This window comes from Amazonocrinis nigriterrae CENA67 (genome assembly GCF_016056305.1).
Lineage (GTDB): Bacteria > Cyanobacteriota > Cyanobacteriia > Cyanobacteriales > Nostocaceae > Amazonocrinis > Amazonocrinis nigriterrae.
Genome location: NZ_JAECZC010000018.1, coordinates 1 through 43,781, shown reverse-complemented (window position 1 = coordinate 43,781; position 43,781 = coordinate 1). Strand labels below are relative to the sequence as shown.

The window sequence follows — 43,781 nt, the reverse complement described above, 5'->3', positions numbered from 1 at the left end:
TTCCAAACTTTCCCCAACATTTTTTTTGAATTAATTGGTCAACCTGAAACTGATGCTAACAGTTATCAATTCACCTCTATTGAACTGAAACAACAAGCGTTTCGCCTCGATGGGGTATTTTTACCGTTAACCGATAACCCCAACCAATCAATTTACTTTCTGGAAGTGCAGTTTCAGAAAGACGAAGCTTTCTATCAACGTGTCTTTGCAGAAATATTTCTTTATTTATTTCAATATCAACCGATAAACGACTGGCGTGCAGTTGTGATATTTCCCAGGCGGAGTTTGGAACCAAATGAACCTAGACCGTATCGTTTGTTACTGAATAGTCCTTTAGTACAACGTGTATATTTAAATGAATTAGGGGAAGTTGCAGAGACTTCCATTGGTGTTGGGATTGTGCAGCTAATTGTGGAAAGCGAAAATACAGCATCCATAAAAGCTAGACAGCTAATTGAGCAAGCCAAATACCAGTTTACAGATGCACTTACCCAGCAAGAAATTATAGAATTTATAGAGACTGTAGTTATTTACAAATTTCCTAGACTTAGCCGCGAGGAAGTAGAAGCTATGTTAGGTTTGGATGCCATCAGAAATACAAGGGTTTTTCAAGAAGCTAGAGAAGAAGGTAAGCTTGAAGGTAAACTTGAAGCGATTCCTGAGTTTTTAAAGTTGGGGTTGAGTCTGGAACAAATCGCTAAGGCTTTGAAATTAGAAATTGATGTGGTACGACAAGCCGCAGAAAAACAATCTTCTTAAAACAGGAATTGACAAATTGACCAGATTTAGCCGCGAGGATGTGGAAACTATGTCTTGGTCACACCTGATCAGACACACAAGATTTTATCAAGAAGCTTTTGAAGAAGGTAAGTTAGAAGCGATTCCTCGCTTGTTAAAATTGGGGTTGAATGTGGAACAAATCGCTGAGGCTTTGGAATTAGAAATTGATGTGGTACGACAAGCCGCAGAAAAAGGACTTCTAAAACAAGAAACATCACATCGTACTTGAAGCAGGGGGAGAAGAATCTCAGGGCTTTGTTGCATAGAAAAATTGGCATAATTTATTTTTTGGAGTTCCCTAAGATTGCAAAACTCCTCCCTACAACGAACGCACTGTGCTAAACAATACTCAAAGCCATCAGATTTTCTGCCATTTCAAAGTTAGATGTGACATTTTGCACATCATCTAAGCCTTCTAGAGTATCAATTAATTTAAACAGCGATCGCGCCTGTTCTGGATCTGTAACTTCTACACTATTACTAGGAATCCAGCGCAATTCTGCATCAGTTACTTGCAAGCCTTTATCTTTGAGGGTTTGGTTGAGGTTTTCTAAATTTGCTACGTCAGTAAACACCTCAGCTATCTCATCTTCAGTCATTTCGTAAGATTCAGCGCCGCCTTCTAAAGATGCTTCTAAAATTTGCTCTTCATCAACCACACCCTCGACAACACACACACCCTTTTGTGCAAACATCCAGCTAACGCAACCTGTTTCACCGAGATTACCACCATTTTTACTAAATGCTACACGCAAGTCAGCAGCAGTGCGATTGCGATTATCTGTGAGGGCTTCAATTAAAATCGCTACACCACCGGGGCCATAACCTTCGTAGCGAATGGCTTCAAAATTGGCACTATCGCTAAAAGTACCTGCACCTTTAGCGATCGCTCGTTCAATATTATCATTGGGGATACCCGCAGCCTTGGCTTTATCAATTGCGGTACGCAGTTGAAAATTGCCTGCTGGATCTGGTATACCACTTCTAGCAGCAACAATAATCGCCCGTGACAACTGAGTAAAGGTTTTGCTTTTTTTTGCATCTACTACCGCTTTCTGGCGCTTAATATTTGCCCATTTACTATGTCCTGCCATAATCTCACATTTTTAACGCTCTATTCCCAGATTAGGATATACATAGCTGTTGGTGACATGCTCTCGGTAAAATTGGGAATAGGGCATTGGGCATTGGGAATTGGGAATTGGGAATTGGGGAAGAATTAATTTGATAAACTAAATACCGTCGTCAGATAGTAGGCATAATCAAACATAAAATACAATATTCACCATTCTCTTTTCCCCATGCCCCATGCCCCATGCCCCATTCGCAAATTGATTAATTTTATTCATCGCTGTTTTGTGCGGCTTTTTTTCGCGCCCCACAATTCCAGAAGAACAAGAAAGAAAGTAAAACACTACTTTAGCGGTTGCTTACTGTTAATGCTGCTGGGCATATTAACTTTTGGTGGATGTAATGCTAATCAATCTAAAGTAAATAAAAGTCCAGTAATTCATCTAACTCTATGGCAAGGAGTAAATCCACCACCAAATCGGGATGTGTTACAAAAACTGGTGGATAAATTTAATCGCACCCACCCAGATATTGAGGTAGAGTCCCTCTATGTTGGGCAACAAGATCAGCAAATGCCCAAAATTTTGGCAGCAGTGGTAGGAGATGCACCACCGGATATATTGTGGTATAACCCGACGATCACAGGGCAATTGATAGAACTTGATGCTTTGATTACTTTAGATGAAATGCTGGAAAATTCTCCAGTTAAAGCCGAAATTGACCCTACTTTGTATGCATCGATGGAATACAAAGGCAAGATTTGGTCAGTACCTTTTGCAACAAATAACGTCGGTATTTTTTACCGTCCGAGTTTGTTCAAAGCAGCCGGAATTACTGAATTACCCAGGACTTGGCAAGAGTTCCAAGAAGTTGCAAAGAAATTAACTAAGGATAGTAATGGCGATAAACAAATAGATCAATATGGTATGTTTCTGCCTTTGGGGAAGGGAGAATTTACTGTGTTTACTTGGTTGCCATTTATGTGGAGTAGCAACGGCGAGTTAATTAGTGGAGATTCACAAAATCCAGCTGGAGTGATCCTCAAAGATAACCAAGGAGCGATCGCAGCTTTGCAATACTGGTATAACTTAATTCAAGACGGTTCTGCTATGTTATCCGGCCCAGAACGGGGTTATGAAACAGAAGCATTTCTAAATGGTAGAGTTGCGATGCAACTAAACGGCCCTTGGACATTAGGAGAATTACAAGCTACTGGCGTAGATTTTGGTGTTTTTCCGATTCCTATTAACAAACGTCCGGCTACTGTTATCGGTGGTGAAAATCTCTTTTTATTCAAAACCACACCAGAACGTCAACAAGCCGCTTTCAAATTTGCCGAATATGCCATGAGTGAAGAATTTCAAACAGAATTAGCAATCTCGACTGGCTACTTACCCATCAACTTAAAATCTCGCCAAAGTGCAAAATATCAAGAATTTGTGCAAAAACTACCACAAGTTAAAGTTTTTTTAGACCAAGCAAAATATGGGCGATCGCGTCCCATCTTTCCTGGTTATAATCGCATATCAGACAGTTTAGGTAGAGCAATAGAATCTGTCTTATTAGGTAAAAATTCCCCAATAGAAGCCCTTACAACCGCCCAAAAACGCTTAGATATAATCTTCAAATAATCCTTTGTGCAGCAGTCGCTATAACGGGGGTAACCCCCGCAACGCGCTGCCTTGCCTTTGCGCCTTTGCGTGAGCCTTTAATTATACATTCAGCAAAGCCTACTTTTGAAACTCACTTAACAACCAACTCCCAACTTGGCTTTGATTCATTTGACGACTTTGCCGCAAAGCTTCATCGAGTAAAGAAATCGCTAATCCAGGCAACACCAGAGATTGATTAATCCTGCGACTACCACCATTTTCTACAGCAAAAGCGATAACTTGCACATTTTGAACATCGACAATCCAATATTCAGCCACACCTAAATCTTCATACAAAAGTCGCTTTTCACCCTTATCATCAGCAAGTGAACTATTAGCAATTTCAATTACTAAACTTGGCGGTGGATAGATATCTAAATTAATAATAGAAGTTCCATAAGGAATAACATCAGCATTTTCGCCAATGTAGTAAGACACATCAGGTTGAGCTTCTCGAACTCCTGCTTTCCTGTAGTTACAGTTAGTTAAGCCTTTTATGAGGATGCCCTTAATTGTACAAAAAAGGTTAACAGCAAAAGCAATAATTGTGTTGTCGCAGGCGTGGTCGTGACCAACTGGTGGCATTTCAATTCTCATCTGTTTATTGTGGTAGTAACCCTTAGCTTTTTCATATGCAGGATTTTCAATTACTTGGATATATTCATCCCAAGTAACTGCTACCCAGGTATCCGTTGGTAGTTGTGTTTGTATTTCGCTCATAATGCTGAAGTGAAACTTTAACAATAATCTTATCAAGTTTCATTTGACTTGTTCATTTGACCCGAATAGCGATCGCACTTTCTGTTGTCAGTCGCCTGAAGTCAAAAGTTTTGTTTGATACAGGATTATTGACATTAGCTTTAAGGCAGAGAGATTCTAAAACTTGGTTTAATAAGCAAAGTTGACGTGAAAAATACTAGTACTCTGGCCAGTCATCTTTGCTGGGAATAGGTAAATGTCAGAAATAGAAAAAACCCTTTCTCCACTACCTACTCCCCGCCTTCACCCGTTAAAATTGGGTTGCCAAACCACTAGTTGTTTCAAACACTTGGGGAAACCCCAATATCGTATTGCTTCACCGCTACGCGTCTACGTTAGAAAAATTGACTTTAACAAAGAGTCTTTACTCTAACTGAACCGTATTGGTCTCTTAGCAATAAATAGTCACATCTTCATTACACTTCTCTGCTAAATAAGTTAAAGCTTTGAAACGTAGTTCGACTAACTGTTCATAAAAAGGATTTAGCTTACACAGAGGGGGAATATAAATAATAGTTCGATGGCAGAATTTAATTTCTCGTTCAAAAGGACAACTTGCTGGGATAATCGTGCAGAGCCATCGCGCTAATCGGTAATTTTCGATTTTTAAAGATTCCAGCCATTGACGGATAGGCTGTAGTAAAATATTGACAAAAGAAATGGGAGTTAATGTATTGGTAGTCATGATATTGTTAGGAAATGAATTTCAGGAGAGGTTAGCAAAATTTTTTTAATTAACAGATTGTCAGATTGAGAAATATCTGAGATGATTACTTTTCTTGCATTTTCATGAATTAGGATTTTTCCTTCAGAAGTAGCACTAAAATCTTGACCAGGAATAAATCCTTCTTTAATCAGTTTTTGGACAACGAATTTAGTCACTTCTTGGAGGAGATGAGTGTATGTATCCCAATGAGATAAATTATCTAAAACCCAATGGAATGTATCGACATCTGTAATAGATAACTCAAAGATAGCTGCTATCAAACAAGATTCTATATATTCTGGTTTCAGATGAGCATGTAGCTGTTTTATCCAAGATTCTGCAACATTTTTATCGTGAAATTTGAGGATATATGTAAATCTTTTCAGGTCAGAATAAAATCTTTCTAAATCTTCCACTTGATATTCACCACTTACGTTAAATAGCAACTATTAAATCAATTACTTGATTAATAACTGAGCTAGCCAAATTCCCTTTTTATTAATGAAAAGAAAGTAGGGTAGAGGTGAGTTTGTACTCTACCCCAGGCAAAGGTGTTATCGATTAGGTATTTTCCTAGTTGCTTTTAACTGTAAAACTGAAAAATGCAGAAATTGTGGAGATGAGAAAAAGTTAGAAAAATTTTTTAAGTCTACCAATTTAGGGCTGCTGCAATTTGTGTTGGTAATTTCATGGCTTTGAAAGGCTTGGTGATAATTGCTTGCACTCCTAGTTCAGCAAAGCGCCGTTGTTCAGCGGCTTGTGCCTTTGCGGTCAGCAAAATAACGGGAATGGATTTTGTGGCAGGATTCGCTTGTAATGCATGAAAAGTAGCGATTCCATCCATATCAGGCATCATGACATCTAGAAGGATAACATCTGGTTGTTCAGCGATCGCCTTAGCCACTCCCTCACTACCTGAAGCCGCCGTTGAGACTTGCCAAGCACCCACTGCTTTCAAGGAGAGTTCAGCCACGGCTCGAATATCATATTCATCATCGACGATGAGAATGCGTTTCTGAGTCATATCTACAAATAGGGAATAGGGAATAGGCTTGAAAGTTGTTTGGTATCTGTATTTTATGTAATCATGATGTACTAGTTGATTGCCGATCGCCATAACTCGTAATCACCGATCGTGGCTGGAAATCATGCGATTGAGCAAGTTAATTACTCGTTTTTCAAATTCCTGTGCAGTAATACGTCCTTTGGTGAAGAATAGTGTTTGTCCTAACTTTAGCCGTTGGCGATCGCTTTCATCTAAATCACGTGCTGTATACACAACTAACGGTACTTGGCACAAACGCTGATATTGTCGTAGCCAATCCACCACCGCAAAACCATCGTATTCTGGCAATCCTAGATCCAGTACCAACAAGTCAGGGATGATTTGCTGGCTGATTTGTATAGCTTCCCGTCCTGTTTGGGCATAAAAGCTAGTAACGCCGTAGCGATTAAACATGGCAATCAGTACCTGTGCCAAATCTAAATCGTCTTCTATAACTAGCACCTTGATAGATTGATTTTGTTTGGCAGTAGCTTTTTCCAGCGCTTGGCACAATAACTGAAAATTTGGCGGTTTGACAATCCAGTCACTAATATTATTTGGAAAACCTTTATTGGCATCAGGTAACAATCCACTCAATATAATGACTGGAATATTCTGGGTTTCTGGCTGCTGTTTTAGAACAGCAAGGGTTTCCCAACCATCCATACCAGGCATCATGAGATTAAGGATAATTGCATCAGGATGGTGTAACGTTGCTTGTTCTACTGCTTCTTGCCCTGATGCTACTGCCATGACTCGATAGCCTTGGCGTTCTAGCATAGTTTGTAATACATCTCGAATACTGGGGTCATCGTCGCACGCTAGTACGACAGGGGGATGGGAAGATGGGGCGATGGGAAGATGGGGAGATGTAGTGTCAGCTTCCCAAATCGTTGAGGATGCGGAAAGTGAAGATGTCCCCGTGTCTGCTTCTTTGATGATTGGCAAAGTAAAGAAGAAAGTGCTACCTTCTCCTAAACTACTTTCCACCCAGATGTATCCATCATGATGCTGCAAGATTGTGCGACAAATAGCTAAACCTAAACCTGTTCCTCCTTTTTGGCGCGAGTCCGAAGCATCAACTTGTCCAAAACGCTCAAAGATTGATTCTAGTTTTTCAGCTGGAATACCCCGACCTTGGTCTTTAACTTGGAACAGAATGTAGGGAAATGTAAGATCAGCTGCTTGCAGGGTTGGAGATATTGCTTTTTGATTCTCTTCCCCAGTTACTAACTCAGCACTCAACCAAACCGTAGAATCTGGAGGCGAAAATTTAATCGCATTACTGATTAAGTTTGTGAACACCTGGATTATACGATCTGGGTCAGCCCAAATTTGCGCTGACAGAGGAGAAACCGATAATTTCACCCCTGCTTGGGTTGCCATTTCCTCCATGACTTCTACTGAATCAATCATCAAGTCGGCAACATTGCAGGTTTGTTGGTTCATTTCTACTTTGCCCGATGCGATGCGTTCGATATCTAAGATGTCGTTGATTAAACGCACTAGCCGATCCGTATTACTAGCAGCAATATTTAACATCCGTTGAGCATCTTCAGGCGTAGTTTGCAAAACTCCACTGGCCAGCAAATCTAAAGCACCAGCAATGGAAGTTAGGGGTGTTCGCAATTCATGACTGACTACCGAGACAAATTCATCCTTGAGACGTTCGACTTCTCGGCGATCGCTAATATCCTTCATGAAGCAATAATGGCCGATGAATTGCTGTTGTTGGTCATAGGCTTTGACCATTACTATTTGCTTATCAAAAACCGATTTGTCTTTTCGTATTGCCCTACCTTCTGCTTCTGCCTTGCCATGAATAAGCATTTGTTCATAGGCTGCCTTGAGTCTTTCTAAGTCTTCTGGATGGACTGTTACCTGCCAATCCATACCAATTATTTCTTCTGGCTGATAACCCACGGCGTTGGCATAAGCCGGATTGACTTTAATATAACGTCCTTGCGTATCTAACTGTGAGATGCCTTCTACTGCGCTTTCCAGTGCCTTACTCAAATGGCGTAGTTCTTCTTCAGCTTGCTTGCGCTTGGTAATATCATTATTAATCTCCAGAGTTCTCTCAGGTCTGCCTTGCTCGTCGCGCTGTAATGCCCAACGGCTGGCAGCTACAACGGGTGTACCATCACGTTTAGTGTGTATAAGTTCACCTTCCCACCGCCCATTTTGCAAAAGTTCCGCTTCGATTTGTGCCAGTGGCTGGGGAAATTTGGTTTGCAAAAGTGTATGAGAAATTTGACCGATCGCTTCTGCTTTCGTCCAGCCGTACATCTCTTCTGCACCGCGATTCCAAAATTCAATCCTACTTTTTGGCCCGAGAGCGATGATGGTATCGTGAGTTAAGTCAAGGAGAAATGCTTGTTTCTGTAGTTCTTCCTCTGCTCGTTTGCGATCGCTAATATCCGTGATTGTACCAATGTAGCCTGTAACTTCTCCTGTACTTTCTATCTCCGTTACTGCTTGAGATATTACCCAAGTGCTTTTGCCATCGTGACAACAAAAACGATACTCCGATCTAAAAGGCAAGTTTTGTTGTACAGTTTGATACCATTCCGTCAGAACGCGATCGCGGTCTTCAGGATGCAAAAATTGTATCCAGCCTTCACCAAGTATCTCTTCTCTACTAGAGCCGATAATCTCGCACCCTTGCTCGTTGATAAAGATGCAGCGTCCAGAGGCATCACTACGGAAAATCCCGACTGGTGCGGCTTGTACTAAAGAAGCATACCGATGCTCACTGCGGCGTAAAGCTTCCTCAGTTGCTTTACGTTTGCTGATATCGCTGCCAATACCGAGAAAACCTGTAATATTGTTTTCCGTATCACGTAGAGCCGTTACCGACAGCAGCACCGGGAAGCGCGAACCGTCTTTGCGGATATAAGACCATTCACGCTCGTCAATCTGCCCACGCCGCGCCTGAGCCACAAATACTTCAAACCCAGGCTCAATTGTTACACCCAGTTCTTCAGAAACTTCTTGCGCTACTTTTACAATTTCATCCCAGTCATGGATGATTGCCGGAGTTACTTTTCCAACAACCTCTTGCACGGCATATCCTAGCCATCTTTGGGCTGCTGCATTAAAAGTCTGGATAATACCGTCTGATGTGGTGGAAATAATCGTGTAGTTGGCACTATCTAAAATCGCACGTTGCAGTGTGGTTGTATTTCTGAGTTTTGCCTCTACCCGTTGGCGTTCGGCAACTTCAAGCTGCAATGCTTGATTTAATTCTAATAGCTCTGCCGTGCGTTCTTGAACTCGGATTTCTAACTCAGCATGCGCTCGACGTAATGCTGCCTCTGTTTGTTTGCGTTCGCGAATGTCACGACTTTCAGCAATCAGTAGCACTACTTCTTCTGCATCATCAAATACAGGTTTAAGAGAAAAGTCTACCGTTGTTTGTGTATTTTCCGCACCCCGGATATCAAATTCGGCACGAAAAAATTGACCAGATGCGGCTTGAGCGATCGCTGCTTTTAAGCGATTTTGGGTAGCTTCCCCAATTGTCCACCATTCTGTTTCCCAAAATGGGCGATTAATGACATCTGCATACATCAGTCCCCCAAATTTGAGGGCGGTTTGATTGGCTTCTAAAAGTGTGCCATCTGGATGTAGCAGCCCCATAAATTGGAAAGTCTGGTCAAAGATAGCTCGGAATCGCCTTTCGCTGTTGTGTAGTGCATCTTCCACCCTTTGGCGTTCAATGATTTCCTGTTGCAGTTTTTGGTTGGCTGTTTTTAACTGGACTGTACTAGGAATTTCTAGTGCTTTAGGCAGTAATTCTATTAATACTAATGATGTGTAAACTGATACTATTGCCGTCAGAGCTTTGACAGCACCAGATAACCAGTACGTTGGATACCAAAGTGTCCAAATTGCCATGACATGAGTCGTAGCACAAGCAACTATAAAAGCCCCAAACAAGAGAAACAGACTTTTGAAAGGAACATCTTGGCGCTTGTGGACGAAATAGAGCAATGTTACAGGAATCGAATAATATGACAGGCTAATTAGAGCATCAGACAACAAATGTAACCACACCAAACTAGGATTCCAGAGATAGCAATGCCCGTGAGGAATAAAGGGGCTGGAGGTGAAGAAGGAGTGTAATAATTCTGACATATAGCCTCCATTGACTATCAAAGGCAGGGGAGCAGGGAGATAATGATATGGTTTTAGCTGTCAGCAGGTGGGCGCTAAAAATATAGCGATCACCAGATAGATTAGTAAACCATGATTAAATAAAATACGGACAGCAAAAGACTTTCAAGCCTGTTCCCTGTTCCCCATTGCCCCTAATCCCCACGACCGCAGGGAGTGGGGGCCCTGAGTTCCCCATTCCCTATTCACTTTTACCTGTTCCAGAATTGCATCAGCAGCTTGGTAGAGTGCTTGGAGATTAGCTCCATCTTCAGGATATGCAACTACTGCTGTACTGAAAGTGGCGTGAAAGCTCTTGCCGTTGGCAGATGTAAACTCAATTTGTTGCCAACTTTCGAGAATTTCTGCCAGTCGTCGCACTCCATCAGTTTTTGTCATTCCTGCCATTCCAACTACAAATTCTGTGCCTCCCCAGCGTCCGACGATATCCTGGCTGTGGAATCTCTGCCTTAACAGTTCTCCCAGTCGGGACAGGATGCGATCGCCAACTTCATGACCGTATTTATGGTTAATTTCTTTGAGTTGGTCTAGTTCTAAAATAGCGAAGCAGAATGGCTGTTGGTGCTGATCACTCCACTGGAGGTATCGATTGATCTCTTGGGTGGACTTGCGGCGATTGGCAACCAATGTGAGAGCGTCGATTTCTGTTAAATTTCGTAACCAGCGCGATCGCTCTAGGCGATTAAATATACGGGTAATCAGTTCTGGTTCGACAATCGGTTTGCTAATGTAGTCGTCAGCACCAGCTAGAAATACCTGCTGCCTGGTTACAGTATCGCTGTGAGCGGTAATAAATAAGATAGGCACTCCGCTCCAACGGGGATCATTGCGAGCAACTTGGCATAATTCTATACCACTTACTTCTGGCATTTCTACATCTAAAATCAGCAAATCTGGCTCAGTTGCTACCATAGCTTCCAAAAACCGGAGGGGGTTCTCTAGTGTGTAAACCTTCAGTCCCCAAGGTACAAGTAAAGTTTGCAGAGCAGCCAATATCTGGGGATCATCATCTACAATCATGACTGTTGCTTCTGTAGAACGAGTACGCTGTAGAATTTGATTCACTGTTGCCAACACTTGGTTGAGAGACACAGGTTTTTGTAAGAAACCGCTTGCACCCAAACGCGCGACTTTTACCCGGTCGAGTAAACTGTCTTTGTCGGTGAGAACTATAACTGGTATAGGTAACTTACGGGCGTTAAGTTCTGCTAGTAAAGCTAGAGTGTCTTCTTGGGTATCGCTAGCACCAAGGTCAAGCAGCACAATATCAGGAGAATCTTGGGCAATCAACTCTCTAGCTGTGATTTTATCTGAGACAGGCGATCGCTCAGTGTGTGCTGCGCGCACTCGTAACCCCCAACTACTTGTCTGTCTTGCCAAGGTCTCGGCTAATTCCTGATCCTGGTTGACAATTAACAGTAAAGGACGTTCATCCACCAATTGATTATTTGATAGCAGTTCTGGCTGATACTCAGAGTTCAAAAGTTGCAGTTCTTGGCGCAATTTTGCAACCAATTGGGAGATATATTGACATTTAGCTGGCTTTAGCAGAGTGTCAACTTCCAAAAGAGTTTCTATCTCTTGAGCTAGACGAGAACCTTCATCAGATCCAAACATCCCCAAAGAACCAACCAGTTTATGCGCCTGTGACTTGGCTTTTGAGCGCATTTCCTGAGTGAGTTTACCCTGTAACAACATGGCAGACGCTTGCTCAATCACAGCAATTCGCTCTTCCAATTGCGGTGCTGCCTTTTCCCAAACTTGAGCCACTCCCGTTACTACCTGATTGTGGATTTTGCCGTCACTGCCTTGCCGAGAAAAGTCTTGTGTAAGGGTTTCTCCCAAGTTGGGTGAATTGATTGTTAGTATCTTGAGAGAGTTTCTGCCATTGTCAGCATTGGCATAATTTTGGGGCGTAACTTGAAACTGGGGTTGTTGTTTGCGTCCTCGCCGTCCATTATCCCTACTAATTGCAGACTCTGAGCTTCCCTTGTGTGCCTCTTCTGTTTCTGCTGGCTTGAGTTTATATCCGATACCATAAACTGTCTCAATGGGATCATCTGCAACTCCCACCCCTTTCAGTTTTTGTCTCAACCCTTTCATGTGAGATCTGACTGTATAGTCTGTTGGTGGTTCTTCAAAAGACCACAGATGGTCTATTAACGCACTACAGCTAAATATTCGCTGACTGTTGCGAAGAAACAACTCAAGCAGACCATATTCTTTAGGAGTTAAATGTAGAAGTTTCCCATCACAGGTAACTTCACAAGTGCTGGGGTCTAGTTGTAGGTTTTTCCACTCCAACAAAGGCGGCAAAGTCACACTACCCCGACGTAATAAAGCACGAATCCGGGCTAACAATTCTTGAGGATCAAAAGGTTTGGCAACATAATCATCAGCACCAGCATCTAAGCCTATCACCTTATTGGTACTGGTATTTTGAGCCGTTAATAAAATAACGGGTGTTTGATTGCCTTTTGCTCGCAACCGTTTACAGAAGCTAATTCCATCGAGCTTGGGTAGTAAAACATCTAGCAAAATCAAGTCATATGTAAATAACTCTGCCAAATCCCAACCTTCTTGTCCATCCTTGGCAACATCAAGAGCATAATGCTGCTTGAGCAAGGATTTGGTAAGTAATTGAACAATAACTTCATCATCTTCAACTAATAGAATTCTCATGGCGGCTCATAACCGCAAACTACTAATTATTTGCTAACAAATAAAAATGTAATCAAACGATTTTTGAAACTGCTAAATCAAGCCTAACCTAAATCAAGTTGTTATTTTACTTACCTTTGTAAATGTCAATATTTCTACATTTATGAATGAGTGACTGCCATTAAAGATACAAACTTTGTAAACTATCCAAGGACTTAAAACACATCCTTATTTTGGTGTATTTATAATTCTATCTTTTGATAGTTGTTAACTTTTCGATTCTCATTGGCATACCCAAGTGTAGAGCGACAAGAGATTATGTCTGCGATGAGCAAGAACGGAGTTTGGGAAAAATACCAAATTTTCCACACTCCATAGGAACAGAGCAACTGATACCAAGTTGCATTCAAAGATAGTAGCTTTAGGCCAGGGGAGCAGAGGAGTAGGGAGAAGAAATTGTACTACGTCAAACCGCAACTTACTATCAGACTTCAGTCAGTATAGATAAGCAACGTGCGTACCGCTTTGCTTCGCTAAAGCGTTCGGTCTGATCTTACTCAACAACATTAAGCGGTGACACAAATTCTCTCCCATGCTCACAGCGCGATCGCCTCCCCGCTCGAAACTAAGATTGTCCTAAGTGTGACAAATCTGTATGTTAGTAATTCGGGAGTGACGCTGATTGCATTAGTGTCCTGAATTCTGTCAAATATTTGACACAGAACTGTCATAAAATTGCCAAAACTTTACAGTCAATATCCAGTCTATAAACCTGTAAATAGGTCTTGTTACCCTCTATACTCATGTTTTGTTAAAAAACAGAACTCAGGAGTTATACCAATTTGAAAAATGATTGCAACAGATGGATTAACAAAACCCACCACTAAATTGAGGAGTTTATTCAAGTGAGCCAGTTTTTTTACAGAAACTTAATCGGGTTAGTAAGTATATCATTTTTGGTTGGTGCTGCTCAATCAGCAATAGCCTTAGTACCCAACAATGTTGCTGTCATTGTTAACAGTGGATCAACAAATACTATTGGCTACCGCATCTATGTCACACCTACAGGAGAAGCTAATTATGTAGATGGTAATGGTTCTGGGCATGGTCAACTGCCTAAAAAATTAACTAAAACATTTTTTCATGATCTCAAAGTAGCTGAACCATTATCAAGTTTGCCTGTTGAACAAGGTTGTGTGAAATCTACTTCTTTTGGTACAACCACTACAATTAGTCTGGGTGGTCAGCAGTCTCCAGATGTTAGCTGTCCTGGAAATCAGAAAGCTCGACGGTTAGATACAGACATCATTGCAATTGCTAAAGCTTTAAAAGTAGTCAATGTTCCCAAAACTCAAGGAACACCATTACCTCCTCAAAATTTTTAGTCGCTTTGGATAATTGAGTAATTACTCAAATTCAAAGTGTCAAGCCTTTATTCTAGGAGATTAGTCAGTAGATAACAAGAAAAAATTAGCCTTACTGAATATGAATAATTACCCCAAGCTCAGGCAAAGCCAGCTTGGGGTAGTTTATTAGCTAAACCATAATTAGTTCAACAATCAACGAATAAAAACTATCAGAATTAACTAATACTATTTCCATCTTTGCCGACGTGAGCAGACTGACGTGGGAAATCCCCCAATGCCCAATGACGCCAGTTGCTTTCCGACGCAAGGCGACGATCGCACTGGCTCCCCAATGCCCTATTCCCCACCTCAACAAATAATCTCACTGCGTAAGTCCTGAAAATAATGTGCAACTTCACAGAGGATTGGTATAAGGTGTTTGGATTTAAGAGAATTGGTATGATGATTATTTAATTATAAAAAAAGCCACAGAAATAATAGTGCATACAAAAGCAAATAGAATAGCGTGTTCTACTTTACTACTAAGAATATTGATGGCAAATGCTACTCCAAAAATAAAAATAAATACTAATATTTTTAAGAGATTTTCTGATTGCCAATCAATTAATGGATCATCAACATCTGTTGATATTGCTTCTATCAAAAAATAATATTGAAGTAATATATTCATCTTTAGCTAATTTTCAGAACGAGTTCTAGGATTTTGTCTAACAATTAACACCATACTTGTTTTCATGTCTTCTACCAACAGGTATAGCAAAGTGTTGAGTGCTGTAGACGCTTGGTGCGGCTACTCTTCTCCTTCAAAGACGCTACGCGAACGAGAACGCCTAACGGCGAACCCGCAGGGTGGAGCCAGTGCAGTGAGGCAGTACAGTCTTGGGGTCTTACGCCACGTGCTACCCTGCGGGTTCCGCGTTAGCGGTACAAGTCGGCAGAGCGCGATCGCGCGCTGGCTCTGCCACACCCTACACCCAAAGCTCCTAAGGGCTTATTCAATAAGCAATAGTAGTTAAAATATGCCTAAAATGGGGTTAGAAACACATTTTTTAGCCAAGTGATCGCTCCAACGTCACTCTGGTTCAACCTCCTTGAATTAACTACGTAAACTCAACGGAAATTTTGTAGTATGAGCTGAGTCAGAACATCCCACGCCAGACCAGAAAAATCAACAAGTCTGCTTTACTCAAACGTGAGTGCAAAAAGTTAAAAAAATGCGAATCCAACCTAACTCCTTAAACTTCACGATACTCCTTGGAGCGCTGGCTGCGCTGCCACCTTTATCTATTGATATGGGACTACCGGCATTCCCACAGATTGGCACATCGCTGAATGCATCGCCTGGTGCTGTGGGACTAACATTGAGCCTATTCATGTTTGGTTTTGCGATCGCTCAATTGTTCTTCGGCCCACTCTCAGACCGTTACGGACGCAGACCAATTTTAATCACAGGTTGTGGACTCTTCACGCTAGCAGGTGCAGCTTGTGCCTTAGCGCCATCAATCATTACACTCGTTGCTTGGCGGTTAATCCAAGGTGCAGGTGCAGGTGCAGGTATGGTGATGACACTAGCGATCGTTCGGGATTTATTCGATGGTCAGGTAGGACGCGCTCAACTCTCCTACGTCAATCTTGTGATGGGCGTAGCACCAATGATTGCACCTACAATTGGTAGTTGGTTACTAGCGATCGCAGGATGGCGGAGTATCTATGGGATACTGGCTTTTGGAGGCTTGTTACTGTTGCTGTCTGTTGCCCTTGGACTGAGTGAGTCGCTAGCTGGCTATGATAAAGATGCGATTAAACCACGCCGGCTGATCAACAATTATGGGCGCGTTCTCAGTCATCCGATTTGTCTTGGCTACGCCCTCGTCAATGCGCTGAGCTTTGGGTGTATGTTTACTTATGTTGCAGGCTCGCCACTTGTGCTGCTTGATGTCTTTAAAGTGCCAACTACAATTTATGGTTGGCTTTTCGCATCCACGGCTTTTGGCATTATGGTAGGTTCATTCCTAAATGGGCGTCTAAGTATACGTGGTGTGTCTCCATCAAGGTTACTCACTTTCGGATTGATGACTGCTGTTATCTCATCAGTTGCACTGGCGATCATCTCAATTAGTGGTGCTGCACAAGTTACTACACTAATGCCACTTCTGGTAATTAACACCTTCTGCTTGGGGATAATCTCGCCAAATGCAATACACGGTGCTATTCAGCCATTACCAGAAATTGCTGGAGTTGCAGCCGCCACGGTGGGATTTATGCAAATGTTGTGTGGTGCGTTGGCCAGTGGGCTGGTTGCCTTCCTTTATGATGGACGTACTGCGATCGCTATGTGCAGCTTGATGGCAATGTTTGCAATCACCTCACTCATTGCTTATATTGGACTGGCACGCCCTGCTGAACGTCGTCTTGCTCGTGCTGGAATGCTACACAGTGAAACGAAAAATTAAGCATTTGGCAGAGTTATAAGGAATAAGGGACTTCCAACTAAATAAATATTCCATCAATTGAATCATTTAATTTCTGGAAGTCCCTAAGTGATTTTGGATTTTGCCAAAAGCTTTTGGAGAATTGGTATAACTTCCCCATACACAAAAACTCCATCCACAACGGGATGGAGTTTTTTATCTTACTTTTTCAAAACTACTTGGAAAGAATTTAAATATCCAGTAATGGTTTTAGCTAATGTCTGATGTTGCTTTTTAGTAGTTATTGCCATTACTTGATACAAGCGTCCTTCAGCAACATACATCCTGTTCTTAGTGATTTTTCCCCCGGAATTGATATATTCAATTTCTTTGCCAGGATGACCATTGGTACTACGAATGTTTCGCTGACTAATTAAATTACTTTTCGTAGTCTTTAAAGCCATATCCCGCGCATTGTTAAGTATTGTTTGGGGGTTAGTTAGTTCACCATAACTATAAGGAAAATCATTATAAGTAACTATATAAGCTACTTCCTGCTTTGGTGGTTGAACGATGAATGTTTCTAAGTTGATTTCCCCCATGTAGGTTTTTTGTAATTGAGTATTCCTATCGGGCTTTCCTGGCATCAAAATAGTAAAACGCCCATCTGGGGCGGTGAATAACTTCCATTGTGGCTGTGCTGGTTTAACAGCAGTTGTTTTGTGCCCAGAAACGTTTGCTTTGGGTTGACGTGCTTCAACTAGGACAGAACCACCACAAATCAAAGTGGCGGCGATGAACGGCAACAATCGGTGAATTGTCATATTTCTTGCCTTTTAAGATGCAGCAATTACTGATGATGCTAGTTGTTATAACCTAGCAGCACACAAAGCGGCACCAATTAACCCTACTTGAGGATTGAGAATTATATACACAGGTATTTCTTCGAGGAGGGGACGCATCCGGCCTTTTTGGGTGAAATTGAGTAAGAAATTGCTGTTTTGAATTAAGGGGAGTATTTTAGGTGCAATGCCACCAGCAATATACAAGCCGCCGTAAGGTAGAAGTTTGAGGGCAAGATTACCTGCTTCTGCACCGTAAGCATCTATAAATAATTGCAAGGTTTGTTCACAGAGGCAATCGCTTTTTTCGAGTGCAGCTTTACCAATAGCAGCACCAGGATCGACACTTTTCTCTGGCTGTCCGGTTTCTTGTTCCCAAGTTCTGACAATTTGAGCGATTTCTGGTGATTCGGCGGCTATTTTGCGATCGCGCAAAAATTGGTAAATTGCGACAATCCCCTGTCCGGAAACTACTCGTTCTACAGAAACACGTTGGATATGGTGTTTATCCAATAGGTATTTTAATAGCTGAAACTCTAATTCGTTACGGGGGGCAAAGTCTGTATGCCCACCTTCTGAGGGAAAGACTTGATAATGATTTCCTTGCTTAATTAAAAATCCTTGTCCTAAACCTGTACCAGCACCAATGATCGCAACGGGTGCTTCAGGTTTAAGTTTACCAGCTTGCAAAGTCAGCAAATCTTGTGGTTCTAAACCGAAAATACCGTAGCCAATGGCGGCAAAGTCATTGATCAACGAGACAGAACCAATATTTAATTCTTTTTGTAGGCGATCGCTATCTAGGAACCAGACTAAATTAGTCAGCTTGGCAGTATTGTTGATAACAGGGCCAGCGATCGCAAAACAAGCTTTTTGTGGAGTTGGTGTGTTAGCTTTAACCAAAAACTGCTGTACTATCGGTACTAAATCTGGAAAATCTCCACTGTGGTAAGTTTCCTCAAAAATAGTATTTAACTTTGATGAATCTGATATTTCAACCAATCGCAAAATAGTTTTTGTGCCGCCGATATCACCTGCAAGTAACAATGTCATAATACTTATCGCTAATTATTTTTTCTGGGCAATATATCCAGCCTGGGGAAAGCAATGATTTAAGCAAATCGAATAACTTCCTCAACCTGGCTCAAATGGGAAGTGTCTCCCTTTAGTTCTAGTAACCATTCTGGGCCGTGAAGCACCACTTTTACTAGAGAACACAGAGAAGCTTTGACTTCCATTTTTGCAGTTTCTCCTACTAGCCCTATTGTCCCACCAAGCACGGATGCTCCATGCCCTACCAACAAAATATTTTTGGGAAAGAATTCAGCGGCTAGACATCTGGCTGTTTGTCCAGAACGTTCCCACATTTTCTCACGAGTTTCGGGATATTTGGCAGCTATGCGTGGTGTGTAGCTAATGTCAATTTTGGGGAATAATTCTGCTAATGCTTGTATTGACAGTCTTTCTGGTTCTTCTGTCATCCAATCTGGATTTAACCATTCGCTCAAGCCTGTTTCAAGTTTAATGGGTAAGTCTAGCACTTGGGCGACTGCATATGCTGTCTGTACAGTTCGCAAAAATGGAGAAACAAAAATATGAGCAATATTTTCTTTTGCCAAGCGTTTTGCTAACTGCTGCGCCTGTACCATGCCATCGTCAGATAATGGTGGATCATAGCGTCGTTCTGCGGTGAGAAACCAATCAGGGTTGACGAAATCGAGGCGGTTGGCGTGTCTTGCCATCCAGACTATTTGACTCATGGGTTTAGATATTTATCCTAATTAAATTCGCATTTACACATAGATGGACACCCTAATAGACACCCAAAAAGTGGGTTGCAAATATAAATATATAATGATTTTTGTAATAATCTGTAATATTTTTATGTTTTTGGGGGTGTTAAAACTTCCCTCAAAGCCTTTTGAGCCAATTTTCTAGAGCAATATCGATGAAAAGCTTCTAGAGAATTGCTTTGACTTCAGATAAGTTTTTCATAATTTTGATAACAGGGTATTTAGGGAGATATAAAACTTTTTGCCACTCACAATATAACTTTTAAAATATGTCTAAGTACTGTTGAAAAAACTAGTTCAATTGTTATGATAATTAATTATTAATAATATTGTCTACAATTTTAACCATTCAAATAGTTGTCCTACAGTCAATTGCAGACCGCTAACTAAATCGGGAACTGGTAATATTTCCTGTGACTCTTGAAAAAGTTCTGGTTGCTGCTTTGGTGGATAAACTAAGACAGAACGCTCATCTGGATCAATTAACCAACCTAAGCGACTACCATGTTTGAGACACTGTAAGATATTTCCAGTTACTTTAGTTTGACTTTGTTCAGGCGAAAGAATTTCAATTGTCCAGTCTGGATGTGTTTTAAAAACATTTGTCACCTCTTTTCGTTCATCTAAGGGAATTCGTTCCCAAGCAAATACGGTGAGATCTGGAACTATTGAACGCCCGCCAAAGGTACACCGCAATTCTGGAAGGGCAAGGGCAATTTTTTGACTTTCTACCACGTTATTGATACCAGTGACTAACTTACCTTGTAATTTGCTATGTTTTCCTTGAGGCATTGGTTTTTGAATAATTTGACCGTTGATATATTCACTTGCTGGCTTGGTTTCTGGCAGTTTTAAAAACTCTTCCAAAGTTACGGGTTTAGTTGGTAATTTTACCATGTTAATTATTATCCTAAATAAGCTTTTTTAACACGTTCATCACTAATCAATGCTGATGCTGCACCTGTTAAGGTAATAGCACCAGCTTCTAATACATATCCTCTATCGGCAATTTGTAGGGCTAAATTTGCGTTTTGTTCAACTAGCAAGATAGTAACGCCTGTAGCACGGAGATTTTCAATAATAGAGAAGATTTCCCGGACGATCGCAGGTGCTAAACCTAAGCTAGGCTCATCTAAGAGTAGTAGTTGTGGTTTACTCATTAAAGCACGAGCGATCGCTAACATTTGTTGTTCGCCACCGCTGAGGGTTCCTGCTAGTTGATTACGTCTTTGTGCTAACCTGGGAAATAGCTCAAATTGGCGTTGAATATCTGCTTTTATCTCTGCTTGATTGGAGCGAATGTAAGCACCCAATAGTAAATTATCATATACTGTTTGCCGCGCTAATACTCTCCGTCCTTCAGGACAATGGGCGATACCAAGTTTGACAAGTTCATGAGTTTGGCGGCGAGTAATGTTACGTCCACTGTAGATAATATCACCACTTTGAGGATTAACTATTTTAGATATAGCGCGGAGTGTGGTAGTTTTACCAGCACCATTAGCACCAATTAAAGTCACTACCTCACCTTTATCAATCTTTAAGTTGATATTTTTGAGAGCTTTAATTCCACCATAATTGACATCTAATTCTCGAATTTCTAATAGTGTAAAATTTAGTTGGTCATGAGCGTTCATTTTAATTCGTAATTCGTAATTTAGTAGATGTAAAGTGTGTTGCTAGAAGAGGCGATTAAGTAAGTCTTCACGCTCTAAATCAAAGTGACTGGCAATATCTCGAAGAATAGCATTGAGTGTTCCTCTTTTAATTGGATCGTGTGCAGGAATTGTCAGGTGGTGTTCTCCATTTTCCTGAGTTGTTAGGTGAATATAGCTACCAGTTTGGCGAGTCGTTTCGTAGCCTAGTTTAGTAAGTGCCTTAATCAGGTCTTCATAAGATAAATCTCTCAGCAATTTCACAAAGCAATAGTCAAGAACTCACATTGCTTATTCATTGCCTAAATAAGCTTCAATCACAGCCGGATTATTTTTGACAACAGCTGGTTCGCCTAAAGCAATCAATTGACCGAAATCTAAAACTGCAATGCGATCACACAATCCCATGACCAATGGTACATGATGTTCAATTAGTATAATAGTTAAATTGAAGCGATCGCGGAGACTACGGATAAATTCGCTAAGTTGTTGTTTTTCGCTGGGGTTCATCCCCGCAGCAGGTTCATCGAGAAGTAAAACTTGTGGTTCTAAAGCTAAAGCGCGGGCAATTTCTAAGCGCCGTTGGTCGCCGTAAGCAAAATTTTTAGCTTTCTCTTCAGTGCGTTCTCTCAAGCCCATCAAATCCAATAATTCTAAAGCTTTCCGCCTGTTTTTTTCTTCTTCTGTTGAGGCTGGCGGTAATCCTAAAACTCCTTTGATAATGCTACTTTTAATGTGCAAATGTCGAGCGACGATGACATTTTCTAAAGCGGATAATTCTCCAAATAAGCGAATATTTTGAAAGGTACGCGCAATGCCTAAAGCTGCTATTTGATGGGGACGCAGCCGAGATATTTCTGCACCTTGATAAAGTAACTCTCCGCTAGAAGATGGAATCAATCCTGTAATTAAATTAAAAAGTGTTGTTTTACCAGCACCGTTAGGGCCAATCAGGCCAAAAATTTCATTTTTATTAACTGCAAAAGATACATTATTTACTGCCACTAACCCCCCAAATCGGCGAGTCAGGAATTTTGTCTCTAAAACAATATTATTTTCAAATTTTGGGTTAATGATCATTTTCTATTATTGACTTTTTCTATCTCTGATTTTACCTTTTTTAAAAACATCTGGAGTTACCAAACCTTGAGGGAAAAAAATTGTTCCTACAACTATTAGTAAGCCAAAAATAATTAATCGCCCATCACGTAAAAATTGTGCTAGCCAAGTGGGTAAACCGCCTGTGTCTGCTAGCCCTCGTAAAACTTCTGGTAAGGCTGTAAATACCATACCACCGATGACAGAACCTAAAAAAGTTCTCGAACCGCCAATCAACACAAAAGTTAAATAGATAATACTAGCGTCGAAAGTTCCTTGACGGGCATTCCAAGTATTGAGAAAATGAGCGCTAATTGCACCTACAACTCCGGCAAGAATTGCCCCTAGAGTGAATGCTAATACTTTATAGTATGTAGGGTCAATTCCCATTGCTCCCGCAGCTAATTCATCTTCACGAATGGCTGTAAATGCCCTGCCTACACGAATACGTTCCAAACGGTAAATTAATACCATAGTAACTATTAGTAATGGTAAAGCAATCCATAAGTATTCAATTTGTGTTTGGAAGGGTTGAGGAATACCAAAAATTCCCACAGCACCGCCTGTAATTTCCAAGTTCAGGGAGAGGACTCGTAAAACTTCTACAAAAGCAATAGTAGCGATCGCTAAATAAATCCCTCTTAATCTTAATGCTGGAATTCCTACGGCTACACCTAGTAAACCAGAAATTGCACCAGCAATGATCATTTCTGCTAACAAGTATTGAAACGGAAATAAATCGGTGCTTGATGTAAAAACTTTTGTTGATAAAATCGCGGCAATATAACCACCTAAAGCATAAAATCCAGGGCTAGCCAAAGATAGCTGTCCTGTCATTAATGGTAAATAAAGTGATAGTCCTAGTAACGCACCTAAGACCATCGAGATAATTAGCGAACCATAAGTAGAGAAAAATTCAGCCATTTCAAAACTTTTTATTTCAGCTTATCAGCTAATAATTAATTATATTATTTATTAAGCTGTTAATATTTGCTCGGATGTCAATGTTAGTTCAGGAAAAGTTTGCGAAACAATCCGTTCTGAACCTCTAAACTGTGTACGCTGGTATTTCCCATTAGTATCTAAGAGAAAAACAAATACAGAGGGTACTTTGGGATTACCTAAATAATCTCTCAGTCCAATTGCTAAGTAATCTACAATCCAATACTCTGTAATACCTAAGCGTTGATATTCATCTAATTTATCAATGTAGTCATCTTCCCAATTAGTTGATGTCACTTCTACAGCTAATTGAATAGGTTCTTCAAGTGCAGAGTATGCAGAACGATTTGAGCGCCATACATCTTTATCTATAACACTCACATCAGGCTTGCGTCCTTGTTCTATTCCTTGAGCAGTTTTAGTTCTAAATACTACTGTGTTATTAACTACATAATTTAAATTGAGTCGTCTGATTTCATCATTAAAAGAAAACAAAATAAAATTGGCAACATCATCATGATTTCTTGTTGAACGCACTTCTACAATTTCTCCATCGACAAGTTCATAGAAACCTTCTTCTGGACATTGTTCCAAGAACTGTTCAAAGGTTAATTTTGGTTTTGTAGTGATTGTCATATGCTATACAGATATCGTCTTTAAACTTTCTGAATAAATCTACGCCCTAGCAAACCTTGGGGTCTAACTAATAGCATGATAAACAATATTCCAAAGGCTACAGCATCTTTATAACCAGAGTATTCCGCAGGGACAAACGCTTCAACTAATCCAATCAGGAAACCTCCCAACACTGCACCGGGAATACTACCTAAACCACCTAAGACAATTACTGCTAAACCCCGCAAACCAAAAGTAATACCGAAATACGGGCCAGCAATGCTGACACTAGAGGCGACTAAAGTACCCGCTACTCCTGCTAAAAAACTGCTGATAAAGAAAGTCAACACAATAAAGCGATCGCTGTTAATTCCTAATAAACTGGCTGTAGTGGGGTCTTCTGCGATCGCCTGCATGGCTTTACCATATTTAGTACGATTAATAAAGTAGGTAATTATTGCCACAAATACCAAAGATACGATAAAAATTACTATTTGTACCGTACGAATGGGAATTTGTTTTTCTTCACTACCAAAGTTAATCGAAGGCGGTAAATTACCGTAAGTTCCTGCGGGAAATGTATAACTTTCTGCACCTACCAAATATTGGATTAAATTCACAATTACCACTGCTACACCCAGGCTAGAAACAACTGTTAGCAATGGGTCTGATCCTTGACGGCGTAAAGGTTGAAAAGCAATGCGTTCTATTGCTATGCCTACTAATCCTGCTAGACTACTTCCTAAAATTAAAGCTATGGCAAACGGTAATTGTATAGGCAAAGTTAAATTAGCCAACAAACCGTTAAATCCAAAAGTACCACCCATAAGTGCATAAGTGAAATATGCTCCTAGGGTAAAAATTGCACCATGGGCTAAATTAATGATGCCCAAAATAGAATAAACCAAGGTATAACCCAAAGCAAATATTGCATAGACGCTACCGATAGATAGACCGTTTAGCAATTGTTGCAAAAAAAGACTAATATCCATTTAGCAGCTATTTGATAAAAGCGAATTTGCCCTGACTTCCGTCTTTTTCCATTTTAATTTGGGCTACGTAAAACTCTTTTTGCACTACCTCACCAACTGGTGTAAAACCAATTTCACCTAGAGGTGTGTTGTATTTCCCAGTTAGCAATTGTTTGTTTAATTCAGTTCGTAATTGTGGCAATTGTAATTTACTGACTTTGCTCTTTTTATCTAACGCTTGCAAAGCTTCCACATATACTTGCACTGCTGCAAAAGCTTGAGCGCTAAATTGAGGTGGTTCTTTCTTATATTGGTCGGTATAAGCTTTGCGAAATGCGGCGTTAAGTTCACCTGGTTGTTCTGGACTATAAGCTTGAGCAATTAACACACCGTCACACAATGCCTTACAAACAGGAAATATGTTGGATGTATTTAAACCATTACCACCAACAATTAAACCCTTATAACCTAGTTCCCGCAGTTGGCGCACTAAGTTTCCACCATCAGCAGCCAAACCAGAAATAATCACTAAATCTGGTTTAAGATTAATTGCATTAGTAGCTTGGCTTTGAAAATCTGTATCACTGGTTTGAAACTTTTGTACTGTGACTAACTCCAAACCTTGATCCTTTACTGTTTTCTGAAAAATCTCTGTTTCTGACTTGCTAAAAGCATCATTTTGAGCATAGAAAACAGCAACTTTTTTAATGTTAGGATTTTGTTTGAATGCAGCTTTCACTGAGTTAGGCGCGACTATAGAAACTGGTGCAGATACACGAGCAATATAATCACCTATTTCAGGTATTTTATTTGCTGTATTTGATGGGCCAATAACTGGTACTTTGGAACGTTCAGCCACAGGATCAGCACTAAAAGCTTGTTGTGACAAAGTTGGGCCTACAATCCCAACTACTTTATCCTTATTAATTAAAGTTTGAAAAGCATTAATTGTTCCAGCTTCATCACCGGCAGTATCTTGAAATACTAATTTGATTGGAGTACCGTTGATGCCACCTTTATCATTGAAATACTTTTCGGCAATTTTAACTCCAGCAATTTGTTCTTGTCCAAGTAAAGCCACGTTGCTAGTTTGTGCAACAGCAATACCAATGGGAATAGCACCCGATGTCCCTGTCGTTGCTGTGGTATTAGTTGCAGTGTTAGTTGTAGTATTATTAGAACTGTTATTTGCATTTGTGTTGGTATTAGAGCCACCACCGCAGGCTGTTAACAGTAAAGCGCAAGTAGATAATAATGCTGTGGTACGAGTAAAAGCGTTTTTCATCGGTCAATAATCATGTAGTTATGAAATATTTTACAAAAATTAATTGCGGAAGTCACAATCTCTGAAACAGAGGAGGCTGTGTACACTTTCGCAAGAATTTTATTAAATCATTTTTATTTGAACATGTGATAGTAAAAATTCAAAGTGTTGAGCAATACAAATTATTGCTGTCGCTGACTATTTTATCATTGCTAACTATAACTCAATACGGTTGAGTTAAGGCTAAAAGTCTTTGTGAAAGTCAATTTATTTAACCTAGACGCGTTGGTGTTAGAGACGTAGGAACGTCAGCCTTCTCATGCTCTTTTAAATAACCCCTCTCCTCAAAGAGGCTTTCCCCAGGGTACTAGGCGCAGAGGAGGGCACTTGTGTGCGGGGGTCTCCCCCCATCCCCAGAGGAGGCCCCGAAGCCCCCCGTTGAGCAAAGTGTCCGTTCCACAAAGATCAAGAAGAAATGCTTAACTCAACTATAATATTGGTCTATACAGCAGTTTTTTGTTTGAACTGCGCCAATTCGTCAAGTATACTTCAGCCCTTAGTCTCTAAGATGGTTATTTAATCAGGGTTTCAAGATGGTAAAGAAAGATGTGGGTAATGCATAGGTTGCGGTGAGGGGGTCGCAGTCAAAAGACGCCACATCCTCTGCTTGGTGAGTCCACTTACCATCTTGGTGAGTTAGTATCTTGCCCTCTGCTCCCTAAGCTACTATCTCTGAATGCAACTTGGTATGAAGCGGTAGCATTGATGAAGTTATCTTCTCGACTGACTGTAGTTAAATTTAAACAACTAAATAGTTTGACTTGATAATCACCCAAAATCCATAAAAATTTACTTGTCAAAGTAATAATTTTTGAACCATAGAACAAATCGCTTATTTATCACTTAGAGTTTTGTATTTTTTCTGTTGTAATAAATTCATTGAATTAGTTTTTCATTTTACTGAATACTTGCTTGGGAAAAATTATAAATATCTACTTAATACCTTATGTTTTTTACCTTTTAATATAATTTAATATACTTATTAAACTGTTATCCAACGCATAATATAGCCAATAACCAAAGAAAAGACGACTATTTAAGACTGATAATCATTTTTTTGGAGTTTTATGAGGTGATTTTTGACAATTTTAGAAAATGATTTTATAATTTCTCTCCAAGAGATATATTTTAATACTCTGCTTAAATTTTAATTGCTAGCATTTTTTATTTATTAACTTTAATATTTTTCAAATTTTCTAAGAAAAATTACGTAAACATTTGGTTTATTTTTATAGTCTTATACGTAAATAAATTTAAATTATACTTTTTATGTCAGACAAAATTTTACATAACATCACCAAAATATCTGCTGATTTATTTTGTAAACTGTTAGGACAGCCTAGTGTTAGTGATTTAAAAACTCAATTGTATGAGCAAAACGTTCAAATTCAGCAACTCGAAGACCAAGAAAAGGCCCTTTATAGAGTTATTAGCAAAATCCGGGCTTCTCTAGAGTTAGAAACAATTTTTCGTACAGCCACTAAGGAAACTTGCAAATTACTTCGCGTCGAGCGGATTGCTGTTTATCGTTTCTATAAAAACTGGGGTGGAGAATTTGTCAATGACTTTGAGTTTGCAGAACCTGGATGGGATGATGTAGAGACCTTAGGAAAAAATACAGTTTGGAATGACTCTTATCTACAAGAACATCAAGGTGGACGTTATCGTAATAATGAAACTTTAGTGGTTTCAGATGTCTATTCAACAGGCTTGTCTCAATGCCATTTAGAAATTTTAGAACAGTTCCATATTAGAGCTTACGCAACTGCACCAATTTTTGTGGGGAAAAAATTGTGGGGAGTACTTGCTGCTTATCAGCACTCACAACCACATGAATGGAAAAAATTAGAAATACAGTTTCTGTCTCAGATTGCAACACAGTTAGGGTTTGCAGTTAAACAAGCAGAATTGTTAGCTCAAGCAGAACAAAAAGCAGCGGAACTGCATAAAGCGAATCAGCAACAGGAGATTCTGTTTAATTTAGTTGCTGAAATTCGTGAATCTCTTAATTTAGACACTTTGTTTAAGACAACTGTACGAGAAGTTCGTAAAGCTCTCCGTGCAGATCGCGTTGGGATCTTTCGATTTGACCCTGAATCGAACTATACCTCTGGTGAATTTGTCTCTGAGAATGTATTGCCTGATTACGATTCGGTGATTACCATAAAAGTGAAGGATTATTGTTTTGGGGAAAAATATGCAGTTGCTTATCACCAAGGGCGTATACAGGTATTATCAAATATTTATCAAGCTGGACTAAAAGATTGTCACCTTATAGTGTTAGAGCAATTTCAAATCAAGGCGCAAATTGTTGTACCTATAATGAAAGGACAAGATTTGTGGGGATTACTATGTGTTCATCATTGCCGTTGTTCACGGGACTGGAAAACTTCAGAAATTAAATTTATTCGACAATTAGCAGCTCAGTTTAATGTGGCTTTAGAACATTCCGAATTATTAGAGCAATCCCACTTTCAAGCTAATCAATTGGCTCAAGCGAATCATGCTTTAGAAGTGGCAAATTCTCAGTTAGAAAAACTAAGTAAGCTAGATGGACTAACCAAAATAGCTAACCGTCGTTGTTTTGATGAATTTTTAGAGCGGGAATGGAATCAACTAAAACGAACTGGGAATTATTTATCTTTAGTTTTATTTGATATTGACTATTTCAAAGATTATAACGATTGTTATGGGCACTTAGCAGGGGATGAATGCTTAATACAAGTTGCTCGTGCAGCACAAACTGTATTAAAGCGTCCTACGGATCTACTAGCTCGTTATGGTGGTGAAGAATTTATTGTCCTTTTGCCCAATACGAACGAATCAGGTGCTATTAAAGTAACTAAGTTGATTCATAAGTCTATTGAACTATTAAATATTCCTCATACTAGAAAGAATAGCTCTCAAGATTTTGTGACCGTCAGTTTAGGTGTGGCAACTCAAATACCAACAGCTAAAAGTTCTACTCAAGAGTTAGTTAATGCAGCCGATAAAGCTTTGTATAAAGCTAAAGAACAAGGACGTAATCGGTGGGTTTGTGCTGCAAAAGTCTGAGAGGGTTGTCATTTGTCATTTGTCATTTGCGACCCTCTCACCGCAACGCAGTGGCTCCCCAAGTGAAGCACGTGGCGTCACTGGTGAGGGTTTCAAGTACATTTACATTTCGTAATATAGTTTTGTTTATTCTTACCGTTTTACTTAGTCTTTATCAATCAAAGTAATTGGTTGTGTCATCGCTGGCGGCGTGATGCGACCAATTACACAAGTATACTGATATCCCAAAGCTTGGAGTGTAGCTAAACAGGGAGTAGCTTGTGCTTCTGGGATGGAAGCTAAAAGACCGCCAGCTGTTTGTGGGTCGAATAATAAAGGATAATTGGGGTGAGATTCAACTTGCAAGCGATTTTGAATTGTTAGTGATGCTTCTAAATTTTCTGGTTGAAGTGAGCTAAAAATCCCTTTTTGTCCTGTTTCGGTTGCCCCTGGTAATATGGGGATGGCTGCAAGTTGTAACTCAACTGCAACGTGAGAAGCTTGCACCATTTCTATTAAGTGTCCCAGCAACCCAAAACCTGTAACATCTGTGCAAGCAGTCGCCCCATGTTGCAACAAACATGTTGCCGCAGCTTGATTTGATAACAACATTGACTCTACAGCATGATCAAGCCAATGACCTTTGGCTAAACCACGCATTTGGGCAGCAAATAAAATTCCAGTTCCCACTGCTTTGGTTAAAATTAATACTTGTCCTGGTTGCATTCCACTTTTACGTAATAGCTTGTCGGGATAAGCTAAACCGTTGCAAGCCAAGCCAAATGCTAGTTCGGTTCCTTCAGTTGTGTGTCCACCAATTAGCGGTGCTTGTGCTTGGTTGAGGACTTTGACAGCACCAGATAATAATTGATAGAGAGTTTCTTCAACTTTGGCGGGCGCTGCGTAGGGAATGGTAGCGATCGCTAGTACACTAGTAGGAGTTGCCCCCATGGCAAAAATATCGCTTAAGCAATGATTAGCGCTAATTTGCCCAAATATATACGGATCATTAATTAAAGTGCGAAAATAATCAATTGTTTGCACCAGCAATTGCCCTTTCGGTATTTCTATCACCGCCGCATCATCTGGCGCATCCAAACCAATAATGATATCTTCTCTATCTTTGGCAATTGGTTGTTCTTGCTGAATGCGAGATAGCACTCTTTCTAAAATCGTACCACCCACTTTAGAACCACAGCCAGCGCAACGGAATGGGGAGTCGGGAGTCGGGAGTCGGGAGTCGGGAGTCGGGAATTTCTCCCTTATGTCCCTCATCTGTGGTAAGTTATCAAATTTCTCCATGAAGCGGCGGTCAATCCAATCTTTCCAACGCCACAATAATTGGTGGGGTGGTAGGGTGAAAGAACCGCGTGTAGCGATCGCTTTTTTGTCTCCTGTACCAATTAAACTTAAATATTGTTGCTGTGGTCTGTATAATTTGAGCGATTTACCTAATAAAAAGCGTTGCAAGTTCTCAAACAAGGGTTTACCTTGTCGCACAGCAAACACGCCAGCTTTGGGACGAGGATGATTTACCATTGTGGCAATGTCACCCGCTGCAAATATTTCTGGATGACTTTGAGATTGTAAGGTGTCCTTTACTAAAATAAAGCCTTGTTCATCTGTTGCTAATCCTGCCGTTTTCAACCACTGCGGTGTAGATGCTTGGGTCACCCAAAAAATTTTTTGACACTCTATTATCAAGCCAGATTCACATTTAATTTCTAATCTTTCTTGATATTTTGGTACAATTTTACACACTGATTCACTCAAATGTAAATTGATACTACGCTTCGTTAAAATTTGCTTAATTAAATGCTGTACTGACTGATGATAACGAGGCAACAGTTTCTGATCACGTTGGAATAAATGAATTGCCAAATTTGTAGTTGATTGTTGATTTTGGCGCAAAATCTCATGTAAATGAGTTTGCATCGAGAGTGCCAATTCCACACCACCAGCGCCGCCACCTACAATTCCAATGCTAAGCTGTTCTTGGGTATTGTGAGCTACCCTTTCCAGCAGTTGATACCAATGTTTTAATAGTTTCGGTACTGGTTTAGCTGCGATCGCATATTCTGCTGCACCTGGTATAGATATGGTGGCGGGAGTACTACCAATATCAACAGACAGCACATCAAAATGGACGTTAGGACGATTAGCACAAATTATTTTGTGGTTTTTTAAATCCAAACCAACTACTTCGTCAATATATAACTGTGCTTGAGCAAAATTCGCCAATTTTCGTAAATCAATGTGGCATTCTTCGTGGCTGTAAAATCCTGCAATGTGTCCTGGAAGCATCCCAGAGTATGGTGTATCTGAACTTGGAGTAATCAGAGTTAACCGTACTCCAGGTAAAGGTTGCATCCCAAACATTCTTAGTACAATTGCATGGCTGTGACCGCCACCAATTAGCACTACATCTTTAACTATTGGCTGGGAAAATTGCTGCATTGATCAACCTGGCTGTTCATGTTAGATAGAAAAGAGTGTAAAAGAAAACAATTGAAAATTAAAAATCTAAAAAAATATTTTGCCATTGTTTGGTATTATTTCCCAGCTTGTACTGAATATTGTTGGTTATATTCAGCATTTACTATAGTTATTATTTATTGAAGCTATAGTAATATTTCATTGCTTGTGAGACTTAAATAATCCTTAAAATTACTAATGGCAAACTATGTAAAACCATAGAAAATAGCATACACCAGTCAATCGTCCCAAATCTTGTTAGTTATGTTGTCAGTCATTATCAATGCTTACTACTCAGCGAAAAAGCAATTAACATTAAATCAAGCGCCATTTATCAATATCATATCCGGGATAATTTTTCAGCAAGAAAAATTGCAAGCTTCTTCATATAAAGCACTCAAAGAATGTTTAAGAATAGCAATAGAACATTTGAATAACCCAAAAATTGAGCATCGGCTGGCGGCAATCTATGATTTAGAGCAATTTGCTCATAATTATCCACAACATCACTGGAAAATCATGGAAATCCTTGCTAATTTTGTGCGAAATAATACTCCTGACATGAGTCAAGAGGAGTACAAAAGCCAGCCATCACTCACAATTTGTACAGATATTCAAGTAGCCCTTACTGTTATTGGTAGAAGAGATGCCCACAAAGACTTAGAAAATGAACAACTAGATTTGAGCCATACTGATTTAAGGGGAGCAAATTTGCATGAGGCTAACTTAGAACTGTCAAACCTTTACCAAGTTAATCTTTCTGGGGCTAACCTTACAGGAGCAAACTTTTCAGGGGCAATTCTCAGTGCAGCCAACCTTAGCGGCGCTAACCTTGCAGGAGCAAACTTTTCAGGGGCAATTCTCAGTGCAGCCAATCTCAGCGGCGCTAACCTTGCTGGTGCTAAGCTCTGTAGAGCAAACTTATATTTAGCTAATCTGTGTGGGGCAAATCTTGATGATGCCATACTAGAAGGCGCAAATTTGCGCGAGGCTAAATTATCTACTTTGTAATTCGTAATTCGTAATTAAGAAAGTCAGATTTGATCTGGCTTTTGACACATGGCTACTTGCAAACAGGGTGCGACTTTACCATGAGCGATCGCATCATTACATGATTTAACTAGCACATAATCTTATTAATTACTATAACATTTGATACCATTTTCTCACAAAATGGCAGATTAACTAATGCTGAGGAGACATATTCAAATTTGTAACAAAGTGCTATACTTATGTTTCCAAACCTATAAGTAATAATTCTGTGTAGTGAGGAATATTACTGCTATGTCTGCTAATAAGACAGACAAATTCCCACGTTTGTTAATAGTTATAACAGTTATATTTGCTGTCGTACTGACTCTGATTGTTTTCATATCATCCAACACCAAAGGATTATCAATTACGCAACAGATGCAGTATAAAAATCAAGCATTCATAGCTAGTGCCATAGTTTTTTTAGGATTGGCAGTAATGGCGAATGCTTATTATGTAGCAAAGCGTACGGAAGCTATGCAGAAAAATGCTTTAGCTGAGATTCTCCATTGGCGGCTAGCTGCCGAAAAAAAAATTGAAATGAGTCTGGAAAATGCCAAACTCAATCAAGACAGGCTGGTGACAGAACGCTTGATGGCAGCAATTACTCAGCTGGGACATGAGAGAATTGAAATCCGCACAAGCGCAATTTATGTTTTAGAAAGAATCGCTCAGGATTTTCCACAAGAACACTGGACAATCATGGAAATCCTCACAGCTTTTGTGCGAGAAAATGCTCCTGTTCGTGAACAAGCACAACACAGGGAAGAAGATTTATTACCAAAATATTTGAATAAACAAAGAAGCAAAGAGCGACTGACGCAACTGCCAGAAATTAACATACATGAACCATCCCCAAAAATTCGCAGGGATATTCAAGCAGCTTTGACTGCGATCGGACGGCGGAATACTCTAATAGAACAGGAAAATCAGAAACTCGATTTACGTAATACAGACATGATGCGAGTAGACTTGTTGGGAGCCAACCTCCAACGGGTAGACTTGCGTGGTTGCGATCTCAGCGGTGCAGATTTGCGTAGCTGTGACCTTAGTGGTGCAGACCTGGAAGGTGCTAGACTCATTGGGACGATTCTTTATGAAGCCAAATTGGTAAAAGCAAATTTGCGAGGAACGAAACTTTGTTGGGCAAATTTGAATCGAGCCAACTTGAGTTGGGCAACTCTGCGGGGTGCTAACTTGTTTGCAGCAAGTCTGCGTGGTGCCAACTTGCAAGGGGCAAACCTTTACAAAGCCAACTTGCAACAAGCGACTTTGAAAGTTGCTAACTTATCTGGAGCAAAGCTATTTTTAGCCAACTTGCAAGGAGCAAAACTAGCTAAAGCCAACTTGCATTTTTCTGGTTTAATTGGTGCAAACCTGACTGGGGCAAATTTAAATGCTGCTGATTTGACTGGAGCAAATTTGAATGCTGCTAAACTACATCATACAGAAGTGTTTTTCGCCAACTTGACAGAAGCCAGCTTTACCGAAGCCGACTTACATAAAGCAAATTTGATGGGAGCTAATTTGCATCGGGCAGTTTTCTATGATGCTGACCTTTCCAGGGCTAACTTAATAGGAGCAAACTTTAGTGATGCCAATCTCCGTGATGTCAAACTTGAAGGTGCAGTTTTGACAGGAGCGAAAAATCTAGAATTACAACAGATTAAAATGGCACTTGGCGATCGCACTACTCGCCTTCCTGATTATATCGAAGCACCAACCCATTGGCGGCAGTCTAGTTAAGTGACAGCAGCATCTATAAGAATTGACCTCTCCCCCAACCGCTCTCCGACGCAAAGAGGGGAGCCAGATTCCTCCCCCTTCCCTCGTGAGTGTTGGGGGCCGGGGGGTTAGGTCTATTGACAACAAGCTTTAGAAATACGCATCAAAACCTGATCAAGTTCCTGTCTCACCTCTTCATTTTTAATCCGCAATAACCGTAATCCCCTAGCTGACAAAACTTTGTCACGTTCTGCATCATATTCAGCTTGTTGTTGATGAATTTTTCCATCCACTTCTATCACTAATCCAGCTGCGTGACAGTAGAAATCTGCAATAAACCCATCAATAATTTGCTGACGGCGAAAGTGTAAACCATGCAAGTGATTAGTACGAAGATGTTGCCAAAGTATTTTTTCTTCTGGTGTCATTTGGCGACGAAGTTCTTTAGCACGTTCCAATTTTATCGAGTTTATTTTTTGCCCAACGATGATATTACAATTTCCTTCCTCTTCCCGTGGTGAGGGTTGGCATGGTGTTGGATTATTCATGTGTAAAGTATGAAGGCTTGTGTTGATTCATACATTATGGCTGACCTCTCCCCCAACCCCTCTCCGACGCGGAGAGGGGAGTCAGATTTCTCACCCTTCCCTCGTGAGTGTTGGGGGTTGGGGGGTTAGGTCTGTGTGTTAGATGGGAGCGATCGCAGCACTATTGCAAATACAATTTTTAGTCTGTTGGAACACTTCGAGTTAAAATTTTCATCACTTTGCCTGGTTCAGAAGCAGGTAAAAGAGGACTCCACTCGTTAATCTCAGCAAAACCCATTTTATAGAGCGTTTGAATTGTATTGGTGACTGTCTGGCGCGAACCGATGACGAGGAAACTAACGGGTTCTCTATCTGGATCTGTTTGCACCGAAGGTAAAGAACTTTTGTTCATTAGAGTTGACCTAGATTTTCACTAAAAACTATGTTCGTAATTACGAACATAATTAACTCTATCATATTGTTCGTAATTACAAACATTTACTTGGGTATAAGCCTCTGACAAAATCGGAGGCATGACACAAGCAGGAAAAGCCCTCAAACGAGTACTAAAAATTTATGGCATCACCCAAAATCGATTGGCTGTAGTTATGGGAGTCAATCGTTCCAGTGTTTTTGGCTGGGTGAATGAAATTGCAGATCCGCCAGGTGATACGGTGGTGAAAATTCGCAAGGCGCTTCAAGAAATTGAGCCTGCTGCGGCTCTTGAGTTTGTCAGGCTGTTCTGGGGAGATTTGGAAGATGAGGAATAATTTGTTTTGTGAGTGTGAGGGTGCGATCGCTTCACTTATCACTTATCGTAATTGGTTAAACTCTTCCTCCGTAATCCCCAACTGCTTAATAATTTCATAAAATAACCAATTACCAATTTCAGCATTGCCATGAATAGGAATTGTAGTGGCTCGTCCATCTGAATGCTGCCAACGTGCATGACTGCCTTTCTGTCGTACTTTTTCAAAACCGAGTTTCCGTGCCACCCGTTCTAATTCACTGGCTTTAGCTGGCATTTGCAATTACCAGTTCAACATCTTCAGGTAGAGAACGACCTTGTTCTTCGTACTCTTCTTGAATCATTTCAAAAACATAGACAAGTTCAGTACGGGCTTCATCTGGCGTTTGTCCCCAAGCATGACAACCAGGAATAGCCGGAACATAGGCGACAAAAGTACCATTGTCATCGGGACGGATCACAGTGGTGTAATCTTGCAGATAAATCATAGGACTCAATTATAACAACCAATACCTAGTGCATGGGATTGTATTTTAATAAATTATCTGCTACAGAAATCCTTTCCCGTGCCACTTGTTATGAATTTACCTAGACAATTGGAACACATTTAAGGTGGCGATCTGCTTTCGAGAAAGTCTGACTTATACTTTTTCTTGTTTTTCAGCAATTTTGATACTCTGAATTTTTTATACTTTAGTTAATTAATAATTTAAGTTAATGATAAATTAATTATTTTTTCTTAATTGTTCCGCTTTTTATTTTTTGTACTTAGTGCCTCCTCAGTAACGCCTAACTGGCTTAGAATTTGATGTAACAGCCAACCTCCAATCTCGGAATTACCATGAACAGGTATGGTAGTTGAACGCCCATCTTGATGTTTCCAAAAAGCATGACTACCTTTGTGTCGTGCTTTGTAAAAGCCAAGTTGGAGAGCAAGATTCTCTAGTTCACTAACTTTAACACTCATGCCTTAACCTCAGAATATTTGTATATTTCGGCGGCACGAAGTGTTTGCTTCTGTAGCAGATTATTTATTTGTCTAGGTTCAGGTATTCTCTATTATAAACAGCTTTTGTGACAATTGTTGTAATTTAAGTAAATTCACAAAGGTTATTGTTTACTTATTTGTATAAAATTATTTTTTATTATCAATAGTGAGTTTATTAATCAGCTTATGGATGAAGTAGTAAGAAAGGTTGCAGCTTTAGGCTTACCAGGAGTATTACTTGTAGTAACTATGGCGGCTACAGGACTTGCAGGAGGTGCTGCAATCACAACAGCTTTGGCTGCTCTTGGTGGGCCTTTTGGAATGATAGGTGGTATTGCGGCTCTCGGTATTGCTGGATTAGTAGCAGATGCTATAGGTAAATATGGTATCGATGGTCTTTTAATAGGAATATATACAGAGCGAAGGAAAAACGAGTCAAGAGCCAACTTATGTAACGAAATTAACAATTTACCTATTTCTAGTGATTTGAAGCGTAAGCTCAGGGATGCTCTCGGTTGTAATGATACTACTTGTGTATAATTATTAATCTTGACTTCCAAGCTTATAAGCTACCTAAAAATTTGAAGCCTGCTCAGGCAGGCTTTTTGATATAACCCCAGACTTTTGCCTATGGCTATATTATGGCAATTTTTATCACCTCGACGCCGTAGCCATACCCAAAAATAAACTTATTACAAAAGCCTTTCTTTTAAGATTTTTCTTTGCGCCTTTGCGCCTTTGCGTGAGGTAAAAAATTATTTAAAAACACAAATTCATGTAATTCTTCAATAGAAATTGGAGATTTATAAATATTAGTTTCAGATTCATAAACAACTTCAAAAGACTCAATAGCTTCCTTTAGTTTAGTAATAGCATCTTCTGGAAGAATACCCTGTCCTACAATTCCATTTTCTAAACACAAAGCAACCCAATAACCAGCACTTTGCTTGAGTACTACTGTGTAAAAGTCCATTAGTGTTCACCTATCGAAATTATGGTGTCAGTTGAATATTAAGAGTTTCTTCTAAACTAAAAGGACATTCATTAGGAAAAAAATTTAATTCAATACCTGTTTCATCAGATGCTTTAAGACGAGCTTTTTGATAACAATCTTCAAATACTTCTGTAATTAACGGTTGTAAACTAGGGCTATCTTCTAATAGTGCTTCAATACAGATGCGTTGTTCAGTAATGGTACTGCACCAACTTTCGCTTCGTTTTTCTGGCTGATATTGCCATTCCAGTAAGTGCATTAATAACACAATTAAACGGCTTTTTAATTCCCGTTTTTCACTCCTACCCATGCTTTCAACTTCTTCAATTAAATTAGGTAAATCTATTTCATTAAATTTATGTTCCTTTAACTTCTGGGCAATTGTTTGTGTCCATAAATAAAAGTCTTGATCATAGAGATTTTGGCTAGTGACAGATGGAGCATTCATATACTTTAAGATAGTTACTATATAAATTTTACAACCGTATTTTTTTAAGCTGTGGCAAACTCAGTATATTTCCTCACCTCTGGCGGCTGAAAAGCCAACACAATATCACTACCAGGAACGCCTAACCGCATTAACTCAGTTGCTATCCCCTCCTCAGTCCAATCTTCTTCAATATAAATCTTGTTATTCTTAATACGAATATAGACAGAAATTCCTTTAACTCTTTTTCCTTGTTTCCAACCAATATTAAACCAGAGGTATTGGTGTCTTTCATCATCAAACATTAATTCTTCATCTACATCATCATCAGGAACTTGTGCAGAAATTTCTTGATACTCTGTTAAAATTTGCTTGATGATATTTTGATAGTGAATTATCTTATCCATCGTAATTGTCCAGCCATCTTTAATTAGAGCTTGTTTAACAGCATCATGGTATATATCTTTTGCTGGCATTTTTACCCAAACGATAAAAATTAGGTGGGCATTAAACCCACCCTCATCAAACTATACCAACAAAGCCTGCTCCTCTTTAGAAATTACGCGCCCTTCATCCTCAAAACCGACGATTTGATCAAAGTTCAAATAGCGATACAAATTATCGGCAAAAGGATCAATTTTCTTTGCCACAATATCCAGATATTCCTGTACTGTGGGAATGCGCCCCAACAATGCACAAACTGCGGCTAATTCTGCTGAACCAAGATATACTCTTGCACCTTTACCCATGCGATTATTAAAGTTGCGGGTAGAGGTAGAAAATACTGTTGTGTTATCAGCAACTCGCGCCTGATTTCCCATGCATAAACTGCATCCTGGCATTTCTGTTCTAGCACCCGCACCGCCAAAAATAGCATACACACCTTCTTCTTTTAATTGGTGTTCATCCATGCGGGTTGGTGGTGCTATCCACAGACGAGTTTTCACCTCACCGGCACCTTCCAAAACTTTGGCTGTTGCCCGATAATGACCGATATTCGTCATACAAGAACCAACGAATACTTCTTGCACCGGATCATTAGCAACTTCCGATAATAATTTCACATTATCGGGGTCATTGGGAGCCGCCACAATTGGTTCTTTGATTTCGTTCAAATCAATTTCAATGATTTCTGCATACTCCGCATCTGCATCTGCTTCTAGTAACACGGGGTTTGCTAACCATTCTTCCATCTTGGCGATCCGCCGTAAGATAGTACGGGCATCACTATAACCCCGTGCTATCATGTTCTTCAACAGCGCTACATTGGAACGCAGATATTCCGAAATTGTCTCTACACTCAGTTTAATAGTAGAACCTGCACAAGAACGTTCCGCTGTAGCATCGGCGAGTTCAAAGGCTTGTTCGACTTTTAAATCTGGCAAACCTTCAATTTCTAAAATTCGTCCAGAGAAGACATTTTTCTTGTTCTGCTTTTCTACCGTCAGCAAACCTTTTTGAATGGCTACGTAGGGAATGGCGTTGACGATATCGCGTAAAGTTACACCTGGTTGCAATTCACCTTGGAAGCGTACCAAAACTGATTCTGGCATATCCAAAGGCATCACACCCAAAGCCGCCGCAAACGCTACTAACCCAGAACCGGCGGGGAAGGAAATTCCCAAGGGGAAGCGGGTGTGAGAGTCGCCGCCTGTTCCTACGGTGTCTGGTAACAGCATTCTGTTCAGCCATGAGTGGATGATACCATCACCAGGACGCAGGGCAACACCACCACGTTGGGCAAAAAAGTCTGGTAGTTCGTGATGGGTTTTGATGTCTACAGGTTTGGGATATGCAGCGGTGTGACAGAAACTCTGCATCACCAAGTCTGCACTGAAACCAAGACAAGCGAGTTCTTTCAACTCGTCGCGGGTCATGGGGCCTGTGGTATCCTGAGAACCAACGGTGGTCATGATGGGTTCACAAGATGTGCCAGGACGCACACCAGCTAAGCCACAAGCTTTACCAACCATCTTCTGTGCTAAGGTGTAGCCTTTGCCTGTATCGTTTGGTTGTTGGGGACGGATAAAGACGGTGCTTGGTGGTAAATCGAGTGCTTGGCGGGTTTTGTCGGTGAGGGTACGTCCGATAAGTAAGGGGATGCGTCCACCTGCGCGGACTTCATCGAGGATAGTATCGGGTTTGAGGCTGAAGGTGGAAATAACTTCGCCAGCTTCGTTTGTGATTGTACCTTTGTAAGGATAGATGGTGATCACCATACCAGTTTCTAGCTTGGTGACATCACATTGAATAGGCAAAGCACCCGCATCTTCAGCAGTGTTGAAAAAGATGGGAGCGATCGCACCACCTAAAATATACCCCCCAGCGCGTTTGTTGGGTACAAAGGGTATATCATTTCCCATGTGCCACAACACTGAGTTAATGGCAGATTTCCGCGAGGAACCAGTGCCAACTACATCCCCTACGTAAGCAACAGGATGTCCTTTTTTCTTCAACTCAGCAATAACTTCCAAGCTTCCCGGTTGTCTACTTTCCAGCATCGCTAAGGCGTGCAGAGGAATATCCGGGCGAGTGGTAGCCTGAGTAGCAGGGGATAAGTCATCGGTGTTGGTTTCGCCAGGAACTTTAAAAACTGTGACGTTGATATATTCTGGCAGTTGGGGACGAGTAGTAAACCATTCTGCCTCTGCCCAAGAGTCTATCACTTGCTTAGCGAAGGGATTGGTTTTCGATAACTCCAAGACATCGTGAAAGGCATCATACACCAACAAAATTTTACTCAAGGCGGTGGCGGCATATGCTGCTATTGGTTCTTTTCCTTGTCCACCCATTGTCAAAGGTGTTTCGGAAGACTTTGAAGTTGATACATTGGACAATTGCAGCAAGTCAATTAAAGCTTGCACGTTGTAGCCACCCACCATTGTCCCCAGCAATTCTACCGCGTCTATGGGGGAAATTAAAGGACTAGTAACTTCCCCTTTGGCAATGGCAGAAAGAAAACCCGCTTTCACATAAGCTGCTGCATCTACACCAGGGGGCACGCGATCGCGCAATAAATGCAATAATGTAGTTTCCTCACCCGCTGGTGGATTTTTCAGTAGTTCACACAGTTGCGATGTTTGCTTCGCATCTAATGGTAAGGGTGGTATTCCTAATGCTGCTCTCTCGGCAACATGTTGACGGTATGATTCCAACATTCTACACTCCAGGATATTTAGCCAAACATTTGTTAAGTATCTATAATCACTTCCGAATTTTCATGATAATTCACCCTCATAACTCTTTATAGGTAGAATTAACCGGAAGTGAAGTTCCTTACTTTAAGCTTTTGGCTGGCTAGGACTTATAATTACACTGTAAAGCTACTTTTGCCGATAAAGCTATTTGAAAATAATTCTTTTATTTGCATAGGATAATTTGGTTTTACATCGATTTTTCAGATAAAATAATTCATTTGACCGTTGCAACACATCTCTTTCGTATATGCCCCAAACTTACACCGTAGAAATTAACTACCAAGGCGAAACCCATACTTTGCAAGTTCCTGAAAACGAAACCATCTTATCAGTAGCCGAAGCGAACGGTATAGTTTTGCCGGCTTCCTGTCATGCAGGTGTTTGTACAACTTGCGCCGGTCAAATTCTTGAAGGAACTGTAGATCAAAGTGATGGTATGGGCGTGAGTCCAGATTTGCAAAAACAAGGTTATGTATTGCTTTGTGTTGCCTATCCTCGTTCAGATTTGAAAATTGATACCGAAAAGGAAGAAATCGTTTATCAGTTGCAATTTGGCAAAGACAAGTGAAATCATCAAGGGTGAAGGATCAAAACTTCAAGTGTCTAGTTGATAATTGATACTTTATACTTCATCCTGATTCAAGTATTGTAAAACTACTAATCTCAAGGAATTACTGCAATGACTACCCATTTTATTAGCGCTGAAATTGACCTACAAGAAACTCCCACAGAGTTAGAAAAAGCAATTGAAGCAGAGTTGAAAAAACAAGGCGAACCCCTGCGTTGGGCAATTACCTCTGTGGACAGTGAACAGCAAAAAGCTGTTGTAGAAGCAGTTGTAACTAAAGTTGAGAGTTAGGAGTTAGGAGTTAGGAGTTAGGAGTTAGAAAAATTTTAACTCTTCACTCCTAACTTAATATTCAAAGTGCAGTGACTTGTGAATCAACGGCCATATACTACTATTCTAATTGTTCCTACTGGCGTTGGGGCGGCCATTGGCGGATATGCTGGTGATGCAATTCCAGTAGCTAAGGTTTTAGCACAGGTTTGCGATCGCCTGATTACTCACCCCAATGTCCTCAATGGCGCAAGTTTATACTGGAATATCCCTAATGCTTTTTATGTTGAAGGTTACGGGCTTGACAAATTCGCTTCAGGATGCTGGGGTCTGCGTCCGGTTCGTAACAACAAAATAGGTTTACTTTTAGACCAAGGCATTGAACCAGAATTGCAGCTGCGACATTTGCAAGCAGCTGACGCAGCCAGAGCAACTCTGGGCTTGACCATCACAGATTATGTGATTACTGATGCAGCATTAAATGTAGAATTACGCACAGCCCCATCAGGCGCGAGTTGGGGAACAATAGGCAACCCTGATAGTTTGCTGAGGGCTGCTGAAATATTAATTAAAAAAGCGGGGGCAGAAGCGATCGCAGTTGTGGCTCGTTTCCCCGATGATATGGATGAAAAGGCAGTACAAAACTACCGTCAAGGTAAAGGCGTAGATCCCCTAGCGGGTGCGGAAGCGGTAATTAGTCATTTAGTCGTCAGAACCTTTCAAATTCCTTGCGCCCATTCTCCTGCCCTTGCAGCCGCACCCCCAGAACCAAATTTATCTCCCCGCTCCGCTGCTGAAGAATTGGGCTATACTTTTTTACCGTGCGTACTTGTCGGCTTAAGTCGTGCCCCACAATTTATATTAGAGAAAGAGACAGTTAGCTCTTTACCGGATGATATTTGGGCAAATCAAGTAGATAGTGTGATTATACCTGCAACCGCTTGTGGCAGCAGCGCCTTACTCAGTTTAAGCCAGAGGCAATGCCAAATAATCACAGTGAAAGAAAATAAAACTTTAATACAAGTTCCTCCTGAACCCTTGGGGATCAAATCCATACAGGTAAACTCATATTTAGAAGCAGTGGGTGTAATAGCAGCAGATAAAGCGGGTATTAATCCATCTGCTCTGCGTCCTCAATTATCGTCAATAGTCAGGAGTTAGGAGTCAGTTGTCAGTTGTCAGTTGTCAGTTGTATTTATTCTCCCCCACTCCCCACTCCCTACTCCCCACTCCCTACTCTCCATTCCCTAAATAACCGTGGTTGAACAACAAAAACACGAACCAGAAATTCCATACCTAACACGCATCCAAGTACTAGTAGCAATGGGAGCGACAGCAACCATTTTGTGGATAGTCGCCAAACTGTGGTTGTACTTTGGTAATGTTTCCCTATTTAGGTGGCACTGGTATGAAAAAGATTTACTCTTGGGGCTAGCGTTGGGGTTAATTATCACTGCTTTGAGTGGTTTAGCTTATCGCTTGTGCTATCCCTACCGTCAAAGTGCAGATTATTACCTACAACTAGTGTTGAGTCCCTTAGCTTTGCCAGACTTAATTTGGCTGGGGTTGCTACCAGGATTAAGTGAAGAATTGTTATTTCGTGGTGTAATGCTGCCTGCTTTAGGCTTAGATAATGTGGCTGTGATTGTATCGAGTCTTTGCTTTGGCGTTTTGCACCTCAGCGGTTCCCAACAATGGCCTTATGTAATTTGGGCAACTATTATTGGGCTAATACTGGGGTACAGTGCCATCATCAGCGGCAACTTGTTAGTGCCAATTGTCGCTCACATCACGACAAATTGGATTTCTAGCTATTTGTGGAAAATGTCGCAGTTATCGAAAATGAAAAATTAGGGGAGTCAGTTGTCAGTGGTCAGTTGTCAGTTGTTATTCTCCTTCATCTCCCCTGCTCCCCTACTCCCCCGC

44 protein-coding genes are annotated in these 43,781 nt (G+C 40.5%); 14 read left to right on the top strand and 30 right to left on the bottom strand.

The window, feature by feature from the left end:
* Positions 1-759: Rpn family recombination-promoting nuclease/putative transposase (locus tag I8748_RS12320; RefSeq protein ID WP_214662531.1), on the top strand; the 759-nt coding region annotated here is incomplete at its 5' end.
* 16 nt (positions 760-775) lie between these two features.
* Positions 776-1,009, top strand: coding sequence for an Rpn family recombination-promoting nuclease/putative transposase (locus I8748_RS12315; protein ID WP_198124870.1), 234 nt, complete (start codon positions 776-778; stop codon positions 1,007-1,009).
* 109 nt (positions 1,010-1,118) lie between these two features.
* On the opposite strand, the gene I8748_RS12310 is transcribed toward I8748_RS12315, so the two are convergent.
* Positions 1,119-1,874: a YebC/PmpR family DNA-binding transcriptional regulator gene (locus I8748_RS12310; RefSeq protein WP_198124869.1), complete on the bottom strand. Its 756-nt coding sequence runs from the start codon at positions 1,872-1,874 to the stop codon at positions 1,119-1,121.
* 345 nt (positions 1,875-2,219) lie between these two features.
* On the opposite strand from I8748_RS12310, the gene I8748_RS12305 reads away from it, so the two are divergent.
* Complete coding sequence (locus I8748_RS12305; protein WP_225896392.1) at positions 2,220-3,482, top strand: ABC transporter substrate-binding protein; 1,263 nt, start codon at positions 2,220-2,222, stop codon at positions 3,480-3,482.
* 99 nt (positions 3,483-3,581) lie between these two features.
* On the opposite strand, the gene I8748_RS12300 is transcribed toward I8748_RS12305, so the two are convergent.
* The 6 genes from I8748_RS12300 to I8748_RS12275 form a co-directional block, all read right to left on the bottom strand.
* Complete coding sequence (locus I8748_RS12300) at positions 3,582-4,223, bottom strand: Uma2 family endonuclease (protein WP_198124867.1); 642 nt, start codon at positions 4,221-4,223, stop codon at positions 3,582-3,584.
* A gap of 430 nt (positions 4,224-4,653) precedes the next feature.
* Positions 4,654-4,947, bottom strand: a complete 294-nt coding sequence (locus tag I8748_RS12295; protein WP_198124866.1) for a Mo-dependent nitrogenase C-terminal domain-containing protein — start codon at positions 4,945-4,947, stop codon at positions 4,654-4,656.
* The gene (locus I8748_RS12290; protein WP_214662530.1) at positions 4,944-5,414 is read right to left on the bottom strand and encodes a hypothetical protein; all 471 of its coding nucleotides are present in this window, start codon (positions 5,412-5,414) and stop codon (positions 4,944-4,946) included. The genes I8748_RS12295 and I8748_RS12290 overlap by 4 nt, the downstream gene beginning before the upstream one ends.
* Positions 5,415-5,617: 203 nt before the next feature.
* Entirely contained in the window at positions 5,618-5,992 is a 375-nt protein-coding gene (locus tag I8748_RS12285) for a response regulator (protein ID WP_198124925.1), read from the bottom strand.
* Positions 5,993-6,094: 102 nt separating this feature from the next.
* Positions 6,095-10,153, bottom strand: a complete 4,059-nt coding sequence (locus I8748_RS12280; protein ID WP_198124865.1) for a PAS domain S-box protein — start codon at positions 10,151-10,153, stop codon at positions 6,095-6,097.
* A gap of 144 nt (positions 10,154-10,297) precedes the next feature.
* Positions 10,298-12,874 carry a response regulator gene (locus tag I8748_RS12275; protein ID WP_198124864.1) on the bottom strand — a complete coding sequence of 859 codons (2,577 nt, stop codon included), beginning with the start codon at positions 12,872-12,874 and terminating at the stop codon, positions 10,298-10,300.
* Between the two features lie 884 nt (positions 12,875-13,758).
* Between I8748_RS12275 and I8748_RS12270 the strand changes: the two genes are divergently transcribed.
* Entirely contained in the window at positions 13,759-14,238 is a 480-nt protein-coding gene (locus tag I8748_RS12270) for a hypothetical protein (protein ID WP_198124863.1), read from the top strand.
* 197 nt (positions 14,239-14,435) lie between these two features.
* Here the strand turns inward: I8748_RS12270 and I8748_RS34580 are convergent, their stop codons facing one another.
* A complete protein-coding gene (locus I8748_RS34580; RefSeq protein WP_214662529.1) occupies positions 14,436-14,585 on the bottom strand; it encodes a hypothetical protein in 150 nt (49 codons plus the stop codon).
* A gap of 80 nt (positions 14,586-14,665) precedes the next feature.
* Entirely contained in the window at positions 14,666-14,890 is a 225-nt protein-coding gene (locus I8748_RS12265) for a hypothetical protein (RefSeq protein WP_198124862.1), read from the bottom strand.
* 544 nt (positions 14,891-15,434) lie between these two features.
* Here I8748_RS12265 and I8748_RS12260 point away from each other — a divergent pair.
* Positions 15,435-16,673, top strand: coding sequence for a multidrug effflux MFS transporter (locus I8748_RS12260; RefSeq protein WP_214662528.1), 1,239 nt, complete (start codon positions 15,435-15,437; stop codon positions 16,671-16,673).
* Positions 16,674-16,852: 179 nt separating this feature from the next.
* On the opposite strand, the gene I8748_RS12255 is transcribed toward I8748_RS12260, so the two are convergent.
* From I8748_RS12255 to I8748_RS12205, 11 genes are all read right to left on the bottom strand, one after another.
* Entirely contained in the window at positions 16,853-17,455 is a 603-nt protein-coding gene (locus I8748_RS12255; RefSeq protein ID WP_198124860.1) for a hypothetical protein, read from the bottom strand.
* Between the two features lie 45 nt (positions 17,456-17,500).
* On the bottom strand, positions 17,501-18,526 hold the full coding sequence (locus I8748_RS12250; RefSeq protein WP_198124859.1) for a glucokinase: 1,026 nt from the start codon (positions 18,524-18,526) through the stop codon (positions 17,501-17,503).
* Positions 18,527-18,585: 59 nt separating this feature from the next.
* Complete coding sequence (locus I8748_RS12245) at positions 18,586-19,233, bottom strand: histidine phosphatase family protein (protein WP_198124858.1); 648 nt, start codon at positions 19,231-19,233, stop codon at positions 18,586-18,588.
* Between the two features lie 366 nt (positions 19,234-19,599).
* Positions 19,600-20,163, bottom strand: coding sequence for a Uma2 family endonuclease (locus I8748_RS12240; protein ID WP_198124857.1), 564 nt, complete (start codon positions 20,161-20,163; stop codon positions 19,600-19,602).
* An 8-nt stretch (positions 20,164-20,171) separates the two neighbouring features.
* The gene (locus tag I8748_RS12235) at positions 20,172-20,903 is read right to left on the bottom strand and encodes an ABC transporter ATP-binding protein (RefSeq protein ID WP_198124856.1); all 732 of its coding nucleotides are present in this window, start codon (positions 20,901-20,903) and stop codon (positions 20,172-20,174) included.
* Between the two features lie 42 nt (positions 20,904-20,945).
* Entirely contained in the window at positions 20,946-21,185 is a 240-nt protein-coding gene (locus I8748_RS12230) for a type II toxin-antitoxin system HicA family toxin (RefSeq protein WP_198124855.1), read from the bottom strand.
* Positions 21,186-21,212: 27 nt separating this feature from the next.
* Positions 21,213-22,001, bottom strand: a complete 789-nt coding sequence (locus tag I8748_RS12225; protein WP_198124854.1) for an ABC transporter ATP-binding protein — start codon at positions 21,999-22,001, stop codon at positions 21,213-21,215.
* Between the two features lie 6 nt (positions 22,002-22,007).
* Positions 22,008-22,943: a branched-chain amino acid ABC transporter permease gene (locus I8748_RS12220; protein ID WP_198124853.1), complete on the bottom strand. Its 936-nt coding sequence runs from the start codon at positions 22,941-22,943 to the stop codon at positions 22,008-22,010.
* Between the two features lie 51 nt (positions 22,944-22,994).
* Positions 22,995-23,597 (bottom strand): Uma2 family endonuclease, encoded by a 603-nt coding sequence (locus tag I8748_RS12215; protein ID WP_198124852.1) that lies wholly within the window; start codon positions 23,595-23,597, stop codon positions 22,995-22,997.
* Positions 23,598-23,617: 20 nt separating this feature from the next.
* Entirely contained in the window at positions 23,618-24,568 is a 951-nt protein-coding gene (locus tag I8748_RS12210) for a branched-chain amino acid ABC transporter permease (RefSeq protein WP_198124851.1), read from the bottom strand.
* 7 nt (positions 24,569-24,575) lie between these two features.
* Positions 24,576-25,832, bottom strand: a complete 1,257-nt coding sequence (locus I8748_RS12205; RefSeq protein WP_198124850.1) for an ABC transporter substrate-binding protein — start codon at positions 25,830-25,832, stop codon at positions 24,576-24,578.
* A gap of 1,308 nt (positions 25,833-27,140) precedes the next feature.
* Here I8748_RS12205 and I8748_RS12200 point away from each other — a divergent pair.
* A complete protein-coding gene (locus tag I8748_RS12200) occupies positions 27,141-28,925 on the top strand; it encodes a diguanylate cyclase domain-containing protein (protein WP_198124849.1) in 1,785 nt (594 codons plus the stop codon).
* Between the two features lie 144 nt (positions 28,926-29,069).
* Here I8748_RS12200 and selD read toward each other — a convergent pair whose 3' ends face one another.
* Positions 29,070-31,361, bottom strand: a complete 2,292-nt coding sequence (gene selD, locus I8748_RS12195) for a selenide, water dikinase SelD (RefSeq protein WP_198124848.1) — start codon at positions 31,359-31,361, stop codon at positions 29,070-29,072.
* 282 nt (positions 31,362-31,643) lie between these two features.
* On the opposite strand from selD, the gene I8748_RS12190 reads away from it, so the two are divergent.
* Together I8748_RS12190 and I8748_RS12185 are read left to right on the top strand one after the other, a co-directional pair.
* A complete protein-coding gene (locus I8748_RS12190) occupies positions 31,644-32,390 on the top strand; it encodes a pentapeptide repeat-containing protein (RefSeq protein ID WP_198124847.1) in 747 nt (248 codons plus the stop codon).
* Between the two features lie 273 nt (positions 32,391-32,663).
* The gene (locus I8748_RS12185) at positions 32,664-34,157 is read left to right on the top strand and encodes a pentapeptide repeat-containing protein (protein ID WP_198124846.1); all 1,494 of its coding nucleotides are present in this window, start codon (positions 32,664-32,666) and stop codon (positions 34,155-34,157) included.
* 113 nt (positions 34,158-34,270) lie between these two features.
* Here I8748_RS12185 and I8748_RS12180 read toward each other — a convergent pair whose 3' ends face one another.
* Entirely contained in the window at positions 34,271-34,684 is a 414-nt protein-coding gene (locus I8748_RS12180; protein WP_198124845.1) for an endonuclease domain-containing protein, read from the bottom strand.
* A gap of 178 nt (positions 34,685-34,862) precedes the next feature.
* The gene (locus I8748_RS12175) at positions 34,863-35,075 is read right to left on the bottom strand and encodes a hypothetical protein (RefSeq protein ID WP_198124844.1); all 213 of its coding nucleotides are present in this window, start codon (positions 35,073-35,075) and stop codon (positions 34,863-34,865) included.
* A gap of 121 nt (positions 35,076-35,196) precedes the next feature.
* Between I8748_RS12175 and I8748_RS12170 the strand changes: the two genes are divergently transcribed.
* Positions 35,197-35,433 carry a helix-turn-helix domain-containing protein gene (locus tag I8748_RS12170; protein WP_198124843.1) on the top strand — a complete coding sequence of 79 codons (237 nt, stop codon included), beginning with the start codon at positions 35,197-35,199 and terminating at the stop codon, positions 35,431-35,433.
* Positions 35,434-35,475: 42 nt separating this feature from the next.
* Here I8748_RS12170 and I8748_RS12165 read toward each other — a convergent pair whose 3' ends face one another.
* The 3 genes from I8748_RS12165 to I8748_RS12155 form a co-directional block, all read right to left on the bottom strand.
* Entirely contained in the window at positions 35,476-35,688 is a 213-nt protein-coding gene (locus tag I8748_RS12165) for a type II toxin-antitoxin system HicA family toxin (RefSeq protein WP_198124842.1), read from the bottom strand.
* Entirely contained in the window at positions 35,678-35,899 is a 222-nt protein-coding gene (locus tag I8748_RS12160) for a type II toxin-antitoxin system HicB family antitoxin (protein ID WP_198124841.1), read from the bottom strand. Before I8748_RS12160 ends, I8748_RS12165 begins: the two co-directional genes overlap by 11 nt.
* Before the next feature lie 251 nt (positions 35,900-36,150).
* Complete coding sequence (locus tag I8748_RS12155; protein ID WP_198124840.1) at positions 36,151-36,378, bottom strand: type II toxin-antitoxin system HicA family toxin; 228 nt, start codon at positions 36,376-36,378, stop codon at positions 36,151-36,153.
* A gap of 207 nt (positions 36,379-36,585) precedes the next feature.
* On the opposite strand from I8748_RS12155, the gene I8748_RS12150 reads away from it, so the two are divergent.
* A complete protein-coding gene (locus tag I8748_RS12150) occupies positions 36,586-36,939 on the top strand; it encodes a hypothetical protein (protein ID WP_198124839.1) in 354 nt (117 codons plus the stop codon).
* A 169-nt stretch (positions 36,940-37,108) separates the two neighbouring features.
* Here I8748_RS12150 and I8748_RS12145 read toward each other — a convergent pair whose 3' ends face one another.
* The 4 genes from I8748_RS12145 to acnB are packed head-to-tail and all read right to left on the bottom strand — an operon-like array spanning position 37,109 to position 40,978.
* Positions 37,109-37,372, bottom strand: a complete 264-nt coding sequence (locus tag I8748_RS12145) for a type II toxin-antitoxin system HicB family antitoxin (protein WP_198124838.1) — start codon at positions 37,370-37,372, stop codon at positions 37,109-37,111.
* A gap of 19 nt (positions 37,373-37,391) precedes the next feature.
* Positions 37,392-37,841, bottom strand: coding sequence for a DUF29 domain-containing protein (locus I8748_RS12140; protein ID WP_198124837.1), 450 nt, complete (start codon positions 37,839-37,841; stop codon positions 37,392-37,394).
* A 44-nt stretch (positions 37,842-37,885) separates the two neighbouring features.
* A complete protein-coding gene (locus I8748_RS12135; RefSeq protein WP_198124836.1) occupies positions 37,886-38,296 on the bottom strand; it encodes a XisI protein in 411 nt (136 codons plus the stop codon).
* Between the two features lie 51 nt (positions 38,297-38,347).
* Complete coding sequence (acnB, locus tag I8748_RS12130; protein ID WP_198124835.1) at positions 38,348-40,978, bottom strand: bifunctional aconitate hydratase 2/2-methylisocitrate dehydratase; 2,631 nt, start codon at positions 40,976-40,978, stop codon at positions 38,348-38,350.
* Between the two features lie 286 nt (positions 40,979-41,264).
* On the opposite strand from acnB, the gene I8748_RS12125 reads away from it, so the two are divergent.
* The 4 genes from I8748_RS12125 (at position 41,265) to I8748_RS12110 (ending at position 43,709) form a co-directional block, all read left to right on the top strand.
* Positions 41,265-41,585 (top strand): 2Fe-2S iron-sulfur cluster-binding protein, encoded by a 321-nt coding sequence (locus tag I8748_RS12125; protein WP_096556822.1) that lies wholly within the window; start codon positions 41,265-41,267, stop codon positions 41,583-41,585.
* A gap of 111 nt (positions 41,586-41,696) precedes the next feature.
* Positions 41,697-41,876: a hypothetical protein gene (locus I8748_RS12120; protein ID WP_198124834.1), complete on the top strand. Its 180-nt coding sequence runs from the start codon at positions 41,697-41,699 to the stop codon at positions 41,874-41,876.
* A gap of 78 nt (positions 41,877-41,954) precedes the next feature.
* Entirely contained in the window at positions 41,955-43,016 is a 1,062-nt protein-coding gene (locus I8748_RS12115) for a DUF3326 domain-containing protein (RefSeq protein ID WP_198124833.1), read from the top strand.
* 96 nt (positions 43,017-43,112) lie between these two features.
* Positions 43,113-43,709, top strand: coding sequence for a CPBP family intramembrane glutamic endopeptidase (locus tag I8748_RS12110; protein WP_198124832.1), 597 nt, complete (start codon positions 43,113-43,115; stop codon positions 43,707-43,709).
* The last annotated feature ends 72 nt before the right edge of the window (positions 43,710-43,781 follow it).

Excerpts from the sequence above, each read along its gene's own strand:
- I8748_RS12310 (WP_198124869.1), bottom strand. The coding sequence starts at position 1,874 with ATGGCAGGACATAGTAAATGGGCAAATATTAAGCGCCAGAAAGCGGTA.
- I8748_RS12305 (WP_225896392.1), top strand. The coding sequence starts at position 2,220 with ATGCTGCTGGGCATATTAACTTTTGGTGGATGTAATGCTAATCAATCT.
- I8748_RS12300 (WP_198124867.1), bottom strand. The coding sequence starts at position 4,223 with ATGAGCGAAATACAAACACAACTACCAACGGATACCTGGGTAGCAGTT.
- I8748_RS12295 (WP_198124866.1), bottom strand. The coding sequence starts at position 4,947 with ATGACTACCAATACATTAACTCCCATTTCTTTTGTCAATATTTTACTA.
- I8748_RS12285 (WP_198124925.1), bottom strand. The coding sequence starts at position 5,992 with ATGACTCAGAAACGCATTCTCATCGTCGATGATGAATATGATATTCGA.
- I8748_RS12280 (WP_198124865.1), bottom strand. The coding sequence starts at position 10,153 with ATGTCAGAATTATTACACTCCTTCTTCACCTCCAGCCCCTTTATTCCT.
- I8748_RS12275 (WP_198124864.1), bottom strand. The coding sequence starts at position 12,874 with ATGAGAATTCTATTAGTTGAAGATGATGAAGTTATTGTTCAATTACTT.
- I8748_RS12265 (WP_198124862.1), bottom strand. The coding sequence starts at position 14,890 with ATGAATATATTACTTCAATATTATTTTTTGATAGAAGCAATATCAACA.
- I8748_RS12260 (WP_214662528.1), top strand. The coding sequence starts at position 15,435 with ATGCGAATCCAACCTAACTCCTTAAACTTCACGATACTCCTTGGAGCG.
- I8748_RS12255 (WP_198124860.1), bottom strand. The coding sequence starts at position 17,455 with ATGACAATTCACCGATTGTTGCCGTTCATCGCCGCCACTTTGATTTGT.
- I8748_RS12250 (WP_198124859.1), bottom strand. The coding sequence starts at position 18,526 with ATGACATTGTTACTTGCAGGTGATATCGGCGGCACAAAAACTATTTTG.
- I8748_RS12245 (WP_198124858.1), bottom strand. The coding sequence starts at position 19,233 with ATGAGTCAAATAGTCTGGATGGCAAGACACGCCAACCGCCTCGATTTC.
- I8748_RS12240 (WP_198124857.1), bottom strand. The coding sequence starts at position 20,163 with ATGGTAAAATTACCAACTAAACCCGTAACTTTGGAAGAGTTTTTAAAA.
- I8748_RS12235 (WP_198124856.1), bottom strand. The coding sequence starts at position 20,903 with ATGAACGCTCATGACCAACTAAATTTTACACTATTAGAAATTCGAGAA.
- I8748_RS12225 (WP_198124854.1), bottom strand. The coding sequence starts at position 22,001 with ATGATCATTAACCCAAAATTTGAAAATAATATTGTTTTAGAGACAAAA.
- I8748_RS12220 (WP_198124853.1), bottom strand. The coding sequence starts at position 22,943 with ATGGCTGAATTTTTCTCTACTTATGGTTCGCTAATTATCTCGATGGTC.
- I8748_RS12215 (WP_198124852.1), bottom strand. The coding sequence starts at position 23,597 with ATGACAATCACTACAAAACCAAAATTAACCTTTGAACAGTTCTTGGAA.
- I8748_RS12210 (WP_198124851.1), bottom strand. The coding sequence starts at position 24,568 with ATGGATATTAGTCTTTTTTTGCAACAATTGCTAAACGGTCTATCTATC.
- I8748_RS12205 (WP_198124850.1), bottom strand. The coding sequence starts at position 25,832 with ATGAAAAACGCTTTTACTCGTACCACAGCATTATTATCTACTTGCGCT.
- I8748_RS12200 (WP_198124849.1), top strand. The coding sequence starts at position 27,141 with ATGTCAGACAAAATTTTACATAACATCACCAAAATATCTGCTGATTTA.
- selD (WP_198124848.1), bottom strand. The coding sequence starts at position 31,361 with ATGCAGCAATTTTCCCAGCCAATAGTTAAAGATGTAGTGCTAATTGGT.
- I8748_RS12190 (WP_198124847.1), top strand. The coding sequence starts at position 31,644 with ATGTTGTCAGTCATTATCAATGCTTACTACTCAGCGAAAAAGCAATTA.
- I8748_RS12185 (WP_198124846.1), top strand. The coding sequence starts at position 32,664 with ATGTCTGCTAATAAGACAGACAAATTCCCACGTTTGTTAATAGTTATA.
- I8748_RS12180 (WP_198124845.1), bottom strand. The coding sequence starts at position 34,684 with ATGAATAATCCAACACCATGCCAACCCTCACCACGGGAAGAGGAAGGA.
- I8748_RS12175 (WP_198124844.1), bottom strand. The coding sequence starts at position 35,075 with ATGAACAAAAGTTCTTTACCTTCGGTGCAAACAGATCCAGATAGAGAA.
- I8748_RS12170 (WP_198124843.1), top strand. The coding sequence starts at position 35,197 with ATGACACAAGCAGGAAAAGCCCTCAAACGAGTACTAAAAATTTATGGC.
- I8748_RS12165 (WP_198124842.1), bottom strand. The coding sequence starts at position 35,688 with ATGCCAGCTAAAGCCAGTGAATTAGAACGGGTGGCACGGAAACTCGGT.
- I8748_RS12160 (WP_198124841.1), bottom strand. The coding sequence starts at position 35,899 with ATGATTTATCTGCAAGATTACACCACTGTGATCCGTCCCGATGACAAT.
- I8748_RS12155 (WP_198124840.1), bottom strand. The coding sequence starts at position 36,378 with ATGAGTGTTAAAGTTAGTGAACTAGAGAATCTTGCTCTCCAACTTGGC.
- I8748_RS12150 (WP_198124839.1), top strand. The coding sequence starts at position 36,586 with ATGGATGAAGTAGTAAGAAAGGTTGCAGCTTTAGGCTTACCAGGAGTA.
- I8748_RS12145 (WP_198124838.1), bottom strand. The coding sequence starts at position 37,372 with ATGGACTTTTACACAGTAGTACTCAAGCAAAGTGCTGGTTATTGGGTT.
- I8748_RS12140 (WP_198124837.1), bottom strand. The coding sequence starts at position 37,841 with ATGAATGCTCCATCTGTCACTAGCCAAAATCTCTATGATCAAGACTTT.
- I8748_RS12135 (WP_198124836.1), bottom strand. The coding sequence starts at position 38,296 with ATGCCAGCAAAAGATATATACCATGATGCTGTTAAACAAGCTCTAATT.
- acnB (WP_198124835.1), bottom strand. The coding sequence starts at position 40,978 with ATGTTGGAATCATACCGTCAACATGTTGCCGAGAGAGCAGCATTAGGA.
- I8748_RS12125 (WP_096556822.1), top strand. The coding sequence starts at position 41,265 with ATGCCCCAAACTTACACCGTAGAAATTAACTACCAAGGCGAAACCCAT.
- I8748_RS12120 (WP_198124834.1), top strand. The coding sequence starts at position 41,697 with ATGACTACCCATTTTATTAGCGCTGAAATTGACCTACAAGAAACTCCC.